The 56,640-nt window shown below is 74.1% G+C and carries 56 protein-coding genes (2 of these 56 running past the window's edge); 23 read left to right on the forward strand and 33 right to left on the reverse strand.

The features are described 5' to 3' along the window. From QRT03_RS15610 to QRT03_RS15655, 10 genes are all read right to left on the reverse strand, one after another. Positions 1-1,194, reverse strand: the 5' portion of a protein-coding gene (locus tag QRT03_RS15610; RefSeq protein WP_286053821.1) for a flavin-containing monooxygenase. It extends 453 nt beyond the left edge of the window; 1,194 of the gene's 1,647 nt are visible here — the first part of the coding sequence; the start codon lies at positions 1,192-1,194; its stop codon lies off the left edge, out of view. A gap of 22 nt (positions 1,195-1,216) precedes the next feature. Continuing rightward, positions 1,217-2,143 carry an alpha/beta hydrolase gene (locus QRT03_RS15615; protein WP_286053822.1) on the reverse strand — a complete coding sequence of 309 codons (927 nt, stop codon included), beginning with the start codon at positions 2,141-2,143 and terminating at the stop codon, positions 1,217-1,219. A gap of 85 nt (positions 2,144-2,228) precedes the next feature. Next, complete coding sequence (locus QRT03_RS15620; protein ID WP_286053823.1) at positions 2,229-3,059, reverse strand: mycofactocin-coupled SDR family oxidoreductase; 831 nt, start codon at positions 3,057-3,059, stop codon at positions 2,229-2,231. Further along, entirely contained in the window at positions 3,029-3,886 is an 858-nt protein-coding gene (locus QRT03_RS15625; RefSeq protein ID WP_286053824.1) for a MaoC/PaaZ C-terminal domain-containing protein, read from the reverse strand. The genes QRT03_RS15620 and QRT03_RS15625 overlap by 31 nt, the downstream gene beginning before the upstream one ends. After that, on the reverse strand, positions 3,883-5,460 hold the full coding sequence (locus tag QRT03_RS15630; RefSeq protein WP_286053825.1) for a class I adenylate-forming enzyme family protein: 1,578 nt from the start codon (positions 5,458-5,460) through the stop codon (positions 3,883-3,885). Before QRT03_RS15630 ends, QRT03_RS15625 begins: the two co-directional genes overlap by 4 nt. An 8-nt stretch (positions 5,461-5,468) precedes the next feature. Beyond that, positions 5,469-6,725 carry a cytochrome P450 gene (locus tag QRT03_RS15635; RefSeq protein WP_286053826.1) on the reverse strand — a complete coding sequence of 419 codons (1,257 nt, stop codon included), beginning with the start codon at positions 6,723-6,725 and terminating at the stop codon, positions 5,469-5,471. Further along, positions 6,722-7,663 (reverse strand): LLM class flavin-dependent oxidoreductase, encoded by a 942-nt coding sequence (locus QRT03_RS15640; protein WP_286053827.1) that lies wholly within the window; start codon positions 7,661-7,663, stop codon positions 6,722-6,724. Before QRT03_RS15640 ends, QRT03_RS15635 begins: the two co-directional genes overlap by 4 nt. Next, positions 7,660-8,433, reverse strand: a complete 774-nt coding sequence (locus QRT03_RS15645) for an ester cyclase (protein WP_286053828.1) — start codon at positions 8,431-8,433, stop codon at positions 7,660-7,662. Before QRT03_RS15645 ends, QRT03_RS15640 begins: the two co-directional genes overlap by 4 nt. A gap of 5 nt (positions 8,434-8,438) precedes the next feature. Next, on the reverse strand, positions 8,439-9,215 hold the full coding sequence (locus QRT03_RS15650) for an enoyl-CoA hydratase/isomerase family protein (protein WP_286053829.1): 777 nt from the start codon (positions 9,213-9,215) through the stop codon (positions 8,439-8,441). After that, a complete protein-coding gene (locus QRT03_RS15655; protein WP_286053830.1) occupies positions 9,212-10,822 on the reverse strand; it encodes an acyl-CoA carboxylase subunit beta in 1,611 nt (536 codons plus the stop codon). The genes QRT03_RS15650 and QRT03_RS15655 overlap by 4 nt, the downstream gene beginning before the upstream one ends. 99 nt (positions 10,823-10,921) lie before the next feature. Here QRT03_RS15655 and QRT03_RS15660 point away from each other — a divergent pair, with 99 nt between their 5' ends. Beyond that, the gene (locus tag QRT03_RS15660) at positions 10,922-12,679 is read left to right on the forward strand and encodes an acetyl/propionyl/methylcrotonyl-CoA carboxylase subunit alpha (protein WP_286053831.1); all 1,758 of its coding nucleotides are present in this window, start codon (positions 10,922-10,924) and stop codon (positions 12,677-12,679) included. Here the strand turns inward: QRT03_RS15660 and QRT03_RS15665 are convergent, their stop codons facing one another. The 9 genes from QRT03_RS15665 to QRT03_RS15705 form a co-directional block, all read right to left on the reverse strand. Then, complete coding sequence (locus QRT03_RS15665; RefSeq protein WP_286053832.1) at positions 12,680-13,357, reverse strand: TetR/AcrR family transcriptional regulator; 678 nt, start codon at positions 13,355-13,357, stop codon at positions 12,680-12,682. 68 nt (positions 13,358-13,425) lie between these two features. Continuing rightward, the gene (locus QRT03_RS15670; RefSeq protein ID WP_286053833.1) at positions 13,426-14,973 is read right to left on the reverse strand and encodes a class I adenylate-forming enzyme family protein; all 1,548 of its coding nucleotides are present in this window, start codon (positions 14,971-14,973) and stop codon (positions 13,426-13,428) included. Continuing rightward, positions 14,970-15,407 carry a nuclear transport factor 2 family protein gene (locus tag QRT03_RS15675; protein WP_286053834.1) on the reverse strand — a complete coding sequence of 146 codons (438 nt, stop codon included), beginning with the start codon at positions 15,405-15,407 and terminating at the stop codon, positions 14,970-14,972. Before QRT03_RS15675 ends, QRT03_RS15670 begins: the two co-directional genes overlap by 4 nt. After that, positions 15,404-15,829 (reverse strand): nuclear transport factor 2 family protein, encoded by a 426-nt coding sequence (locus QRT03_RS15680; protein ID WP_286053835.1) that lies wholly within the window; start codon positions 15,827-15,829, stop codon positions 15,404-15,406. The genes QRT03_RS15675 and QRT03_RS15680 overlap by 4 nt, the downstream gene beginning before the upstream one ends. Before the next feature lie 12 nt (positions 15,830-15,841). Then, positions 15,842-16,960 carry an NDMA-dependent alcohol dehydrogenase gene (locus QRT03_RS15685; protein ID WP_286053836.1) on the reverse strand — a complete coding sequence of 373 codons (1,119 nt, stop codon included), beginning with the start codon at positions 16,958-16,960 and terminating at the stop codon, positions 15,842-15,844. A 31-nt stretch (positions 16,961-16,991) separates the two neighbouring features. After that, on the reverse strand, positions 16,992-17,831 hold the full coding sequence (locus tag QRT03_RS15690; protein WP_286053837.1) for a mycofactocin-coupled SDR family oxidoreductase: 840 nt from the start codon (positions 17,829-17,831) through the stop codon (positions 16,992-16,994). An 11-nt stretch (positions 17,832-17,842) separates the two neighbouring features. Further along, the gene (locus tag QRT03_RS15695) at positions 17,843-19,414 is read right to left on the reverse strand and encodes an AMP-binding protein (RefSeq protein ID WP_286053838.1); all 1,572 of its coding nucleotides are present in this window, start codon (positions 19,412-19,414) and stop codon (positions 17,843-17,845) included. 1 nt (position 19,415) lies between these two features. After that, on the reverse strand, positions 19,416-19,826 hold the full coding sequence (locus QRT03_RS15700) for a nuclear transport factor 2 family protein (protein WP_286053839.1): 411 nt from the start codon (positions 19,824-19,826) through the stop codon (positions 19,416-19,418). Continuing rightward, positions 19,823-21,046 carry a cytochrome P450 gene (locus tag QRT03_RS15705; RefSeq protein WP_286053840.1) on the reverse strand — a complete coding sequence of 408 codons (1,224 nt, stop codon included), beginning with the start codon at positions 21,044-21,046 and terminating at the stop codon, positions 19,823-19,825. The genes QRT03_RS15700 and QRT03_RS15705 overlap by 4 nt, the downstream gene beginning before the upstream one ends. Before the next feature lie 185 nt (positions 21,047-21,231). Here QRT03_RS15705 and QRT03_RS15710 point away from each other — a divergent pair, with 185 nt between their 5' ends. The 5 genes from QRT03_RS15710 to QRT03_RS15730 are packed head-to-tail and all read left to right on the forward strand — an operon-like array spanning position 21,232 to position 25,616. After that, on the forward strand, positions 21,232-22,623 hold the full coding sequence (locus QRT03_RS15710) for a phytoene desaturase family protein (RefSeq protein WP_286053841.1): 1,392 nt from the start codon (positions 21,232-21,234) through the stop codon (positions 22,621-22,623). Further along, positions 22,623-23,729 carry an LLM class flavin-dependent oxidoreductase gene (locus tag QRT03_RS15715; RefSeq protein ID WP_286053842.1) on the forward strand — a complete coding sequence of 369 codons (1,107 nt, stop codon included), beginning with the start codon at positions 22,623-22,625 and terminating at the stop codon, positions 23,727-23,729. The genes QRT03_RS15710 and QRT03_RS15715 overlap by 1 nt, the downstream gene beginning before the upstream one ends. Then, entirely contained in the window at positions 23,726-24,115 is a 390-nt protein-coding gene (locus tag QRT03_RS15720) for a nuclear transport factor 2 family protein (RefSeq protein WP_286053843.1), read from the forward strand. Before QRT03_RS15715 ends, QRT03_RS15720 begins: the two co-directional genes overlap by 4 nt. Continuing rightward, positions 24,112-25,104 (forward strand): LLM class flavin-dependent oxidoreductase, encoded by a 993-nt coding sequence (locus QRT03_RS15725; RefSeq protein ID WP_286053844.1) that lies wholly within the window; start codon positions 24,112-24,114, stop codon positions 25,102-25,104. Before QRT03_RS15720 ends, QRT03_RS15725 begins: the two co-directional genes overlap by 4 nt. Then, positions 25,101-25,616 (forward strand): VOC family protein, encoded by a 516-nt coding sequence (locus QRT03_RS15730; RefSeq protein WP_286053845.1) that lies wholly within the window; start codon positions 25,101-25,103, stop codon positions 25,614-25,616. The genes QRT03_RS15725 and QRT03_RS15730 overlap by 4 nt, the downstream gene beginning before the upstream one ends. Before the next feature lie 132 nt (positions 25,617-25,748). Here QRT03_RS15730 and QRT03_RS15735 read toward each other — a convergent pair whose 3' ends face one another. The 3 genes from QRT03_RS15735 to ychF form a co-directional block, all read right to left on the reverse strand. Then, entirely contained in the window at positions 25,749-25,919 is a 171-nt protein-coding gene (locus QRT03_RS15735) for a hypothetical protein (RefSeq protein ID WP_286053846.1), read from the reverse strand. A gap of 239 nt (positions 25,920-26,158) precedes the next feature. After that, positions 26,159-26,356 carry a type II toxin-antitoxin system VapB family antitoxin gene (locus QRT03_RS15740; protein WP_286053847.1) on the reverse strand — a complete coding sequence of 66 codons (198 nt, stop codon included), beginning with the start codon at positions 26,354-26,356 and terminating at the stop codon, positions 26,159-26,161. Between the two features lie 69 nt (positions 26,357-26,425). Beyond that, positions 26,426-27,499, reverse strand: coding sequence for a redox-regulated ATPase YchF (gene ychF, locus QRT03_RS15745; RefSeq protein WP_286053848.1), 1,074 nt, complete (start codon positions 27,497-27,499; stop codon positions 26,426-26,428). A 93-nt stretch (positions 27,500-27,592) separates the two neighbouring features. Here ychF and QRT03_RS15750 point away from each other — a divergent pair, with 93 nt between their 5' ends. The 3 genes from QRT03_RS15750 to QRT03_RS15760 all read left to right on the forward strand — a co-directional run bounded on the left by QRT03_RS15750 (position 27,593) and on the right by QRT03_RS15760 (position 30,708). Beyond that, positions 27,593-28,099 carry a methylated-DNA--[protein]-cysteine S-methyltransferase gene (locus QRT03_RS15750; RefSeq protein WP_286053849.1) on the forward strand — a complete coding sequence of 169 codons (507 nt, stop codon included), beginning with the start codon at positions 27,593-27,595 and terminating at the stop codon, positions 28,097-28,099. A 46-nt stretch (positions 28,100-28,145) separates the two neighbouring features. Beyond that, entirely contained in the window at positions 28,146-29,435 is a 1,290-nt protein-coding gene (locus QRT03_RS15755; protein WP_286053850.1) for a DNA recombination protein RmuC, read from the forward strand. 109 nt (positions 29,436-29,544) lie between these two features. Next, positions 29,545-30,708 carry a DUF6542 domain-containing protein gene (locus QRT03_RS15760; protein WP_286053851.1) on the forward strand — a complete coding sequence of 388 codons (1,164 nt, stop codon included), beginning with the start codon at positions 29,545-29,547 and terminating at the stop codon, positions 30,706-30,708. A 73-nt stretch (positions 30,709-30,781) separates the two neighbouring features. Here the strand turns inward: QRT03_RS15760 and QRT03_RS15765 are convergent, their stop codons facing one another. Beyond that, positions 30,782-31,771, reverse strand: coding sequence for a 4-hydroxy-3-methylbut-2-enyl diphosphate reductase (locus QRT03_RS15765; RefSeq protein ID WP_286053852.1), 990 nt, complete (start codon positions 31,769-31,771; stop codon positions 30,782-30,784). A 118-nt stretch (positions 31,772-31,889) separates the two neighbouring features. Between QRT03_RS15765 and QRT03_RS15770 the strand changes: the two genes are divergently transcribed. From QRT03_RS15770 to QRT03_RS15785, 4 genes are read left to right on the forward strand one after another with little or no spacing between them, the layout of a single operon-like run. Further along, positions 31,890-32,414: a lipid droplet-associated protein gene (locus QRT03_RS15770; RefSeq protein WP_286053853.1), complete on the forward strand. Its 525-nt coding sequence runs from the start codon at positions 31,890-31,892 to the stop codon at positions 32,412-32,414. Continuing rightward, on the forward strand, positions 32,411-33,637 hold the full coding sequence (gene xseA, locus QRT03_RS15775; protein WP_286053854.1) for an exodeoxyribonuclease VII large subunit: 1,227 nt from the start codon (positions 32,411-32,413) through the stop codon (positions 33,635-33,637). Before QRT03_RS15770 ends, xseA begins: the two co-directional genes overlap by 4 nt. A gap of 60 nt (positions 33,638-33,697) precedes the next feature. Beyond that, on the forward strand, positions 33,698-33,922 hold the full coding sequence (locus QRT03_RS15780) for an exodeoxyribonuclease VII small subunit (RefSeq protein ID WP_286053855.1): 225 nt from the start codon (positions 33,698-33,700) through the stop codon (positions 33,920-33,922). Between the two features lie 6 nt (positions 33,923-33,928). After that, the gene (locus QRT03_RS15785; protein WP_286053856.1) at positions 33,929-34,867 is read left to right on the forward strand and encodes a hypothetical protein; all 939 of its coding nucleotides are present in this window, start codon (positions 33,929-33,931) and stop codon (positions 34,865-34,867) included. Here the strand turns inward: QRT03_RS15785 and QRT03_RS15790 are convergent. Further along, entirely contained in the window at positions 34,859-35,407 is a 549-nt protein-coding gene (locus QRT03_RS15790; RefSeq protein ID WP_286053857.1) for a DUF4245 domain-containing protein, read from the reverse strand. The two genes, QRT03_RS15785 and QRT03_RS15790, sit on opposite strands and share 9 nt — an antisense overlap. Positions 35,408-35,466: 59 nt before the next feature. Between QRT03_RS15790 and glpX the strand changes: the two genes are divergently transcribed. The 5 genes from glpX (at position 35,467) to guaB1 (ending at position 42,265) form a co-directional block, all read left to right on the forward strand. Beyond that, positions 35,467-36,552: a class II fructose-bisphosphatase gene (gene glpX / locus QRT03_RS15795; RefSeq protein ID WP_286053858.1), complete on the forward strand. Its 1,086-nt coding sequence runs from the start codon at positions 35,467-35,469 to the stop codon at positions 36,550-36,552. Positions 36,553-36,599: 47 nt separating this feature from the next. Next, positions 36,600-38,009: a class II fumarate hydratase gene (locus QRT03_RS15800; RefSeq protein ID WP_286053859.1), complete on the forward strand. Its 1,410-nt coding sequence runs from the start codon at positions 36,600-36,602 to the stop codon at positions 38,007-38,009. 2 nt (positions 38,010-38,011) lie between these two features. Then, on the forward strand, positions 38,012-39,511 hold the full coding sequence (locus QRT03_RS15805) for an ATP-dependent DNA ligase (protein ID WP_286053861.1): 1,500 nt from the start codon (positions 38,012-38,014) through the stop codon (positions 39,509-39,511). 136 nt (positions 39,512-39,647) lie between these two features. Next, a complete protein-coding gene (locus QRT03_RS15810) occupies positions 39,648-40,814 on the forward strand; it encodes a glycosyltransferase (protein ID WP_286053863.1) in 1,167 nt (388 codons plus the stop codon). Between the two features lie 11 nt (positions 40,815-40,825). Continuing rightward, a complete protein-coding gene (gene guaB1 / locus QRT03_RS15815; RefSeq protein ID WP_286053864.1) occupies positions 40,826-42,265 on the forward strand; it encodes a GMP reductase in 1,440 nt (479 codons plus the stop codon). A 139-nt stretch (positions 42,266-42,404) separates the two neighbouring features. On the opposite strand, the gene phoH2 is transcribed toward guaB1, so the two are convergent. Next, positions 42,405-43,712: an RNA 5'-3' helicase PhoH2 gene (phoH2, locus tag QRT03_RS15820; RefSeq protein ID WP_286054383.1), complete on the reverse strand. Its 1,308-nt coding sequence runs from the start codon at positions 43,710-43,712 to the stop codon at positions 42,405-42,407. 410 nt (positions 43,713-44,122) lie between these two features. Beyond that, positions 44,123-45,409: a DUF885 domain-containing protein gene (locus QRT03_RS15825; protein ID WP_286053865.1), complete on the reverse strand. Its 1,287-nt coding sequence runs from the start codon at positions 45,407-45,409 to the stop codon at positions 44,123-44,125. A gap of 343 nt (positions 45,410-45,752) precedes the next feature. Here QRT03_RS15825 and QRT03_RS15830 point away from each other — a divergent pair, with 343 nt between their 5' ends. Continuing rightward, a complete protein-coding gene (locus QRT03_RS15830; RefSeq protein WP_286053866.1) occupies positions 45,753-46,262 on the forward strand; it encodes a hypothetical protein in 510 nt (169 codons plus the stop codon). 143 nt (positions 46,263-46,405) lie between these two features. Here the strand turns inward: QRT03_RS15830 and QRT03_RS15835 are convergent, their stop codons facing one another. Next, positions 46,406-47,185, reverse strand: coding sequence for an isoprenyl transferase (locus QRT03_RS15835; protein ID WP_286053867.1), 780 nt, complete (start codon positions 47,183-47,185; stop codon positions 46,406-46,408). 104 nt (positions 47,186-47,289) lie between these two features. On the opposite strand from QRT03_RS15835, the gene trhA reads away from it, so the two are divergent. Then, positions 47,290-47,967, forward strand: a complete 678-nt coding sequence (gene trhA, locus QRT03_RS15840; protein ID WP_286053868.1) for a PAQR family membrane homeostasis protein TrhA — start codon at positions 47,290-47,292, stop codon at positions 47,965-47,967. On the opposite strand, the gene QRT03_RS15845 is transcribed toward trhA, so the two are convergent. The 4 genes from QRT03_RS15845 to mca all read right to left on the reverse strand — a co-directional run bounded on the left by QRT03_RS15845 (position 47,958) and on the right by mca (position 52,002). Next, positions 47,958-48,611 (reverse strand): hypothetical protein, encoded by a 654-nt coding sequence (locus tag QRT03_RS15845; protein ID WP_286054384.1) that lies wholly within the window; start codon positions 48,609-48,611, stop codon positions 47,958-47,960. The two genes, trhA and QRT03_RS15845, sit on opposite strands and share 10 nt — an antisense overlap. 102 nt (positions 48,612-48,713) lie before the next feature. Beyond that, complete coding sequence (locus QRT03_RS15850) at positions 48,714-50,723, reverse strand: thioredoxin domain-containing protein (protein ID WP_286053869.1); 2,010 nt, start codon at positions 50,721-50,723, stop codon at positions 48,714-48,716. 44 nt (positions 50,724-50,767) lie between these two features. Then, entirely contained in the window at positions 50,768-51,124 is a 357-nt protein-coding gene (locus tag QRT03_RS15855; protein WP_286053870.1) for a hypothetical protein, read from the reverse strand. Further along, on the reverse strand, positions 51,121-52,002 hold the full coding sequence (gene mca, locus QRT03_RS15860) for a mycothiol conjugate amidase Mca (RefSeq protein WP_286053871.1): 882 nt from the start codon (positions 52,000-52,002) through the stop codon (positions 51,121-51,123). The genes QRT03_RS15855 and mca overlap by 4 nt, the downstream gene beginning before the upstream one ends. Positions 52,003-52,374: 372 nt before the next feature. Between mca and greA the strand changes: the two genes are divergently transcribed. After that, entirely contained in the window at positions 52,375-52,869 is a 495-nt protein-coding gene (gene greA, locus QRT03_RS15865; RefSeq protein ID WP_179796656.1) for a transcription elongation factor GreA, read from the forward strand. A 7-nt stretch (positions 52,870-52,876) separates the two neighbouring features. Here the strand turns inward: greA and QRT03_RS15870 are convergent, their stop codons facing one another. Beyond that, positions 52,877-54,106, reverse strand: a complete 1,230-nt coding sequence (locus QRT03_RS15870; RefSeq protein ID WP_425604846.1) for a threonine ammonia-lyase — start codon at positions 54,104-54,106, stop codon at positions 52,877-52,879. Positions 54,107-54,390: 284 nt separating this feature from the next. On the opposite strand from QRT03_RS15870, the gene QRT03_RS15875 reads away from it, so the two are divergent. Further along, complete coding sequence (locus tag QRT03_RS15875; RefSeq protein WP_286053873.1) at positions 54,391-54,633, forward strand: hypothetical protein; 243 nt, start codon at positions 54,391-54,393, stop codon at positions 54,631-54,633. On the opposite strand, the gene QRT03_RS15880 is transcribed toward QRT03_RS15875, so the two are convergent. Continuing rightward, positions 54,634-55,788 (reverse strand): cystathionine gamma-synthase, encoded by a 1,155-nt coding sequence (locus QRT03_RS15880; RefSeq protein WP_286053874.1) that lies wholly within the window; start codon positions 55,786-55,788, stop codon positions 54,634-54,636. 103 nt (positions 55,789-55,891) lie between these two features. On the opposite strand from QRT03_RS15880, the gene QRT03_RS15885 reads away from it, so the two are divergent. Further along, a protein-coding gene (locus QRT03_RS15885; RefSeq protein WP_286053875.1) for an alpha/beta fold hydrolase crosses the window boundary here: on the forward strand, positions 55,892-56,640 show its 5' portion. Its footprint extends 100 nt past the window's final position; only the first 749 of its 849 coding nucleotides appear in the window; the start codon lies at positions 55,892-55,894; the stop codon falls past the right edge of the window.

A 56,640-nucleotide genomic window follows, 5' to 3' on the forward strand; every position in this document is an offset into this window, starting at 1 on the left:
GACGTCGATCGCGAGCAGCGCCCCGGTCATGGCGTCGAACCCGGTGGCGAACACGAGGTCGTCCACCTCGTACTCGCGCTCCGAGGTGCGCACCCCCCGTGGCGTGATCTCGGCCAGCGGCGTCGCCTTCAGGTCCACCAGGTGCACGTGGTCGCGGTTGTAGGTCGCGTAGTAGTTCGTGTCCAGGCAGGGCCGTTTGGTGCCGAACGGGTGGTCGCGGGGCGAGAGCGTCTCGGCGACCTGCGGGTCGGTCACGGTCTCGCGGATCTTGCGCCGGACGAACTCCGCGGCGGTGTCGTTGGCCGCACGGTCGACGATCGTGTCGGTGTAGGAGCTGAGCAGCCCGACGAGGTTGACGCCCCACGCCGCCTCGTAGCGCGCGTCGCGCTCGGCGTCGGACACCTCGAGCGCGGACTGCGTCGCCGCCTCCACCGGCACCCCGAAGCCGGAGGTCCGCGCCGCCTGCCGGTGCTCGCGGTAGGTCCGCTTGCGCTCGGCCTGGTCCGCCGGGTCCAGCGGCCGGTTCGACGCCGGCATGGAGAAGTTCGGGGTGCGCTGGAAGACCGTCAGCTCGGCGGCCTCCTCGGCGATCATCGGGATCGTCTGGATGCCCGACGACCCGGTACCGATGACGGCGACGCGGCGGCCGGTGAAGTCCACCTTCTCGTGGGGCCAGTGCCCGGTGTGGAAGGTCCGCCCCGCGAACGAGTCGGTCCCCGGCACCTCCGGGGTCTTCGCCATCGACAGGCAGCCGGTGGCCATGACGAGCTGCTCGGCGTCGTAGGCGTCCCCGGCGTCGGTGGTGACGTGCCAGCGTCCGCGGGCGTCGTCCCAGTGCGCGGCGGTCACCGAGGTGGAGAGCCGGACCCCGTCGCGCAGCCCGAAGCGGTCGGCGACGTGCTCGACGTAGCGGAGGATCTCCGGCTGCGTCGGGTACTTCTCGGTCCACTCCCACTCCTGCTCGAGCTCGGTGGAGAACGAGTACGAGTACTCCAGGCTCTCCACGTCGCAGCGGGCGCCCGGGTAGCGGTTCCAGTACCAGGTGCCGCCGACGCCGTCGCCGGCCTCGACGACGACGGTGTCGAGCCCCAGGCCGCGCAGCCGGTGGAGCATGTACAACCCGGCGAGGCCGGCGCCGACGACGAGGGCGTCGACGGTGGTCACGGTCGCGGGGCGGGGGGACGGGACGGACATGGGCCCACCTTTCGCGGGAGGTTCAGGCGGTCACGGCGCTGAGGTGGCGGTCGATCTCGCCGACCACGAAGTCCATGCCGACGGCCGCGCCGGGCAGCACGCCGACCATCGTGAAGAAGCCGTGCATCTGACCCGGGACGAGCAGCCGGGTCACCTCGACCCCGGCCTCGGCGAGCCGGTCGGCGTAGGCGACGCCCTCGTCGAGCAACGGGTCGTGCGGGGCGTGCAGCACCGCCGCCGGCGGGAGGCCGGCGAGGTCGGGCGCGTGCAGCGGCGAGGCGTCCGGGTCGGACCGGACCGCCGCGTCGGGGGCGTAGTGGTCCCAGAACCAGATCATGCTGTCCCGGTTGACCAGCAGTTGGTTCTCCGGGTCGACGTAGGACGGGCGGTCGACGTCGGCGTCGGTGACGGGGTAGACGAGCACCTGCGCGGCCAGGGCCGGGCCACCGGCGTCACGGGCGCGGCGCGCGACGATCGCGGACAGGTTGCCGCCCGCGGAGTCACCCGCCACCACCAGCGGCACCCGGGCGCCGGCGAGCTCGTCGAGGTGGGCGTCCACCCAACCCAGCGCGGCCCACGCGTCCTCGACCGCGGTCGGGTAGCGGTGCTCGGGTGCGAGGCGGTAGTCGACGAGCACCACGACGCAGCCGGTCCGGTTCGCGAGGACCCGACCGAGGTGGTCGAACTCGTCGAGGGCACCGATCACCCAGCCGCCGCCGTGGAAGTAGACGACCACTCCGCGCGCCGCGCCCTCCGGGGTGATCACCCGGACCGGCACCGGCGCGTCGGCGGGCTCCTCGACCCGGGCCACCGCCGGACCCGGCCCGTACATCTCGGCGAGCGCCGGACCGAGCCCGCGGGCCTGCTCGGGGGTCATCTCCTGGATCGGCGGCATCCCGCTCGCGGCGAGCTGCGCCACCAGGTCCGAGGTCGCGTCGTCGAGGGCCACCGGCCACACCACCCGTCGTCGTCGAACGAGTACCAAACGATCGGTAGGCTATCGCCCGCGTGGTCCTGATCACAACGGGCGGCGGCTACTTCTGGGTGGCTCCCGCGTCCACGGGGAGCGCGATCCCGGTGACGAACCGGGACTCGTCGGAGGCGAGCCAGAGCACCGCGGCGCTGACGTCCGACGCCTCCACCCAGGGCACGGGCAGCGCGTTGATCGAGGCGAAGACCGGCTCGGCCTGCGCCGAGGTCGGGTGCTCCTCGCCCGGCACCATGAGCCGGTAGGTGGCCTCGTTGCGGATCATCGCCGTGTCGACGCCGGTGGGGTGCACCGAGTTGACCCGGATGTGGTGGCGTGCCATCTCGTTGGCGAGCACCCGGACCACGCCGACCACGCCGTGCTTCGACGCCGAGTAGGCGACCGTGTTCGGCACGCCCTTGAGTCCCGCCGTCGAGCTCGTGACGATCACCGAACCGCCGCGCCCCGCGTCCACCATCGGCCGCAGCGCCGCGCGCACCGTCCGGAACACCCCGGTCAGGTTGATCGCCAGGGTCTCCTCCCACATCGCGTCGTCGGTCTCCAGCGCGGGGGCGGTCGGGAAGATCCCGGCGTTCGCGCACACCACGTCGATCCCACCGAACGCGGCGACCGCGTCGTCGACCACCTTCGCCAGCCCGCCGCTGTCGCGGACGTCGACCACGTGGGCGAGCGCCCGGCGGCCGAGGCCCCGGACCTCGTCGGCCGTGCGCTCGAGCTCGGCCGACGACGGCATGTCGATCGGCGCCGACGCGATCGGTGCGCAGGCGTCCAGCAGGACGACGTCCGCACCCTCCTCGGCGAGCCGCAGCGCGTGCGACCGCCCCTGCCCGCGAGCCGCTCCGCTGATCAGGGCGACCTTGCCCTCGACACGTCCCATGACGCTCCCTCCGGGTCCGGGCCGCCGGACGCGGCCACGAGTTCGGCGTGTCCGCGCACCGCGGGCCGGTCGTCGGCGCCGAGCAGGGCGAAGGCCCCGGTCGCGTCGCACACCGGGCGCACGACGTCGCCGGCGACGACGGTGGCGTGGAACCGGGCGTCGAACGCCACGAGGCGCTCGCCGGGCCGGGACCGGACGAGGTGGGTGAGCGCGTACGCGAGGTTCGCCGGCCCCTGGTTCACGACGGCGGGCCCGAACCCGAGGGCCGCCGCGGCGTCGGCGTCGAGGTGGATCGGGTTGGGGTCGCGCAGCAGCAGCGCCAGGAGCTTCATCTCCTCCGCGCGGACCGTGATCGGCTCCCCCGCCGTCCCCTCGGGGCCTTCCCGACGACGGGTCGGGCCGGACGGCGCGGGGTCCGAGGCGTCCCGGCGCGGGAGCAGGAAGCCGTAGGTCGCGGTGATCACCGGGCTCTCCCGGCGGAGCTCGAGGACGAGCGTGACCTCGTCGAACGGACCGAGCACGCGGCTCGCGCGCCGGACGACCGACGTGACCTCCCCGGTGACCGTGTGGTCGGCGCCGAGGCGCAGCGGCGCGTGCAACCGCGCGGCGAACGAGCCCAGCACCGGCCCGGCGTCGAGCGGGGTGCCCAGGACGTCGAACAGCTCGCCGAGCGACAGGCCCATGCCGCGCTGCGGAGCGAGGAACGCCCAGATCGGGTGCGGGGCGGGCGAGCGGGGTGCCCGCACCGCGTCGTGGAGCAGCAGGTTCTCGTACCCGTCCACGCGGCTGGTCCCGCCCGGGACCCGCCAGCCGACGAGGCTGCTCACGCGGACACCGCCGGCGGCCGCGGGGCCTCGGTGACGCCGGCCGTGGCGAGGTCCGCCGCGATGCGCTCCCGCAACTCGACCTTGCGAACTTTCGTGCCGGACATCGGCCAGTCGGAGACGAAGCGGACGTAGCGGGGGACCCGGAAGCTCGCGACCGCCCCGACACAGTGCGCGACCAGCTCCTCGGCGGTGACCCGCGCCCCGGGTGCGAGCTGCACGAACGCGGCGGGGACCTCGACGTAGCGCGCGTCTGGGGCGGCGACCACGGCGACGACCCCGACGGCGGGGTGGGTCAGCAGGTGGTTCTCGATCTCCGCGGCGGACACGTTCTCGCCGCCGACCTTGAGCATGTCCTTGAGCCGCGAGCGGAAGGTCAGCCGGCCGTCGTCGTCGAGGGTGACGAGGTCGCCGGTGTGGACCCAGCCCTGCGCGTCGATCGTCGCGGCGGTCGCGGCCGGATCGCGGAAGTAGCCGTCGAACGCGGTGGGCCCGCGGAAGAGCAGCTCACCGGGGACGCCGGCCGGGACGTCGGCGCCCGTGTCGGGGTCCACGACGCGACAGCTCATCCCGGGCATCGGATGGCCCCCCGTCGTCAGGCGTGCCTCGGGCGGGTCGTCGAGGCGGCCGAGGGCGAGGAACGCCGAGGACTCGGTCATCGCCACGCACGAGACGTGCACCGCCCGCGGCAGCCGCTGCGCCATCGTCCGCAGCCGCTCGGGCACCCCGACCGCCATGACGAGGCGGATCGCCGACAGGTCCCGGTCCGGGGTGTCGGGGGCGTCGAGGACCGGCATCCAGATCGTCTCGAAGGCCGCCAGCGCCACGGTGATCCGCTCAGTCTCGAGCAGCGCCGGGGTGGTGGCCGGGTCGAACCAGCCCGGGTGGACGAAGGCAGCGCCCGCGGTCAGGGAAGCGACGGTGAACGTGATGCCGCCGCCGTGGAAGAGGGGGATCGCCGTCCAGACGCGGTCGTCCGAGGTCAGCGCCATGCGCTCGGCGATGCCGGCGGCGAGCCGGACCAGCGCCTCGTGGGAGATCAGCGCACCCTTCGGCGCCGCGGTGGTGCCGGAGGTGTAGACGAGGACGGCGGCGTCGCGGACGCGGGTGCCCGCCGTCGCGGCGGCGACCGCAGCCGGGTCCGTGCGGCCGCGCAGGTCGGCGACGTCGAGGTGGGCACGGAGCTCCGGGGTCGGCCCGGAGTCCTGTGCCGCAGCGGCGAGCGCCGGGAGGTCCGGCGTCCCGGGCGCCGGTGCGGCGGTGACCACGAGCGCGGCCCCCGAGTGCGCCAGCACGTGGTGGACCTCCCCGGCGCGGTACCGGGCGTTGACCGGGACGGCGACCGCGCCGACCCGCGTCACCGCGAGCAGCAGCGCGACCAGGTCGGCGGACGCGGGGAGCAGCAGGGCCACCCGGTCCCCCGGTCCGACGCCGGCGCTGAGCAGGCCGGTGGCCAGCTCCTCCGACCGCGCGGCGAGTGCCCCCGTGGTCAGCCGCTCGCCGTCGGCGAAGACGAGCGCCTCGCGGTCCGCGTCGTCGGCGGCCGCGGCGTCGACGAGCTCGGCCAGCGTGGTCACCGGGGCTCTCACCGCCGGCCCCCGACGGGGGCGGCGTCGAACGTGACCGGCAGCGAGCCCGCCGCACGGGAGGCGAGCGTCGGGATCCAGTCCGGCTCGGCGGTGACGCGCAGGCCGGGGAGCCGGCGCAGCACGGTGCCGACGGCGTGCCGGGTCTCGAGCCGGGCGAGCTGGGCGCCGATGCAGGCGTGGATGCCCCGGCCGAACGCGAGGTGCTGGTTGCGTTCGCGGTGCAGGTCGAGGACGTCGGGGTCTCGGAACCGCTCCGGGTCGCGGTTGGCGCCCGGCAGGACCAGCTGCACGCGCTCCCCCGCGCGGATGGTCCGCCCGCGCAGGTCGTGGTCGGCCACCACCCACCGCACCAGGACCTTGATCGGGCCCTGCAGCCGCAGCGCCTCCTCCACGGCCGGCGCGACGAGGTCGGGGTCGGCGGCCACGCGGTCGCGCAGCGCGGGGTCGGCGGTGAGCAGCCGGACGGCGTTGGCGATCGCGTTGGTCGTGGTCTCGTGGCCGGCGAAGAGCAGCAGGGCACACATCCCGACGAGCTCGTCGTCGGTGAGGCCCTCCTCGTCCCCGGGCCCCGTCGACTCGCCGGCGATCATCGCCGACAGCATGTCCCCGGCCGGGTCGCGGCGGCGGTCGGCGACGAGGTCGCGGAAGTACGCGGCCATCTCCTCCAGGCCCCGCAGCGCGCGGGCGTGGCGGTCGGCGCGGGCCTCGCCGCCGGTGCCGAACGCGACGAGGGCGAGCTCGTCGGACCACTCGCGGAAGCGGTCGCGGTCGGCGCGCGGCGCCCCGAGCATCTCGGCGATCACCGTCGCGGGCAGCGGGTAGGCGACGCCCGCGACGAGGTCGCCCGGACCTGTCGTCAGGAACGCGTCGACGAGTTCGTCGACGAGGGCCTGGATGCGCTCGCCCATCGCCGCGATCTGCTGCTGCTTGAAGGCGCCACCGGCCAGGCGGCGCAGGCGGGTGTGCGCCGGCGGGTCGCTGACCACCATCCAGTCGCTGATCAGCGAGAGCACCCGGTGCTCGGCGCTCGGTCCGCGCCCCTCTCGGCGTGCGAGGACCGGGCGGACCCGGTCCGACGACAGGGCCGGGTTGCGGAACGCGGCCACGATGTCGTCGTAGCGCGTGAGCAGCCAGGACCGGTGGGTCGGGCTCCAGTGCACCGGGTCGTGCTCGCGGAGCACGGCGGCGACGGCGGCGGGGTCGGCGACGGCCTCGGGAGCGAGGAGGTCGTCGGGCAGGTCGGTGGGGGTCACGGGACCGCCACCGCCGCGAGCCCCGGCGTCAGGACGTCGGTGACGAGCTCGAGGTGCCGTTCGACGAGGTCGTCGGGCAGGCCGCCGAGGTCGGCGAAGCAGAACACGTCGGTCACCGGCATCTCCCCGAACGCGGCGAGCTGCTCGCGGACGGCGGCGACCGCGTCCGGGCCGGTCCGGACCTTCAGGCGGGGGAAGGTCGCGTCGCCCGAGCTCTTCGAGGCCTCGTCGTTGCCGCGGTAGGACGCCCGGTTGCGGCCCGCGGCCTCGCGCAGCCGGGTCTTCGCCGCCTCGGGGTCGTCGGCCAGGAAGAGGTTGACCAGCCCGCCGACCCGGCCCGTCTCCCCGTCGTGGCCGCCGGCCGCGAGCCCCTCGCGGTACGGGCCGAGCAGGTCGGGGTCGAGCCAGAGCAGCCCGGCGCCGGCCCGGCCGGCGAGCCGGGCGCCGCGCGGTCCGCGGGCGCCGACCCACGTGGGCAGCGGGTCCTGCGCCGGGGCAGGGGTCGCGGCCCCGTCGGCCCAGAGCGCCGGGAGCCGGGCGAGCTGCTGCTCGAGGACGTCGTAGCGGGTGCGGTGGTCCGCGCCGACGCGGGTGAATTCCTCGGCCCGCCACCCGGCGCCGAGACCGAGCTCGAGACGCCCGCCGGAGACGAGGTCGACGACGGCGGCCTGCTCGGCGAGGGTCTCGACGGGCACCAGCGGAGCGATCACCACCCCGGTGCCGATGCGGACGCGCCGGGTGCGGGCGGCGAGCGCCGCCGCCATCGTCAGCGGCGCGGGGAGGTAGCCGTCGGCGAAGCCGTGGTGCTCGGTCAGCCAGACGGCGGCGAGCCCGCGGTCCTCGGCCGCGGCGACGCGGTCGAGGGTCCGGCGGTACACGCCCGCGGCGTCCTGCCCGGCGGGCACCCGCAGGTCGAGGTAGAGCCCGACGCGGGTCATCGCGCACCCGCCGTCGTGAAGGAGCGGGCGAGGCCGAGCCGGTCGCGGATCACCCGGCCCCGCGCGACCCGGCCGCCCTCGACGTCGACCAGCGCCGCCGCGTGCAGCGTGGCCGCCGCCCCGGGGTGCTCGTCGCCGCGGTGCGGGCCGCGGACGGTGACGTGCACGGCGGCCCGCGGGCCGGCGACGACGACGTCGTCGACGGTGACCTCCCCGGGGTCCACCAGCACGTCGGCGGCCCGGCCGTCGTCGACGACGACGTCGCCCACCGGCGGCAGCCCGGCCGCCGCCCACGCCCGGACCACCCGCTCGGTGTCTGGGTCGGCGGGCACCGCCGTGGTGTCCCACGGCGCGAGGGTAGGCGGCGGGACGACGTCGGGGACGCCGTCGGCGAGCTGGCGGCGACGCGCCTGGTAGTCCTGCTCGACCCGGTTCGCGGTGAGCCGGGTGCCGTTCCAGGTGTAGAGGCCGATGCCGCCCCACACCGCGGCGCGGCCCTCGTGGCGGGCGGACGCACCGTGCTCGCTGAAGTGCAGGGCGAGCCGCTGCCCGTCGGTGATCACGTCGTGCACCGTGAGGACGAGGCCCGGGAACTGCTCGAGCTGGCGGCGGGTGGCGGGCTTGTAGGCGTCGTCGCGGCCGGCGAGCACGTGCGGGCCCATCCGCAGCACGTAGTCCGGTTCCATGATCTCGTCGCAGACGGCGAGGTCGGCGCGGTTGGTGTAGTCGACGACGTAGCGGCGCATCAGGGCGACGAAGGGCTCCACCACGGGGTTCACCGCCCCTCGAAGCGCGGCGGGCGCTTCTGGGCGAACGCGGCGATGCCCTCGGCGGTGTCCTCGGAGGACTGCAACAGCGTGATCGCGTCCAGCGACCAGCTCGTCTCGCCCGTGTCGATCCCGCGGTTGATCATCCGTTTCCCCACCTCGACGGCCAGCGGCGCCGCAGCCGCGACCCGCTCCCCCAGCGCGAGGGCGGCGTCGAGCAGCTCGTCGTGCGGCACCCGGCGTTGCACCAGGCCGATGCGCTCGGCCTGCTCGGCGTCGATCCGCTCGCCCGCGAGCACCATCCATTTCGTCCAGTGCCGGCCGATGACGGCGGGCGCGCGCAGCACCCCGAAGCCGGGCACGAGGCCGATGCCGCTCTCCGGCATCGCGAAGGTGGCCCGGTCGGAGGCGAGCACGAGGTCGCAGGCCAGCGCGAGCTCGCACCCGCCGCCGAACGCGTAGCCGTTGACCGCGGCGATCACCGGGAGCGCGCACTCCTCGACGGCGGCGAAGGTGCGCAGGCACTCGGCCTGGAACGCCCGCCGGGCGGCGATCCCGTCGAGGTCGCCGAACCCGGCGATGTCCCCGCCCGCGGAGAACGCCTTCTCCCCGGCGCCGGTCAGCACCACCGCGCGGGTGGTGCCGTCGGCCTCGAGCCGGGCGAGGACCTCGCGCAGCTGCGGCCAGAAGTCGACACCGAGCGCGTTGAGCTTCTCGGGCCGGTCGATCGTCACCACGGCCACCGCGCCGTGGTCGGCCAGCGTGATCTCCGTCAGGTCGCTCACGGACGTCCTCCCCGGTGCCCCACGCGCTGCGGCCGTTCGCCCCACGCGACGTCGATCGCCGACGCGATCGTCGAGCGGGTGGCGGACGGGTCGATGACGTCGTCGAGCGAGAGGTGGGCCGCGGCCTCCCAGGGCTCGGACTCCGCCCGCCACTCGACGGTCAGCTCCGCCGCCCGGGCGTCGCGGGCCGCCGGGCCCTCCTCGGCGTGCAGCCGGTCCAGCGCCCGGCGGTGCACCGTGCGCACCCCGGTCTCGGGCGCCATGAAGCCCATCTCCGCGCCGGGCCACGCGAAGAGGAAGTCGGGCCGGGTGGGCCGGCCGCCCATGGCGAAGTGCCCGCCGCCGTAGGCCTTGCGCAGCACGACCCCGACCCGCGGGACCTGTGCCCGGGCGATCCGCGAGACGGTGCGCTCGTAGGCGGCGAGGATGCCGCCCTGCTCGGCCTGGCGGCCGATCATCAGGCCGGGGACGTCGTGCAGGAACACCAGCGGCAGCCCGAAGGTGTCGCAGAGGTCGACGAAGTCGTGCTCCTTTGCCAGCGCCGCCGGGTCGAGCGCGCCGGCCCGGACCAGGGGCTGGTTCGCGACGAGCCCGACGGGCCGCCCCTCGATCCGGGCGAGGGCGCAGAGCAGGCTCGAGCCCCACCCGTCGGCCCACGGCAGCACGCTGTCGGCGTCGGCGACCGCGGCGAGCACCTGGCGCATGTCATAGCCCGAGCGCGCACCGGCGGGCACCAGGTCGGCGAGCCCGGCCGGGTCCCGCGCCGGGTCCTGCGCCGTGGTGACCGGGGCGGGCAGGGCGGCGTTCGACGGCAGGTAGGACAGGAACGCGGCGATCGCGTCGAGCGCGTCCTGCTCCCCGGCGACGACGAGGTGGGCGTTGCCCGCCGCGGTCGCGGCGGCCGGCCCGCCGAGCTCGTCGTCGCTGACCCGCTCGCCGATCGCCGGCTCGACCACCGACGGTCCGGAGAGCGCCACCGAGGCGCCCTGGGTCATCACGACGAAGTGCGCGGTCGAGGCATGCAGCGCGGAGTCGCCGTAGGAGGGCCCGAGCACGGCGGCGGCCCGCGGCACGGCCGGGGAGCCGTCGGTGGCACCGAGGAAGCTGGTGAAGTCCAGGGGCAGGCCGGAGAAGCGCCAGCCCATGACGTCGGGCATCCGGCCCCCGTCGGCGTCGCAGAGCAGCACGAGCGGGAAGCCGCCGCGCTGCGCGTGCTCGATCAGCCGCCCCTGCTTGCGCATGCTGATCGGGGCCGTGGTGCCCGCGACGGCGGTGGCGTCGATGCCCACCACGCCGACCCGGCGGCCGTCGAGCAACCCGAAGCCGGTGACGACGGCGTCGCCCGGTACCGGCTTGTCCCGCCGGATCTCGGGCTCGGCGAGCGCACCGATCTCGAACCAGCTGCCCTCGTCGACGAGCAGTGCCACCCGCTCGCGGACCGGGAGCCGGCCGGAGGCCCGGTGCCGGGCGAGCGCGTCCTCGCCGCCCATCGCCTCGGCCGCGGCGCGGCGCCGGGCGAGCTCGGCGCGCGGGTCGGACCCGGGGTCGGACCGGGCCTCGCCCGCCGTCCGGCCGTTCGCCCGCGACCCGGTCTGCTCGAGTGCCACCGTTCCGCCGCTCCCGTTCGTCGCCCGTGACCGTCGGGGCCACGCTAATCTACCATCCGATCGTTTGGTAGATGTCGATCGTCGGACGGGGAGGACGCCGTGCGCGGAGCCGTGCTCGTGGCCAATCGCGGGGAGGTCGCGGTGCGGGTGCTGCGGGCGTGCCGGGTGCTCGGGGTGCGCGGCGTCGCCGTCTACTCCGACGCCGACGCCCGGGCCGCCCACGTCCGGGCGTCCGACGTCGCGGTGCGGATCGGGCCCGCGCCGGCACGGGAGTCCTACCTCGACGGTGCGCGCCTCGTCGGGGTCGCCCGGGAGCAGGGCGTCGCCTGGGTGCACCCCGGCTACGGCCTGCTCTCCGAGGACGCCCGGTTCGCCTCCGCCGTGCTCGACGCCGGGCTCGGCTGGGTCGGTCCGCCCCCGGAGGTGATCGCGCAGCTCGGCGACAAGGTGGCCGCGCGGGCGGCCGCGCGCGAGGTGGGTGTGCCCGTACTCGACGGCACGGACGCTCCCGTCGACGCGACGACGCCAGGTCTTGCCGATCTCGCGGCCGCGATCGGGTTCCCGGTGCTGGTGAAGGCGGCGCACGGGGGCGGTGGCCGGGGCATGCGCGTGGTCCGCCGGCCGGCCGAGCTCGACGACGCCCTGGCCGCCGCCGGGCGCGAGGCCGCCGCGAGCGCGGGACGCTCCGAGGTGTTCCTCGAGCGTCTCGTCGAGCACGCCCGGCACGTCGAGGTCCAGGTCCTCGCGGACGACCACGGCGCCGTCGCGGTCCTCGGCGACCGCGACTGCACCGTCCAGCGCCGCCACCAGAAGCTGCTCGAGGAGGCTCCCGCGCCGGACCTGCCCGACGCCCTGCGCGCCGCGATGCACGACGACGCCCGACGGCTCGTGCGCTCCGTCGGCTACCGGGGCGCGGGCACCGTCGAGTTCCTGCTCGACCCCGCGGCCGGCCGGACCGTGTTCCTCGAGATGAACACGCGCCTGCAGGTGGAGCACGGCGTCACGGAGATGGTCACCGGGGTCGACCTCGTGGCCGCGCAGCTCCGGATCGCCGCCGGCGAACCCCTCGCGGGCGTCCTCGGCCTCGACGGCGACGTCCCCGTCCGCGGTCACGCCGTCGAGGCCCGCATCACCGCCGAGGACCCGGCCGCCGACTTCCGCCCGTCACCCGGCCACCTCACGGCCCTCACGCTGCCGTCGGGTCCGTTCGTCCGCTGCGACGTCGGCTACGCCGCCGGCGACGACGTCCCATCCGCCTATGACTCGCTGCTGGGCAAGGTGCACGCCTGGGCCCCGGACCGCGACACGGCCCGGGCCCGCCTCGCGGCGGCGCTCGACGAGCTCGTCGTCGACGGGGTCCCGACGACGGGTCCGCTGCTGCGCGAGGTGCTCGACCGGCCCGCCTTCGCGGCCGTCTCCCACGACACGGGGAGCCTCGAACGGGACTGGCTCCCGACGACCGCCGCCGTGCAGTCGACCCCACCCGTCGTCGGGACCGGGCCGGACGACGGCAGTCGAACCGTCGAGCTCGACACCGACGCCGGCCCGCTGCGGCTGCGCGTACCGGGCCGGGCAGGGACCGGGACGGCCCGCCCCACGCGGACACGGACGGGGCGGGCGGTCACGGCCGACGACACGACCGGCGGCGGGCTCACCGCTCCGATGGACGCGACGGTCGTCGCCGTGCCCGCCCGGTGCGGCGTCCGCGTCGAGGTCGGCGAGGTGCTCGTGGTGCTCGAGGCGATGAAGATGGAGCTGCCGGTGCGGGCGACGAGCGCCGGGGAGGTCGCCGCGGTGCACGTGACGGCGGGCGACGGGGTCACCGCGGGAACGGTCCTGGTCGCGGTGACCGGCTGATCAGGAGGCGGCGCGGCCGACCGGGACCCGGCTGCGCACGGCCTCGGGCGTGGCGACGCCGTGGATCGCCATCGCCGCGAGCTGCTCCCCGATCTGCTCGGGGGTGGAGGGGCCGTCCGCGGAGAACCACCGGTACACCCAGTTCGTGGAGCCCAGGATCGACAGGCCGGCGATGCGCGGGTCGACCTCGGGCCGGACGAGGCCCTGCTGCTGCGCCTCGGCGACGAGGTCGCGGAACACGCCCTGGTAGACGTGCCCGCTGCCGAGGACCGACTCGCGACGGTCGGCGGGTAGCGACGCCAGCTCGTGGAGGAACACCGCGGTCGGCACGAGGTGGCGGCACTCGTGGACCACGTGCGCGCGGATCGTGCGCTCCAAGCGGTCCAGCGGGTCGCCGGGCGGCTCGGCCGCGGTGCGGACGACCGCGTAGCCCTCCCGGTGCACATCGCTGATCACCTCGAAGAGCAGGTCCTCCTTGGACTGGATGTAGTAGTAGAGGCTGCCCTTGAGCATCCCGAGCCGGTCGGCGATGTCCTGCAGCGAGGCGCCGTCGTAGCCCTTCTCGTAGAAGACCTGGGTGGCCACGTCGAGCAGCTGCGCCCAGCGCTCCTCGCGAGGCTTCCGCTCTCCGCCGGTGCGGCGGACGCTGCGGCCCGCGGGCCGGCGATCCTGTGCCATCGTCACTCCCTGCAGCTCACCCCGACCCGACAACCATACGGTCGGTAGTCGACGGGCCGGTCCCCGCCTCAGCCGACCAGGGCACGGCGGGACAGCCGCGGCGCCTCGACGACGCCGCGGTCGGCGAGCAGGGCCGCGATGCGCTCGCGCAGCGCGCCCTTCTGGATCTTCGTGCCGGACATCGGCCAGGTCTCCACGAACTCGACCCAGCGCGGCACCTTGAACGTCGCGAGGACCTCGGCACAGTGCGCCTGCAGCTCGGACACCAGCGCGGCGTGGTCGAGCCGCCGGGCGACGGGGGTGAGCTCCACGAACGCCGCGGCGACCTCGCCGAGCCGGGCGTCCGGCGCCCCGACGACGGCGACCACCCCGACGGCGGGATGGGTCGCGAGCCGTCCCTCGACCTCCGCGGCGGCCACGTTCTCCCCGCCGACCTTGAGCATGTCCTTGAGCCGGCTCACGAAGGTCAGCCGGCCCTCGGCGTCGCGGCGCACGAGGTCCCCGGTGTGGAACCAGCCGTCGTCGTCGATGCGCTCCGCCGTCGTGGCCGGATCGCCGTGGTAGTACGCCATGCGCGACACCCCGCGGTGGAGGAACTCGCCGATCTCGTCCGGGCCGCACTCCCGGCCGGTCTCCGGGTCGGCCACCCGGGCCTCCATCCCGGGCAGCGGCACCCCGCTCGTCCCTGCCCGCTTCCCGGGCGGGTCGTCCACGGAGCCGACGCAGCAGAAGCCGGCCGACTCGGTGCCGCCGAGGCAGGAGATCTGGACGGCGCTCGGCAGGCGCTCCTGCATCCCGGCCATCCGTTCCGCCGGACCCACGTTGATGACGGTGCGCAGCGCGGGCACGGTGTCCGGGCGCAGGTCGGGGTGGTCGAGCACCGGCAGCCAGATCGTGTCGAACGCCGGGAAGGCGACCGTCGCGCGTTCGGCGACGAGCTGGCGCACGGCCGTGTCCGGGGTGAAGGCACCGACGTGGACGAGCGTGCACGCGGCGGCCAGGGACCCGACGAGCAGGTCGATACCCCCGCAGTGGTGCAGCGGCAGCGGGGTCCAGAACCGGTCGGCCGGGGTCAGCCGCAGCCGGTCGACGAGGTTCTCCCCCAGGGCCGCATAGGCGCCGTGGGTGTGGACGCAGCCGCGCGGGCGCGAGGTCGTGCCCGACGTGTAGAGCAGGACGAAGGGGTCGTCCGGCGAGAGGTCCCGCGGTCCGATGGCCTCCTCACCGGCCTCGAGGTCGGCGGGCGTCACCGATCCCGGCCCGGCCAGCGCCGCGAGCTCCGGGGTCGCGACGACGACGGCCGGGTCGGCGTCAGCCCGCAGCCAGGCGGTCTCGTCGACGGTCCCGCGCGGGTTGAGCGGGGTGGGGAGGGCCCCGAGGGACGCCGCCGCGACGATCCCGACGACGGCGTCGAGCCCGCTGGGCAGCACCAGCAGCACCCGGTCGCCGCGCGACACCCCCGCCGCCGCCAGCCCCGCGGCGACGCGGCGCGACCGGTCCCGCAGGGCGGTCCAGGTGGTGCGCTCGTCGGGGAACACCACCTCGGCCTCCGGTGAGGTCACGACGGCGGCGTCGAGGAGCTCCGGCAGCGTGCGCAGCACCCGCGCCCCGGTCACGCCGGGACCTCCTCCCCGGGCGCGATGACGCGACCGCCGAGCGCCTCGACCAGGACGAGCGGGTCGAAGTACTCCGCGAACCACGTGATCGCCCCGTGCTCGACCCGGAACCGGGAGACGTAGTGGTTCCGGTAGGGACGGTCGGTCGCGAGGATGCGGGCGTCGCTCGCGTAGTGCGCGATGACGGACGCCGGGTCGCCCTCGACGAGGTCGAGCCGGTAGTCGTGGAAGTTCAGCGGCGTGATCATCGCCGGCATCCCGTCGAAGAAGCCGGTGACGTCGGCCTTGCCCTCGACCCGCCGGGGGAACCCGGGCGGGGCGTAGGGCAGGTCCATCACCACGTCGTCGGCGAACGTCGTGGCCAGCGCCGCGAGGTCCAGGGCGCCGACGGCGTCGAGGTAGCGACGGACGACGTCGCGGGAGTCCGTCGTCATGCCTCGAACCCCTCCATCTGCGGGGTGGTCAGCGGCGAGATCACGCGGCTGGCGATCTTCCACCCGTCGGCGGTGCGGCGGTACGTGTCGACGTTGAGCGCGATCGCCTTGATCGACGCCCCGCTCGTCGTGCGGCCCTCGGAGAACACGTAGTTCGTGCCGTGGGCGTGGTCGGCGTCGTCGAATTCGACGACGTGGTTGGTCATGATGTGGAACTGCTCGGCCATCGAGGCGGCGTCGCGCTCGAAGAAGGCGAGCACCTCCGCGCGGCCCTCGAAGCGCTGCAGCCCGACGGCGCTCGCGTCCCACACCGCGTCGTCGGTGTAGGCGGAGATCGCCTCCTTCGGGTCCTGGCGGTCGAGCCCGCGGGCGTAGAGGTAGGTGGCCTGGACGATCTCGGCCCGGTCGTTCGCGTCCGGCATGGCTCGAGCTCCTCAGTCGTAGACGATGACGCCGCGGACGTTCTTGCCGTCGTGCATGTCGCGGAACGCCTGGTTGATGTCGTCGAGGGAGTAGGTGCGCGTGATGAGCTCGTCGAGCTTGAGCTCCCCGCGCAGGTAGAGGTCGGCCAGCAGCGGCACGTCGCGGCGCGCGACCGTGGTGCCGTACAGCGAGCCCTGCAGCCGCTTGCCGGACATGGCGAAGGTGAACAGGTCGAACGGCACGTCGCGCTGGAGCACCGGGGCGGCGCCGGTGAGAACCATCGTCCCGCCGCGCCGGGTCATCTCCTGGGCCGGGTTCATGAGATCCCCGGTCACCACCCCGACCGTGATGATCACGCGGTCGGCGCCCTGGCCGCCGGTCAGCTCCGAGACGATCGCCGCGGCCTCGTCGTAGTCCTTCGCCGTGTGGGTCGCCCCGAACTCGGTGGCGGCCTCGCGCTTGAACTCCGACGGGTCGACCGCGACGACGTTGCGTGCGCCCTTGTGCTTCGCGCCCTGCACGGCGTTCATGCCGACCCCGCCGGTGCCGACCACGACCACGGTGTCGCCGAGCTCGATCTCCGCGGCGTACACCGACGAGCCCCACCCGGTGGGCACCCCGCACCCGATGAGGGCGGCCTTGTCCAGCGGCATCTCCGTCGGAATCTTGATCACGGCGTCGAGCGGGGCGCAGACGTAGGGCGAGAACGTGCCGAGGTAGGACATGCAGCCCACGCCCTGCCCCTGCGCGTGCACGCGGTGGGTGCCGTCGGGGGCGACGCCCGCGAGCACACCCGCGCCGAGCTCGCACATGTTCGACTTCCCGGTCACGCACATCCGGCACTTCCCGCACGAGGGCAGGAAGGAGAGCACCACGTGGTCGCCGGGCTGCACGTAGGTCACGCCGGGCCCGACCTCCTCCACGACGCCCGCGCCCTCGTGCCCACCGAGCACGGGCGACCACGGCAGTGGGATGTCGCCGGTGTCGAGGTGGTCGTCGGAGTGGCAGACACCGGAGGCCGCCAACCTGATCAGCGCCTCGTGTTCCTTCGGCGCATCGATCTCGATCTCCTCGACGCTCCAGCCCGAGCGCGTGCCGGGCTCCCAGAGCAGGGCTCCGCGGGTCTTCATGGGGTCGTCCACCTCTCCGTTGCGGGTCGGGTCACCTGACGGCGGCGCCGGCGTCGACCGGCAACGTCGCGCCGGTGACGTAGCGGGCCTCGTCGGAGGCCAGGAAGAGCACGGCGTTCGAGACGTCGACCGGGTCGATCCACGGCACCTCGAGCGCGTTCAGCGAGGTGAACCCGGCGATGGCCTTGTCCTGCGTGGGCTCGGGGTCGCCGGGCGCGAACATCCCCCAGGTCCCCGGGTTCTGGATCATGTGCGTGTCGACGTTCGTCGGGTGCACGGTGTTGACGCGGATCCGGTACGGCGCGAGCTCGTTGGCGAGCGTGCGCATCAGCCCGACGATCCCGTGCTTGGCCGAGACGTAGTGGCCGACCTGCTGGATGCCCTTGAAGCCGCCGATCGAGGAGATGAACACCATCGAGCCGCCGCGGCCGGCCTCGATGAGGTGCGGGATCGCGGCCTTCGCGCTGTGCCAGACGCCGGTGAGGTTGACGTCGAGCATGTCCTGCCAGGTCGTCTCGTCGAGCTCCCACGCCCGGCCGTAGCTCGCGATGCCGGCGTTGGCGACGACCGTGTCGAGCCCGCCGAGCTCCGCGATCCCCTCGGCGACGGCGGCGTCGAGCGCGGGCTGGTCGCGGACGTCGGCCTGCCGCGCGACGACCCGTCGCCCGGTCTTCTCGACCTCGGCGACGGTCTCGTCCAGGTCCTCCGGCGTGGCCGGCGGGTACTTGCCGGTGACGCTGTCGATCCCCGCGCAGGAGTCGACGGCGATGATGTCCGCGCCCTCCTCGGCGAGGCGCACCGCGTGACTGCGGCCCTGCCCGCGGGCCGCCCCGGTGATCAGTACGACCTTGCCCTGCATGCGTCCACTCACGGGCCCGCTCCCTAGACCGTGCGCGCCCGGTCGCCCCAGTACGGGGCGCGCAGGTCGCGCTTGAGGATCTTCCCGGTGGGCGCCTTCGGGAGTTCGGCCACGAACTCCACCGACCGGGGCTTCTGGTACGAGGCGAGGTGCGCGCGGGCGGTGTCGACGATGTCGGCCTCGGTCGCGCTCGTGTCCGGCTTGAGCACGACGAAGGCCTTGACGCTCTCGCCCCACTCGTCGTCGGGCACGCCGATCACCGCGCACTCCAGCACGGCGGGGTGGTGCGCGACGGCCTCCTCGACCTGCACCGAGTAGATGTTCTCCCCGCCGGAGATGATCATGTCCTTGGCGCGGTCGACGATGAACACGTAGCGCTCGTCGTCCCAGGTGGCGAGGTCACCGGTCCACATCCACCCGTCGCGCAGGGTGTCCGCGGTGAGGTCGGGGCGGTTCCAGTAGCCCGCCATGTTCGCCTCGGAGCGCACGACGATCTGGCCGACGGTGGCGCCGTCGGTGGGCACCGGGACGCCGTCGGGATCGACGACGCGCACCGACGTCACGAACCCCTCGCGCCCGCACGACTGCAGGCGTTCGGGGTGCACGCCGTTGACCGCGGCGTGGTGGTCCTCCTGGGCGAGGAAGCACATCGTGGTGCCCTCGGTCTGGCCGTAGCCCTGGATCAGCGTGCAGGGGAAGGCCTGCAGCGCGTTCTTCACCACCGCCGAGGGCATCGGCCCGCCGCCGTACTGGATGTTGCGCAGGCTCGCGATGTCGTAGCCCGAGAAGCCCGGCACGGCCATCATCCAGTTGAGCATCGTGGTGATGCCGAGGAACGCCGAGACGCGTTCGGCCTCGATGATCTCCAGCGAGCGTCTCGCCTCGAAGTTCATGAGCACCAGCGGGCAGCCGTGGCGCATGTAGTTCATCGAGAGCACGACCGGGATGTGGTACATCTGCCCGGTCAGCATGTAGACGTCGGTCGGCACGATGCGCTCGGCGACGGTCTGGTTGAGCATGCCGAACGAGGCGCTGCGGTGCGTGTGCAACGCGCCCTTCGAGGCTCCCGTCGTCCCGCCGGTGTAGAGGATGAAGAACGGGTCGTCGTCGCCGACCGCGGCCGAGTCGGCCGGCTCGTCGGCGGGCGACGCGGCCAGCAGGTCCTCGTAGCTGCCGTCGGAGCCGGGCCCGTAGCCCAGCCAGTGCTCAATGTCGACCAGGGCCCCGAGCTCCCGGCCGGTCTCGGCCCACTCCCCCGCCACGACGATCGCCCGCGGGGCGCCGTCGGCGACGATCCGGGCGAGTTCGCCGACGACGAGCCGCCAGTTCAGCGGCTGGACGACCAGACCCGCACGGCCGGCGGCGTAGTAGATCTCCTGGAACTCGGTGGAGTTCTTCGCGAGCACCGCGACGCGGTCGCCCCGCTGCAGCGCGAGCCCGTCCGGACGCCGCCCGCGCAGGCCGTTCGCGAGCCGGCGGACCCGCTCGTCGAGGTCCCGCCAGGAGGTGCGGGAGCCGATGGTCGTGTCCACGACGGCGTCCGCGTGCGGCGTGAGCGCCGCCCACTTCTCCGGGATGCGGCCGATGTTGACCATCTCAGTAGGGCAGGTCGAGGTAGACGTACCGGTCGGCGATGAGCCACTCACCGTCGCGACGGGTCAGCTCGTCGCGGTACCAGCCGCTGGAGAGCACCCGGATCGCGCCGTGCTCGATCGAGAGCAGCGTCAGGTTGGAGACGACCGTCGCCCCGTCGTCGGTCTCCTTGTCCACCCAGAGGTTCGACAGGTTGTGGCGGCGCTGGTCGGTCTGGGCCGCCATCGAGTCCGCGTGGAGGGCACGGATCGCGGCCCGGCCCTCGAACGGCCCGACGAGGTCGCCGTCGCGGCCGATGCGCAGGCTCATCCGCGCGTCGTCGGCGAAGCAGCGGGCGATCAGGTCCGGGTCGGCCTCGTCGTAGCCCCACGAGGCCCGACCGAGCAGGTTCTCGAACTCGGCGCGAGCGGTCACGGCGTCCCTCCGGTGGGCGTGAAGTCGAGGAGCAGGCGGTCGGGCGCACGGGTGAACACCCCGGTCTCCGGGGGCGGCTCACCGTCGGCGAAGCGGATGTCGGCCATGGCGTCGAGCAGGTCGTTGATCCCGACGTCGAGCTCGAAGCGGGAGAGCAGGGCGCCCACGCAGAAATGGCGGCCGAGGCAGAAGGCGAGGTGGTCGGCCGCGGCGGTGAACGCGGCGTCACCGAGCCCGGGCCGCGTCACGTCGAACTCGTCGGGACGCTCGACGTGCCGCTCGTCGCGGTTCGCCGCCCCGATCAGGCACGTGACGGTGGCCCCGGCCGGGATGACCCCGCCAGAGAGCTCCACGTCCTCGGCGGGCTGTCGCATGATCATGTGGACCGGCGGGCTGAAGCGCAGGGTCTCGGCGAAGGCGGCATCGATCAGCGAGCGGTCCTCGCGCACGGCCGCCATCTGCTCGGGGTGGGCGACCAGGTTGCGCATGACGCTGGCGATGGCCTTGTCGGTGGTCTCGCCGCCGGCGGTGAGCAGCAGGCTGCAGAACGCCTTGATCTCCTCGTCGGACATCGACTCGCCGTCGATCTCGGCGGCGCACAGCACCGAGAGCAGGTCGTCGCCCGGCGCGGCCCGGCGCTCCTGGATGCGCGGGATCATGTAGGCCTCGAAGTCGGCCTTCGTGCGCAGCCCCTCGGCCGCCACGGCCTCGTCCCCGGCGAGGTTCCCGAGGAACCCCATGATCGACGTGTACCAGGCGTGGAAGCGGTCGTGATCGGTGCGCGGCAGCCCGAGCATGTCGACGATGACGTTGATCGGGAAGCGCGTCGCGTAGGCGTCGACGAGATCGACGTGACCCGCCGTGCGGAAGGCGTCGACGAGGTCGCGGGAGTTGCGGCGGATCGTGGGGCCGAACCGCTCGGTCAGTTCGCGCCCGCGGAACGCGGGGGCGACGAGGGCGCGGTGGGTGGCGTGCTCGCGCCCCTCCATCTGCAGGATCGTGCGGCCGTGGACCGGCTCGAGCTGCCACGCGTAGTTCTCGCTGGTGAACGCCGGGTCGCGGAACGCTCGACGGACGTCGTCGTACCGGCTGACGACGTAGGTGTTCATCGCCTCGTGGAAGTGCAGCGGGAAGTCGTCACGCAGCACGCGGTAGGCGGTGTACGGGTCCCGGGCGAACTCCGCGGAGAGGATGTCCGGCGGCTCGAGCGTGGCCGTCATGATCCCCCCGACCTGCGACGACGTCGTCGCCAGCCCATTGTCTACCGGTCGTTTGGTACTGAGCGAGACTAGCATCACACCCGGGCTCGTCAAGCGCCTCGACGGCCGCTCCAGCGCCTGCTTGACCCGCGTGATGGCGCTTTGCGAAGCTTCTCGAACGGTCGTTTGGTAGACGAGGAGGCGCGGTGACGAAGTACGACGTCGTGGTCGTCGGGGCCGGCGCCGCGGGCCTGACCGCCGCGAGCCTGCTGGCGGTCGAGGGCAAGCGGGTGTGCCTGCTGGAACGCTCCCCGTACCTCGGGGGGCGTGGCATGGCCGTGCCCGACGAGGGCTTCACCGTCAACGTCGGCGGCCATCTGATCGAGGACCCGGGGTCGGGGCTGACCAAGGTCTTCGAGCACGTCGGGAAGACGCTGCAGCACGGCGAGGTCTCCGCCGAGATGCCCGTCTGGGACCACGAACGGAACCGCTGGGGCTCCATCCGCGACCGCTACGCCGGCAGCAAGGGCGAGCTGAAGAAGGTCATCAAGGCCCTGCTCGCGACGGAGTGGGACGAGCTCGACCAGTGGGACGACCGTCCGCTGCGGCAGTGGCTGCACCAGCACACCGACGACCAGGGGGTGATCGACCTCTTCGAGTTCATCACCGTGCTCGAGTGCATGACCGACAACTGGTGGGACCACTCCGCCAGCGACAACCTCTTCCCCCGCAAGATGCACTTCGCCGAGCGGAACACCGCGGCCTACTCCTGCTGGCCGGGCCAGGGCTGGGACGGCATGTGGGCCGACCTCGCCGACGCGTTCACGACGGCGGGTGGCGACCTCCGGCTGTCCACGCCCGTCGAGCGGGTCGTCATCGAGGACGGCGTGACGAAGGGCGTCGCGATCGCGCGGCAGCCCCGGGTCCTGCCCAACGAGTTCTTCGAGGAGGAGATCCTCGAGGCCGACCACGTCATCTGCACCCTGCCGGTCTGGCACGTGCTCGACGTCGTCGACGAGGGCGACCTGCCCGACTGGTACGCCGCGCAGATCCGGTTCCTCGCCCAGGACAGGTTCCGCATCGCCTGGCTCGGGCTCTACCTGGCGACCGAGGAGCCCGTGCACCAGTACGACCCACGGGAGCTCTCGACCTGGTTGAAGACCCCGAACACGGAGCTCGGCGGCTTCATGTTCAACCAGACCGCGATGGACCCGACGTGCTCCCCGGAGGGCACGCAGCTGCACGTGATGGGTGGCGTGTTCCCGGGTGAGAAGGGCCGGGACCGGGCGTGGCTGCGCCGCGAGATGGAGCGCTTCGAGGCCGACGTCGTGACGATGTGGCCGGGGTTCGCGAAGACGATCTGGCGCCGCCGGCACCTGGTCTTCGAGCCCAGCTTCGGCGTCATCCAGAAGCCGGGGCTGGTCGGGCGGTACCGGCCGCACTGGAAGCCGCCGCGGCCCGAGGGCCTGTGGTTCGCCGGCGAGACGTTCCGCAGTCGCGGGGTCGGCACCGACCGGGCGGCCCGGGCGGCGCTCACGGTCGTCGAGGAGTACCTGGGGCGGCGCCTCGCGACCTTCGGCGACGGGTGGCGCTACTGATGGGGATCGAGCTGGGCGTGCCGGGGCAGATCATGCCGCCCGCGTCGGCCGCCGTGAAGTTCGCGAAGCGCAGCGAGGACGAGGGCTTCGACGCCGTCTGGTGGCCCGACCACCTCATGGGCTGGCACCCGGACTCGATGTGGACGCCCGACCTCACCCCGCTCGCCGACGTGCAGCCCAACCCGCACGTCTACTTCGACCCCGCCGTCATGATGGGCGTGGTCGGGGCCGCGACCGAGCGCATCCGGGTCGGGGTGTGCGTCACCGACCTGATCCGCCGCAACCCGGCGATGGCCGCGCAGACCGCGCTGACGCTGGACCACGTCACCGGCGGGCGGGCGATCATCGGGCTCGGCAGCGGGGAGCAGCTCAACGCGACGCCCTACGGGATGCCCTTCGACACCCCGGTCGCGCGGCTCGACGAGGGCATCGACGTGATGCGGCTGCTGATGACCGCCGACGGCCCGGTCGACTTCGAAGGCCGGTTCCACCAACTCGACCGCGCGGTGCTGGGGCTGATGCCGTTCGGGGAACAGCCACCCGAGATCTGGACCGCCGCTCACGGGCCGCGGATGCTGCGCCTGACCGGCCGCAAGGCCGACGGGTGGCTGCCGACGAAGCTGGGCCCGGCGGAGTACGGGTCGGCGCTGGGGACGATCCGGTCTGCGGCCGAACAGGCGGACCGCGACCCGGAGGCGATCACGCCCGGCATGCTCGGCTACGTCCTCATGGGACCCGACGCCGAGACCGTGCAGCGGCTCACCGAGGCGCCGCTGGTGCGGGCGCTGTGCGTGCTGCTCCCGGCGCAGGTGTTCCGGGACCTCGGCGTGGAGGGCCCGTATCCCGACGGGTCGGGGTTCCACGACTTCATCCCGACCGCCATCGACCGCGCCGAGTCGCTGCGGATCATCGACGCGATCCCACCCGCCGTCGTGCGGCACTACGCCTTCTGCGGGACGCCGGCGGAGGTCGCCGAGCAGGTCGAGGAGTACGTGGAGCAGGGCCTGCGGCACCTCGTGATGTGGAACATCACCGCGTTCGGCGACCCGTCGCTGGCCCGGTGGTCGTTCTCGGCGATGTCCGAGCTGCGGAAGCGGTTGTCGTGATCGCGCTGCCCGAGGTCGTTGCCCGCTACTTCGCCGCGATCAACGCCGAGGACTACGACGCGCTGGGGCCGGTGTTCGCGCCGGACGCCGTGTTACGAGCCGTCGGTGGGATCGAACGCCGTGGACGCGTGGAGATCGTCGCGCACTTTCCCAAGGTCCTCGCCGGGCTGCCGGAGCACGACGACGAGCCGACCCGCGCCGTCGTCGGGACCCTCGACGACCACCCCGTGGTGACGGTCGAGATCCGCTTCGTCGGGCGGACCCCGGGCGGCGCGCCGGTCGAGTTCGACGCCGTGGACGTGTTCGACCTGGCGCCGGACGGCTCGGTGATCACCGCCCTGTCGACCTGGTACGACACGGCGGCGGTGGGGCGGATGGTGTCGTGACCGGGCTCGGCGTGACGCTGCCCGTGGACGAGGGGCTGTCGGCCGGGCAGTACCTCGACCTCGCGCGGCTGGCCGAGTCGGTCGGGTTCTCCGACGTGCTGGTGGGCGAGACCGCGGGTCCCGAGGTGTTCTCGATGCTCGGCATGATCGCCGCAGCGACCTCGCGCATCCGGCTGGGGAGCGGCATCGTCGGGATCTACCCGCGGACGGCCGTGACGACGGCGCAGGGTTTCGCGACGCTGGCGTCGCTGGCCCCCGGCCGGGTGTTCGCGGGCGTGGGCGCCTCCAGCCCGATCATCGTCGGGCAGTGGCACGGGCTGTCGTTCACGGCACCGTTGTCCCGGCTGCGTGAGTACGTGGCGGCGATGCGGGCGGTGTGGTCCGGGGAGCGGACCGCGCTCGACGGTCCGCTGGTGCGCTCGCACGGCTTCCGCAGCGGGTTCGGGCGGGTGGAGGTGCCGGTGTTCGTGGCGGCGATGAATCCGCGGATGCTGCGACTGGCGGGCGCGATCGGCGACGTCGCGTTCCTGACGTGGACCCCGCCGGACGAGTACGCCGACAAGATCGCGCTCGTGCGGGAGGGGGCGCGGGAGGCCGGACGGGACCCGGCCGCCGTCGGGATCGCGGCGTCGTTCTGGGCCTATGCCGGCGACCGCCCGGACGAGGCGCGCGAGCGGATGCGGCGCTTCGTCCTGCAGTACGCGATGGTGCCGACGCACCGGCCGTCGTTCCGCGCGAGTCTCGCCGGGCTGGGCGAGGCCTCGGCGGCGTGGGAGCGCGGCGACCGGGCGGCGGCGCTGCGGGCCGTGGACGATGCGGCCGTGGACGCGATGTGCGCGTTGGGCTCGCCCGACGACGTGGCGGCGCGGGTCGAGGCGTTGCGTACGGCCGGGGTGGACCTGCCGATCGCCCTCACGCCCGGCGCGGTGGCCGGGGACCTGCAGGGCGCGGCACAGACGGTGGAGCGGCTGGGGAGGGTGTCGGTGTGATCCCCGACGACGTCGGGCTGCTGCGGCTCGACCACGTGGCGATCGCGGTCGCCAACCCGCGCGAGGGCGTGGCTCTGTACCGGGACGTGCTGGGCGGGCGATTCCTGTTCGGCGGTGACAGCGACGAGCAGGGCATCCGGATCCTGCAGTTCGCCCTGCCCGACGGCTCGAAGGTCGAGCTCATCTCCCCCACCCGTCCCGACGCCGGCGTGGCGCGGTTTCTGGAGCGGCGCGGACCGGGCGTCCACCACCTGACGCTGGTGTTCGCGGACGTCGAGGTGGCGCTCTCCAAGCTCGCGGAGCACGGGTACGAGGTGGTGGACGTGGACCTGCGCCGCCCGGTGTGGCGGGAGGCCTACGTGCGTCCCCGGTCGGGGCTCGGGGTGCTGCTGCAGATCGTGGACTCGACGCTGCGCTGGGACGTCCCGGCCTCGCCGGAGATCACGGTCGAGCGCGTCCTCGCCGGCGACGTGGTGTTCACCGCAGACGAGACGGCCGTGCCGCGCTCCTGACGAATCGCCCTGGTGTTCAGGTCGGCTCGAGTACGCGGAGTTCCCGCTCGGGAGGCCACCCCGCGACGTCATGGCGTCATTCCAACGAACGATGCCGGGTACTGCCGGTCCGAGCCCGAACAGTTCCAGCCGTCAGTCCTCGTCCAAGGCCTCCACGACCTCGTCGGACGCGGTTCGGCGACCGATACGTATCGTCGGGAAGCCCGATCGAGCGTCGAACTCGATGGCCTGCCTTCCACCGCCGACCGGGCCTTCGCCCGTGTCCGCGACAGCGGTGGCCTCGCCCTCGTACTCCGCGCTCACGGTCTGCTGCCCTTCGACCCAAGATCTGTACCTGCCCCCGCACATGTCTGTCCGGCCGAGAGCCAGTGCACCATCGCGTCGCGCCGAGCGATCGAGGAGTACCTGGCGGGAGCTGGAGGCGCGGCGGATGACGCGCCACAGCCACCACCAGGTCGATGAAGCGGAAATCGAGCAGCCGTCGGAGGGCAGGGGTTCGGTCCGCTGCAGGTGATCGATCCACACCGACGTGTCGACCAGGATCAGGCGACCCCACCGCGCCGCCGCGGCGCCGCCGTCGTAGCCGGATCCGAGCCCCCGAGAGCAGCGAGCCGACGGGCACTCTCGATGCGTACGAGGGTCTCCAGGCCTGCACGCAGGAGTGCGGAGCGCTCTGCGATCCCGGTCAGCTCGGTCGCGTGGGCAACGAGATCGTCATCGAGCGTCACTGTGGTGCGCATACGCTCTCCGCATCCCGATCCACGTCATCTGATGCAGTACATGATGCCAGGCTCGGGTCGGGGAAGGGTTCAGACGTTGAAGCGGAACTCCACCACGTCGCCGTCCTGCATGACGTAGTCCTTGCCCTCCATGCGCACTTTGCCGGCGGTCTTGGCGGCGTTCATGGAGCCGGCGGTCACGAGGTCGTCGTAGGAGACGATCTCGGCCTTGATGAAGCCCTTCTGGAAGTCGGTGTGGATGACCCCGGCGGCCTCGGGCGCGGTGGCGCCGATCGGGATCGTCCAGGCGCGCGACTCCTTCGGACCCGCCGTCAGGTAGGTCTGCAGGCCCAGCGTGCGGAAGCCCGCGCGGGCGAGCGCGTCGAGGCCGGGCTCGGTCTGCCCGATCGACTCCAACAGCTCGGCCGCCGACTCGTCGTCGATCTCGAGGAGCTCCTGCTCGACCTTGGCATCCAGGAAGACCGCCTCGGCCGGCGCGACGAGCTCGGCCAGCTCCTTGCGGCGCGCGTCGTCGGTGAGAACGCCCTCGTCGGCGTTGAAGACGTAGAGGAACGGCTTGACCGTGAGGAGGTTCAGCTCGCGCAGCGCCGGCGAGTTCATCCCGGCGGAGAAGAGCGTGCGGCCCTCGTTGAGCACCGTCGCGGCCTGCTGGACCTCCTCGAGCACCGCCCGCCGGTCCTTCTGCATCCGCGACTCCTTCTCGAGCCGCGGCACCGCCTTCTCGACGGTCTGCAGGTCGGCGAGGACCAGCTCCGTCGCGATCGTCTCGATGTCGGCCGCGGCGTCGACCCGCCCGTCGACGTGCACGACGTCGTCGTCGGTGAACACCCGCACGACCTGGCAGATCGCGTCCGCCTCGCGGATGTTCGCGAGGAACTTGTTGCCCAGGCCCGCCCCCTCCGAGGCGCCCGCGACGATGCCCGCGATGTCCACGAAGCTGACCGTCGCGGGCACGACCTTCTCCGAGGAGAACATCTCGGCGAGCCGGTCCAGGCGCGGATCGCGCAGCGGGACGACACCGACGTTCGGCTCGATCGTGGCGAACGGGTAGTTCGCGGCGAGGACGTCGTTGCGGGTCAGGGCGTTGAACATCGTCGATTTGCCCACGTTGGGGAGGCCGACGATGCCGAGGGTCAAGCTCACGGGATCCCAGTCTAGGGAAACGTGGATCCGGAGCGGGCGGGCGTGCGTCGAAGTGGGTGAAGGCCTTTCCCGACGACGGATGCGGAGACTCCCGTGATCGGCTCACGATCCACCCTCGACACCCCGTTCGGCCCGTTCACCACGGTCGTGGACGGCGACGGCGTCGTCCTCGCCGCCGGCTGGACGCCCGACCCCGAACTCCGGCTCCTGCCGCTGATCCACGCCTCGCTGGCGCCCGCCGAGATCGTCGAGCGCGACGACCTCGGGGAGGTGACGAAGGCCGTGCTGGCCTGGTTGTCCGGCGACCCCTCGGCCGTGGCCTCGGTGCCGGTCCGGCAGCACGGCGGGGTCTTCATGCAGGAGCTGTGGGCGCGGATGCGGGACATCCCGGCGGGCTCGCCGGTCTCGTACACGGAGCTCGCGACGCTCGCCGGTCGTCCCCTCGCTCCCCGCGGCGCCGGGCAGGCCTGCCAGACGAACGCGATCGGGCTCTTCGTGCCGGACCACCGCGTGCGGCGGGGCGACGGGTCGCTGGGCGGGTTCCGGTGGGGGCTGGAGGTGAAGGCGAAGCTGCTGGAGATGGAGGCGAACTGGCCGTGAGCTGCAGTGATCGAGAGTGTCGGACCCCTGTGCCACCGTGCGTGGCATGACGATCTCCGGCGTGCTGGTGGGCCTGCTCCTCGGGCTGCTGCTGGGCGCGCTCGGCGGGGCCCTGGTGGCGACGCGGTTCGCCGCGGCCCGGCAGGAGGCGGCGATCGCGGAGGCGACGCGACGCTCCGGGGCGGCGGCGTCCGCGGCGCGCGCGGAGCTGGAGGCCGAGCGGCGGGCGGGCGCGGCGGCCCGCGAGTCGTTCGCGGCGCTCTCGGCCGACGCGCTCGCGGCGAACTCCGAGCAGTTCACGCGGCTGGCCGACTCCCGCATGCGCGAACGGGAGCGGGCGGTGTCCTCGCTGCTCGATCCCGTGGCCTCCACGCTGCAGCGCCTGGAGGGCCAGATGCGCAGCGCGGAGACCGAGCGGGAGGCCGCGTTCGCCGGGCTGCGCGCGCAGGTGGGCGCGGTGGCCGACTCGGCGCGGGGCGTCGCGGGCGAGACGCGGGCGCTGGCCACCGCACTGCGCACGCCGCACGTGCGGGGGCGGTGGGGCGAGATGCAGCTGGAACGGGTCGTGCACCTGGCCGGGATGGTCGAGCACTGTGACTTCGCACGGCAGTCCACGGCCGGCGTCGAGGGCGCCGCCCAGCGCCCGGACATGGTGGTGCGGTTGGCGGGTGGGAAGCAGGTCGTGGTCGACGCCAAGGTCCCGTGCGCGGCCTACCTGGAGTCCCTCGAGGCCCCCGACGAGGCCGCGCGCCGCGAGCGGGCGGCCGCGCACGCCCGGCAGCTGCGGACCCACGTCGACGCCCTGTCGGCGAAGGCGTACTGGCGCAACTTCGACCCGACGCCGGAGTTCGTGGTGATGTTCGTGCCCGGCGAGGTGTTCCTCTCGGCGGCGCTCGAGGCCGACCCGGGGCTGCTCGAGCACGCGTTCTCCGCGGACGTCGTCGTCGCCACCCCCACCACCCTGATCGCGCTGCTGCGGACGGTGGGCTACGCGTGGCGCCAGGAGTCGCTGGCCCGGGACGCCGCCGAGATCCACACGCTCGGCCGGGAGCTGCACGCGCGGCTCGCCACGCTCGGCGGGCACCTCGGCAAGCTCGGGCGGTCGCTCGACGCCGGGGTGCGGGCCTACAACGAGACAGTGGGCTCGCTGGAGTCGCGGGTGCTGGTGACGGCCCGGCGGTTCACCGAGCTCTCGGTCACGCGCGGGTCGATCGACGCCGTCGAGCAGGTCGACCGGCGAGCCCGGGTGCCGGGCGCGCCGGAACTCACCGACGAGGACGGCTCCCCAGCGTCCGAGGGGGCGGAGGAGGGCGAGGTGCATCGACTGACAGGGTGACCGGCTGCGCTGCGGTGTTCGTCCGTGTTCGGCGGATCACCGGTTCGCGTGGGTGGCCACGCGTCGCGGGGGGCCCGGCGTCGCCGGGAGCGACCGCTACCGTGATCGGGTGACCACCACGCGGGACGGCGCACCGACGTCGTCCGGTCCTGCCGAGGTGGGAGAGGCGTCGGCGTTCCCCGGGGTCCGGGGGCTGCGCTGGTGGGCGGTGCTGGTGCTCGCTCTGGTCCTCACCGCCGGTGGGGTGGCCGCCGACGTGCTGCGCACCGGCACGCTCGCGGTGATCTTCCTGGCCGCCTACCCGGCCGGGTGCGTGCTCGCGGCGGTGCTCGTCCAGCGGCGCGACATCTTCGTGCCGATGGTCCAGCCGCCGCTGCTGCTGGCCGTGTCGGTGCCGGTGGCGATCGCGGCGACCGGGTCGTTGCCGAGCTCGGGCGGCACCGTGTCCACCGCGCTGGCCGTGGGCGCCCCACTGATCAACGGGTTCCCGGCGATGGCGATCACCACGGTGGTGTGCGTGGTGATCGGCTTCATCCGCATCAAGGTCCAGCGGTGGCGGTCACCCGAGGCGGAAGGGCGTCGCGATCCGGTGCGCTCGGGCCCGTCGGGTACCGCCTCCTCCCGGGACCGTCCCCGCGACGACCGACCCCGCGAGGAGTCCGCGCGCGAACGGGAGCGGCGGGAGGCGGCCGACCGACGCGAGGCGGCCGACCGGCGCGAGGCGACGGACCGTCGGGACGCCGCGGAGCAGCGGGAGGCGGCGGAGCGGGAGCGCCGCCGGGCGAAGGAGCGGGCGCGGGCCGAGCGCGACCGCGACCTGGCCGAACGCGACCGTGCCGACCGCGAGCGCCGCGAGCGCGACCTCGCCGAGCGCGACCGCGCCCGCCGGGAACGCACGCAGGCCAAGCGCCCGAAGGAGCCACCCGAGCCGGCCCGCGCGGAGCGGGACCGCGAGGACGATCGCGAACGGTTGGCCCGCGGCGGCGCGGCGGCGAGCGAGCAGCCCGCCGCGCGCCGCTCCCCGCTCAAGGGCGCCGGCCGCGAGGACGAGCAGCCCGCGGCCCGCCGGTCCCCGCTCAAGGGCGCCGGCCGCGACGAGCAGCCGCCCGCGCGTGAGTCGGGTCCGCCGCCCGCCCGCGAGCCCGCCCGCGACGCCCGCAGCCGCGAGGAGCGGATGCGGGAGGAACGGCTGCGCGAGGAGCGCCGCGGCGGAGGCCGTCCCCCGGGGGTGCACCCGGTGCGGGAGCGCCCGCCGGAGCGGCCGCCCCGCTGAGCGCGGCGCCGAGAACCACACCACGCAGGTTCCGGGGCGCCCGAACCTGCGTCACGTCACTCTCGCGAGGTCCTCAGCGCACCGCGTCGGGACGCATGTCGCGCTTGAGCTCGCGCGGGAGCGAGAAGGTCAGCTTCTCGTTGGCGGTGGTGATCTCCTCGACCTCGCCGAAGCCGCGCTCGGCGAGCCAGTGCAGGACGTCGCCGACCAGGATCTCGGGCACGGACGCGCCGCTGGTGACCCCGACCGTCCCGACGCCGTCGAGCCAGGTCTCGTCGATCTCCCCGGCGTGGTCGACCAGGTGCGAGTCCTTGGCCCCGGCCTGCAGCGCCACCTCGACCAGGCGCACCGAGTTCGAGGAGTTCTTCGAGCCCACCACGACGACCAGGTCGCACTGCGGCGCCATCGCCTTGACCGCGACCTGGCGGTTCTGGGTGGCGTAGCAGATGTCGTCCGAGGGCGGATCGGCCAGCGCCGGGAACCGCTCCCGCAGGGCCGACACCGTCGCCATCGTCTCGTCGACCGAGAGCGTGGTCTGGGACAGCCAGATCACCTTCTCCGGGTCACGCACCTCGACCGCGGCGACCGCGTCCGGGCCGTCGACGACCTGGATGTGCTCCGGGGCCTCGCCGGAGGTCCCCTCGACCTCCTCGTGACCCTCGTGGCCGATCAGCAGGATGTCGTAGTCCTCGCGCGCGAAGCGCTTCGCCTCCTGGTGCACCTTCGTCACCAGCGGGCAGGTCGCGTCGATCGTCTTCAGCTCCCGGACGGCCGCCTCCGCGTGCACCGCGGGCGAGACGCCGTGCGCGGAGAACACCACCGTCGCGCCCTCGGGCACCTGCTCGGTGTCCTCGACGAACACCGCCCCGCGCGCGGCGAGGGTGGTGACGACGTGGCGGTTGTGGACGATCTCCTTGCGGACGTACACCGGCGGGCCGTAGGTCTCGAGGGCCTTCTCCACCGCGACGACCGCGCGGTCGACCCCGGCGCAGTAGCCGCGGGGCTTGGCCAGCAGCACCTTGCGGGTGGCGGTGGCGGTCTCGGGTGCCGAGGAGACGGACATACCTCCGAGCGTACGGATCCGGCGCCGTCGGGCACGGCGGACGGCGGTGTGACCAGCGACCACCGGGTGCGCCCGTGGCGATTCGCACACGACTGCCGCAGCCTGGCAGGGTGGGGCCATGAGTTCCCTCCCCTTCCCGGTGCGCGTCGCCGCCGGACTGGTCGTCACCGCGGTCGAGGAGGTCCAGGCCCTCCCGCGGACGGTCATCGGCCTGCCGATCACCGCCGTCAGCACCGTGCTGCAGCTGTCGATGCGGGCCCAGCAGGTCGTCACCGAGCTGGCCATCAAGGGCGACACCGCGCTCGAGGGCGCCCGCCCGGTCGAGGACGCCCCGTCGTGGGCGCGCTTCGACGACGACGTGTCCACCGCGCCAGCGTCGCTCGAGCAGGCCGCGACCAACGGCCACGCCCGCCCGCGGACGAACCGCCCCGCCATCGGCCTGGCCGAGGACACCCCGAGCGTCACCCCCGACGCCCTGCCCGGCTACGAGACGATGACGATCGCGCAGCTACGTGCGCGCCTGCGCACCCTGTCGGTCGACCAGCTCACCGAGCTGCTCGCCTGGGAGTCCGCGCACGCCGACCGCCCGCCGTTCGTCACGATGCTGACCAACCGGATCACCACCCTCACCGCGGAGCAGTGACCGGGGCCCCTCCCGAGCCGGCCACGAGCGCCGAGTCGCCGTGGCCGGTGCGCACGGTCGCGCTGAAGGTCTCGAAGTGGATCGACCGGCTCGGGCCGGTGTGGGTCGAGGGCCAGCTGACCCAGCTCACCGCCCGGACCGGGACCGCGTTCCTGACGCTGCGCGACCCGGCCGCCGACGTCTCCCTCTCCCTCACCGCGCCCGCGCAGCTCGTGCGGGAGACGGCCCTGACCGAGGGCCAGCGCGTGGTGGTGCACGGCAAGTTCTCGTTCTTCTTCGGGCGCGGCACGCTGTCGCTGCGGGTCGACGAGGTCCGGGCCGTCGGGGTCGGCGAGCTGCTCGCCCGCATCGAGCGGCTCCGGGCGCTGCTCGCCGCCGAGGGCCTGTTCGACGCCGCCCGCAAGCGGCGCCTCCCCCGCCTGCCGTCCTGCGTCGGCCTGATCACCGGTCGGGCGAGCGCGGCCGAGCATGACGTCGTCACCGTCGCGACCACCCGGTGGCCGGCCGTGCGCTTCCGGGTCGAGAACACGGCGACCCAGGGCGTCCAGGCCGTCCCGCAGATCCTCGACGCGCTCGACGTGCTCGACCGCGATCCCGCCGTCGAGGTCATCGTGATCGCCCGCGGCGGCGGCAGCGTCGAGGACCTGCTGCCCTTCTCCGACGAGGCCCTGTGCCGCGGCATCGCCCGCTGCCGCACCCCCGTCGTCACCGCGATCGGACACGAGCCCGACACCCCGCTGGTCGACCACGTCGCCGACGTCCGCGCCGCGACCCCGACCGACGCGGCCAAGCGGATCGTCCCCGACCTCGCCGAGGAGACCGCCCACCTCTCCGCGCTGCGCACCCGCGCGCGCCGGGCGCTCCACGCGTGGGTCGAGCGCGAGGACGCGGCGATCGCGCGGCTGCGCGCCCGGCCGGCGCTCGCCGATCCGCTCCGGGGGATCGACGCGCGCGGGAACGAGGTCGTGGCGCTGACCGGCCGAGCCCGCCGCGTCGTGGACCGCACCGTGCGCGAACGGGAGGCCGACGTCCGGCACCTGCGGGCCTCGCTCACCGCTCTCGGTCCGGCCGCGACCCTGGCGCGGGGCTACGCGATCGTGCAGCGGGGCGGGGAGGTCGGCTCGCCGGTCCTGCGCGGTGTGGACGAGGTCGGGCCCGGGGACGTCCTGCGGGTGCGGCTCGCCGACGGCGCCGTCACCGCCCGCCTGGAGGCCGCCGAGTGAGGGCGTCGGCCCATCGCTGACACTGGGCGTCAGGAATCGCACACGCTCGCGGAGGAGACCATGGCCGACGACGAACCCGGCTACGAGCAGGCCCGCGACGAGCTCGCGCAGGTCGTCGCGAAGCTCGAGGCCGGCGGGCTGTCGCTGGAGGACTCGCTCGCGCTCTGGGAGCGGGGCGAGGCGTTGGCCCGGGTGTGCGAACGGCACCTCGCGGGTGCGCGGGAGAAGGTCGAGGCGGTGCTCCGGGAGGCGGAGTCCGAGGACACGCCCCGTCCGTCACACTGACGCCCCATGAGCATCCCGCCCGAACAGGACTGGGAGCGCGCCATCGCGGACGCCCACGACGGCTACCACGACGAGACCCGGCGGCACCGCGACCCGGACGTCCTGGTCGACGACGTCGTCACCTGGCGGATGCTCTCCCCGCACCTGATGCGGGCGCTGGCGTTCCTGGTCGCGCCGACGGTGCTGCTGGCGATCTGGGGGGTGCTGGACTACCTCGCGTCGACGTCGGGTCCGTCGATCACCGGGCGGCTGCTGATGAACGTGCTGCTCGCCGTGATCGTGGTGCTCTACCTGGCCGGGGTCGCCGCGTTCTTCGCGCCCGCCAAGGAGCCGATCGCGGAGTACTCCCGGCTGCTCGAGAACCGCGCGGGCGCCGCCCGCGGCGCCTACGACTGGGTCACCCGGGCGGCGCGGGCCCGCCGCACGCCCGCGGAGGTCACGCCGAGCACCGTCGCCGGGGTCCCGGTCCTGCTGTTCCGCCAGCGCGCCGAGCGGGCCCTGCTGCTCGTGCAGCCCTACGGCCGTGATCTCTACGTCGGCTGGACGATGTGGCGGTCCCGGTCGACGGCGACCCTGCTCGCCCACTTCCTCCGCGACACCTTCGGCCGCTTCGCCCCGCTCCCGGTCTTCTCCGCCGAGCTGCGCGCGGCCTCGACCCGCGCGATGCGCGAGAGCGTGCACTCCCTGGCCCGCGAGGGCGTCGCGGCGGCCGCGTCGGTGGACGAGACCGACATCCCGTCCCGACGGCGGGTCGACCCGCCCGACGAGGAGCGGCCCGAGCCTCCCGAGCGCCACGCGCCCGCCGAGGCCGACCCGCCCCGCCGTCGGGAAGGACTGCCCCGATCCGCGCCGGCGGCCGACCCGACCGCCGGGTGGACCCGGGAGGAGCGCGAGTACGTCACCCGCGACGAGCCCGGGTGGGGCCCGCCGCCGCGCTCAGGGTGACTGCTGCGCCGTCGTGATCAGCTGCACGAAGCGGGCGGGCGAGGCGTTGCCGGTCACCAGCCACCGCACCCCTCCGACGTCACTCACCCAGATCGGCTCGTTCCGCTCGCCCCGGTAGGTCGCCCAGGTCAGGCCGCCCGCGCTGACCGGCTCCCCGGCCTGTGGCGCGCCGCCCTCGGACGAGACCAGCCCCTCCGGCGTGCCGTTCGACTGGACGAGGCGCGCGAACGCGTCGTCCGGGGTCAGCCACCCCAGCCGGAACGCCTCGCCGCCGGGGACGCCGCGGGTGTCCGTCGACTGCGGGATCCAGTCCGCGGGCATCGCCGGGCCCCGCACGCGGAAGGGCAGCGAGCCGGACGCCGAGCGGGTGGCCTCCGCGACGTCGATGCGCGGCACCGAGGCCCGGTCGACCGCACCGGGCGCCGACACCGAGCACGCGCGGGTCAGCCCCGTGAGGGCGAGGACGATGAGCGCCAGCACGATCGTCCCGACGGCGAACGGTCCGATGCCGCCGGTGCGGTCGGCCTTGGGCGAGCTCATGGGCTCCATCGTTCCAGTGGCGTCCGACGCGGCGCCGCACCGTGCCCTGATCTGGGAGGATGACGGTCCTCTCGTCCACGACCGAAGATGGAGCGCACCCGGTGACCTCTCCCACCCGCCGTCGTCCCGAGGCCCCGGACCGCAACCTGGCCCTGGAACTCGTCCGGGTGACGGAGGCGGCCGCGATGGCGGCCGGACGCTTCGTCGGGCGCGGGGACAAGAACGGCGGCGACGGTGCGGCCGTCGACGCGATGCGCAAGCTGATCGGCTCGGTGACGATGCGCGGCGTCGTCGTCATCGGGGAGGGCGAGAAGGACGAGGCGCCGATGCTGTTCAACGGCGAGGAGGTCGGGAACGGCGAGGGGCCCGAGTGCGACGTCGCGGTCGACCCGGTCGACGGCACGACGCTCATGGCCAAGGGCATGCCGAACGCGCTCGCCGTGCTCGCCGTCGCCGAGCGGGGCGCGATGTTCGACCCGTCGGCGGTGTTCTACATGGAGAAGCTCGCGGTCGGGCCGGAGTACGCCGACGTCGTCGACATCACGCGCTCGGTCAAGGAGAACCTGCGCGCGATCGCGAAGCGCAAGGGCGGCGGCATCCCCGACGTCACGGTCTGCGTGCTCGACCGGCCCCGCCACGACCAACTGGTCCAGGAGATCCGCGACGCCGGGGCCCGGATCCGCTTCATCTCCGACGGTGACGTCGCCGGCGCGATCGCCGCCGCGCGCCACGAGAGCGGGGTGGACATCCTGCTGGGCATCGGCGGCACGCCCGAGGGCATCATCGCCGCCTCGGCGATCACTTGCCTGGGTGGTTCGTTCCAGGGCCGGCTGTGGCCCAAGGACGACGAGGAGCGCGAGAAGGCGCGGGCCGCCGGGCACGACCTGGAGAAGGTCCTGCACACCACGGACCTGGTCACCGGCGAGAACATCTTCTTCTGCGCCACCGGGGTCACCGACGGCGACCTCCTGCGGGGCGTGCACTACCGCGCCGGCGGGGCGACGACGCAGTCGCTGGTGATGCGCTCGAAGTCCGGCACCGTGCGCCTGATCGACGGCTACCACCGGCTGTCGAAGCTGCGCGAGTACTCCAGCTTCGACCTCGGCGGCGACGACGAGGGCCTCGACGAGACGCCCTGGGTGTGACCGACCCCCGGTCGTGCACGCCGGGGCCAGGGGCGAGGATTCGGGGCATGAGCAGCAACGGCGCGCAGGAGTACCGGACCGAGCACGACACGATGGGCGAGGTCCAGGTCCCCGCCCAGGCGCTCTACGCGGCGCAGACCCAGCGCGCGGTGGAGAACTTCCCGATCTCCGGCCGTCCGATCGAGCCCGCGCAGATCCGCGCGCTGGGGCTGGTCAAGGGCGCGTGTGCCCGGGTCAACAAGTCGCTCGGCGTGCTCGACGAGGGCATCGCCGACGCCGTCGCCGCGGCGGCCGACGAGGTCGCCTCCGGGGCGCACGACGGCGAGTTCCCGATCGACGTGTTCCAGACCGGCTCGGGCACCAGCTCGAACATGAACGCCAACGAGGTCATCGCGACGCTGGCCTCGCGCAGCTCCGGTCAGAAGGTCCATCCGAACGACCACGTCAACGCTTCGCAGAGCTCCAACGACGTCTTCCCGACGACGATCCACCTCGCGGCCACCGAGGCCGTCGTCCGGAACACGATCCCCGGGATCGACCACCTCGCCGCGGTGCTGAACCGGAAGGCGCAGGACTGGAAGCACGTGGTGAAGTCGGGCCGCACGCACCTCATGGACGCCGTGCCGATCACCCTCGGCCAGGAGGCCGGCGGCTGGGCGACCCAGTGCAGCCACGGCACCGAGCGGCTCCGCGCCGCCCTCCCCCGGCTCGGCGAGCTGCCGATCGGCGGCACCGCGGTCGGCACCGGGATCAACACCCCGGAGGGCTTCGGCGGCAAGGTCGTCGAGGAGCTCCGCCAGGCCACGGGTATCCCGGAGCTCACCGAGGCCCGCGACCACATCGAGGCCCAGGGCGCCCGCGACGGCCTCGTCGAGATCTCCGGCGCGCTGCGCACCGTCGCCGTCAGCCTCTACAAGATCGCGAACGACGTCCGCTGGATGTCCTCCGGGCCCGCCGCCGGTCTCGCCGAGATCCGCATCCCCGACCTGCAGCCGGGCAGCTCGATCATGCCGGGCAAGGTCAACCCGGTCATCTGCGAGGCCACGATGATGGTCTGCGCCCAGGTCATCGGCAACGACGCGACCGTCGCCTTCTCCGGCACCCAGGGCAACCTCGAGCTCAACGTCATGATGCCGGTGATGGCGCGCAACATCCTGGAGTCGGCGCGCCTGCTCGCGAACGCCGCCCGCCTGCTCGCCGACCGCGTCCTCGAGGGCACCGAGGCCGACGAGGAGGCCTGCCGCCGGTACGCCGAGTCGTCGTCGGCCATCGTCACCCCGCTCAACCGCCTCATCGGCTACGAGGAGGCCGCGAAGATCGCGAAGAAGGCGATGAAGGAGCGCAAGACGATCCGCGAGGTCATCGAGGCCGACGGGTACGTCGCCGACGGCAAGCTCACGCAGGAGCAGCTGGACACGGCGCTCGACGTGCTCGCGATGACGCGGGTGGACAGCTAGTCATGCTGTTCGCCCGGGTCGTCGAGACCTCCGGCGAGGTCGGGGCGACCCGGTCCCGCAAGGCCAAGACCGCGGCGCTCGCCGCGGTCCTGGCCGACGCGGGCCCCGACGAGGTCGCGCCGGTCACGGCGTGGCTGGCGGGGTTCATGCTGCAGGGCCGCACCGGGATCGGGTGGCGCACGCTGTCCGGTGTCGACGTCGAGCCGGCGGCGGAGCCATCGCTGGGGGTCGTCGACGTCGAGGCGTCGCTGGAACGGCTCGCGGAGCTGGCGGGATCCGGCAGCGGGGTGGGTGCCCGGCGATCGGCGGAGCTGTCGTCGTTGCTCGGCGCCGCCACCGCCGACGAGGCCCGGTTCCTCGTCCGACTGCTCGGCGGCGAACTGCGGCAGGGCGCGCTCGAGGGGTTGATGGTCGAGGCCGTCGCCGCCGCGGCGGAGGTTCCCGCCGATGTCGTCCGGCGGGCCTTCATGCTCTCCGGACAGCTCCCGGAGACCGCGCGGACGGCGCTGACCACCGACGACCCGGTGGCGTCGCTGTCGGCGGTCGGGCTCGAGGTCATGCGCCCGGTCCGGCCGATGCTCGCCTCGCCCGGCGACTCGCTCGACGACACGCTCGCAGACCTCGGCACCGAGATCGTCGTCGAGCACAAGCTCGACGGCGCCCGGATCCAGGTGCACAGGCGGTCCGACGAGGTACGCGTCTGGTCGCGCACGCTGCACGAGATCACGGAGGCCGTCCCGGAGATCGTCGCGCTCACCCGCGAGCTGCCGGTCGAGACCGTCGTCCTGGACGGCGAGACGCTCGCGGTGGCCGAGGACGGGCGGCCCCGCGCGTTCCAGGAGTCGATGAAGGGCCTGGGTAGCGGGGCCATGCAGCCCTGGTACTTCGACATCCTGCACCGCGACGGCCGCGACCTGATCGACGAGCCGCTCGAGACCCGTCGTCGGGAACTGGCGGAGGTGGTCGGCGACCGGGTGATCCCGTCGGTCGTGCGGCCCTCGCCCGAGCGCGCCGCAGAGGCGATCGACGAGGCGCTGGCCGCGGGCCAGGAGGGCTCGATGGTCAAGGCGCTCGACTCGACCTACACGGCCGGCCGCCGCAGGAAGTCGTGGCAGAAGATCAAGCCCGCGCACACCTTCGACCTCGTCGTCCTGGCCTGCGAGTGGGGATCCGGACGACGGCGGGGCTGGCTCTCGAACATCCACCTCGGCGCCCGCACCGAGGACGGGTTCGTCATGGTGGGGAAAACGTTCAAGGGGATGACGGACGAGACCCTGCGCTGGCAGACCGAGACGTTCCCGCGGTACGAGACCTCGCGCGACGACTTCACCGTGTATCTCCGCCCGGAGATCGTCGTCGAGATCGAGCTCGACGGGGTGCAGACCTCGACGCGCTACCCCGGCGGCGTGGCCCTGCGCTTCGCGCGGGTGGTCCGCTACCGCGACGACAAGCCGCTCGCCGAGACCGACACCCTCGAGGCACTGCGGGCCCTGCGGCGTTAGCCGGTCCGACCCTCCGGACGCTGCTCGACGACGAGGCGCATCCCGCGATCCGTGCGTGTCGACCTCGGTCGACGAGGAGCGTCCGGTCACGTTCCCGGGACGGGTCCCGACGACGGGGCACCCCATCCCCGTGCGCATGCTCACGACCGTCACCGGGTCCCCCTCCCACGCCCGCGCGGCCCTGCCGTTCGTCCGGGCGCTCGAGGGGACGGAGCACGAGGTGGTCGTCGCCTGCCCGCCCGACCTGGCGCGGGTGTTCGACGGGGCGCCGGCCCGGGTCGAGCCGGTGCTGACCCCGATGTCCGAGGCCGCGGCGCGGTTCGTCCCGCAGATCCAGGCGCTGGGGCCGGAGCCCGACCCGGCCGCCGTCGTGGCCCGGGTGTTCGGCGGGGAGCACCTCGTCGACGAGGTCCGGGCACTGCGGTCGGCCTGCCCGGCCCCCGACCTGGTCCTCCGGGACGGCGGGGAGTTCGCCGGTCTGCTGTACGCCGAGGAGCTCGGCGTGCCGCACCTGCCCGCGCCGTCCGGGGCGGCGCACGTGCTGGACCCGGCGCACCTGGGTCCGCTGCTCGACGAGCGGCGGACCGCGCTGGGCCTGGCGACGCCGGCGTCGGACTCGCTCACGCCGTACGGCCGGCTGGACTGCATGCCGCCGTCGTTCTCGTTCGCGCCGGACTGGCTGCCGGAACCGTTCGCGTTCCGCCAGGACGACGAGGTCGACCGCGGCGGCCGGCTGCCGGAGTGGGTGGCCGCGCTGCCCGCCGGTCGGCCGCTCGTGCTGGCGTCGTTGGGCACCGCGCTGCCGATGATGAAGGACGCGGGCCGCACGCCGCCCGGTGGACCGCCCGCGGACCCGGCGGCCGGGCTGCGCGCCCTGGTCGCGGGGGCGAACGACGTGGACGCGGAGATCGTCGTCGCGACGGGCGGCCTGGAGTGCGAGGTCGCGCCCGCCCCGCACGTGCACCTCGAGCGGTGGGTGCCGCAGCCGCTGCTGCTGCAGGTCACGGACGCGCTGGTGACCCACGGCGGCTACAACACGGTGCGCGAGGCGGTCCGGCACGGCGTGCCGATGGTCGCGTTCCCGCAGTTCGGCGACCAGTTCGCGAGCGCCGGGCGGATCTCCTCGCTCGGGCTCGGGCGGCAGGTCGACGGCGACTCGCTGGCGGAGGGCCTCACGGCGGTCCTCGCCGACGCCGCGGTGCGCGGCCGGGCGCGTGCGGCGCAGCGCGCGATGCTGGCGCTGCCCGCGATCGGCGCGGACTGGCCCGCCGTCGTGGACCGCCGGTGGTCGCACGACGGGTAACCTGTGCGCACGTGCGGTTCCTCGACGGCCACGTTCCGGCCCACGACCTGACCTACGACGACGTCTTCCTCGTCCCCGAGCGCTCCGACGTCGCCTCACGCTTCGACGTCGACCTCGCGGTCGCGGACGGGTCGGGCGCGACGATCCCGGTGGTCGCGGCGAACATGACGGCGGTCTCCGGGCGCCGGATGGCCGAGACGCTGGCGCGCCGGGGCGGCATGGCCGTGATCCCGCAGGACGTGGACGCCGCCGCGGTGGCCGACATCGTTGCCGGGGTGAAGTCCCGGCACGCCGTCTGGGACACCCCCGTCGTCCTGCACCCGGGCGAGGCGGTGGCCGACGCGCTGAACCTCGTCAGCAAGCGCGCGCACGGCGCCGTGGTCGTGGCCGACGACGGCGGGCGCCCGCTCGGCGTGGTGCGCGAGGCCGACTGTGCCGGGGTCGACCGCTTCACCCGGCTCGCCGACGTCCTCGTGCCGGCCGTGACGGTGTCGGTGGGCACCGAGCCGCGCGCCGTGTTCGACGCCCTGTCGGCGCCGGGCGCCGGGGACCTCGCGCTCGCCGTGGACGACGACGGGCGGCTCGCCGGCGTGCTCTCCCGCACGGGCGCGCTGCGGGCCGAGGTGTACGCCCCGGCGCTCGACGCCGACGGCCGCCTGCGCGTGGCCGCCGCCCTGGGCGTGAACGGCGACGTCGCGACGCGCACGAAGGAGCTCGTCGCGGCGGGGGTGGACGTGCTGGTCGTCGACACCGCCCACGGGCACCAGGAGAAGACGATCGCCGCGCTGCGCACCGTGCGCGAGGCCGCGCCGGACGCCGTGGTCGTGGCGGGCAACGTCGTGACCGCGCAGGGGACGATCGACCTGATCGAGGCGGGCGCGGACGTCGTGAAGGTCGGCGTCGGGCCGGGCGCAATGTGCACGACCCGCATGGCCACGGGCGTCGGCCGGCCGCAGTTCTCCGCGGTCGCCGAGTGCGCGGCGGCCGCCCGCGCACGGGGCAGGCACATCTGGGCCGACGGCGGCGTGCGGCACCCGCGCGACGTGGCGCTGGCCCTGGCGGCGGGCGCGTCGGCGGTGATGGTCGGGTCGTGGTTCGCGGGCACCTACGAGTCGCCCGGTGACCTGCAGCGCGACGAGCACGGCGCGCCGTACAAGGAGTCGTTCGGCATGGCGTCGAAGCGGGCCGTCACCGCGCGGACCCGCACCGACTCGGCGTTCGACCGCGCGCGCAAGGGCCTGTTCGAGGAGGGCATCTCCTCCTCGCGGATGCGCCTGGACCCGGCCCGACCCGGCGTCGAGGACCTCCTGGACTCGATCTGCGCAGGCGTGCGCTCGGCGTGCACCTACACCGGCGCCACCACGCTCGAGGAGTTCCACGAGCGGGCGGTGCTCGGCATCCAGTCGGCCTCCGGGTTCGCCGAGGGACGTCCGCTGCCGACGGGCTGGTGAGCAGGCCGCGCTGTTGAGCGAAGGGCACCATCGGTCGGATAGACGGGCCGTGGGTGCCCACCGCCATCCGGCACCCCGCTGAGCGAAGGGCCCCTTCGGTCGAGTAGATCGACCGGAGGGGCCCTTCGCTCGAGCAGGGCTACGCGCCCCCGGCGTCGCCCTCGAGCATCTCGGTGACGAGTGCGGCGATCGGCGAGCGCTCGGAGCGCGTCAGCGTGACGTGGGCGAACAACGGGTGGCCCTTGAGCTTCTCGATGACCGCGGCGATACCGTCGTGGCGGCCCACCCGCAGGTTGTCGCGCTGGGCGACGTCGTGCGTGAGCACGACCCGCGAGTTGGTGCCGAGCCGGGAGAGCACCGTCAGCAGGACGTTGCGCTCCAGGGACTGGGCCTCGTCGACGATGACGAACGCGTCGTGCAGCGACCGCCCGCGGATGTGGGTCAGCGGCAGGACCTCGAGCATCCCGCGCTCGATGACCTCCTCGACCACGTTCGTCGACACCAGGGCCCCGAGGGTGTCGAAGACGGCCTGCGCCCAGGGCGCCATCTTCTCGTTCTCGCCGCCCGGCAGGTAGCCGAGGTCCTGGCCGCCCACCGCGTAGACCGGGCGGAACACGACGATCTTGCGGTGCTGCTGGCGCTCGAGCACCGCCTCGAGGCCGGCGCAGAGGGCCACGGCGGACTTCCCGGTCCCGGCGCGGCCGCCGAGCGAGACGATCCCGACGTCGGGGTCGGTCAGCAGGTCGATCGCGATCCGCTGCTCGGCCGAGCGGCCGTGCAGCCCGAAGACGTCGCGGTCGCCGCGGACCAGGCGCACCTGCTTGTCCGGCGTGACCCGCCCGAGCGCGGACGAGCCGCCGCCGAGCAGGCGCAGGCCGGTGTGGCAGGGCAGCTCGCGGGCGGCCTCGACGTCGGTGACGCCGTCCGAGAACAGGTCGGAGATCTCCTGCGGGTCCGCCGCGATCTCGGCCATGCCGGTCCAACCCGACGTCACGACGTCCTGGGCGTGGTACTCGTCGGCGGGCAGGCCCACCGCCGCCGCCTTGACGCGCAGCGGCATGTCCTTGGTGACGAGGGTGACCCGCGAGCCCTCGGCCGCGAGGTTCGCGGCGCAGGCGAGGATCCGTGCGTCGTTCTCCCCGGTGCGGAAGCCCGCCGGCAGCACCGACGGGTCGGTGTGGTTCAGCTCGATCCGCAGCGACCCGCCCTCCGGCGTGACGACGATCGGCTGGTCCAGACGGCCGTGGGTGATCCGCAGGTCGTCGAGGAGGCGCAGGGCCTCCCGGGCGAACCAGCCGAGCTCCGGGTGGTGGCGCTTGCCCTCGAGCTCGGTGATCACCACGAGCGGCACGACGACCTCGTGCTCGGCGAAGCGGGTCGGGGCCCACGGGTCGCTGAGCAGGACGGACGTGTCCAGGACGTAGGTGATCGGGGTGGCATCACCGATGCCGGGGACCGACGGGGGCTGTGCGACGTGCTCTGCGCTCACGGCTACTCCCTCGTACCGGCCGCGACACCCACGACCGGAGTCCTCGCTGGGACGAGGAGACCTACGTCGTGATCCGGTGCCGTCGGGGCGGGCCCCCGCCGGGGGACCTGCCTCTCCGGCGCCGCGCGCGAGGACCGGGTGCCGGCCCTCCCGCCGTCCCGGCCCGGTCGAGGACGCCGGGTTCCACCGGAGGCGATGCCGACCCGGCACCCGCTCCGGCGGCGCCGCGGCACCGCGATCCGACCCGAACCGTCACGTTCTCCGGCCTCCCCGGACGGGCCGCATCCGCTACGGCACCGTCGAGGCGGACGCTACAGCCGACGACCGGTCGTTGTCGCGCGCCGAGCGTGACAATTTCAGGTCCGACCTCACACGGTGGGTGACATCGGTGTGTCGTCGGCGTGGCGGGGGTACCGCTCGCCGCGCACATCCGTGTGAATACCCTGCTGCAACGCCTCCGGCGTCCACGACTCGTCGAGCAGGCGCGCGAACCGCACCCCGGCCGTGGTCCCGGCTCCCCGAGCGGCCAGCCAGGGCCGGACGAGGCGCGCGCCCTCGACGTAGGTCGTGGTGTGGATGCGCCAGCGGGGATGGCCGAGGAACCCGAGCATCCTGCTCGCCCGGGCGTCGTCGACGAACAACCACCGTCGCAGGTGCGCCCGGGCCTGCTCCTCGCGGTCGACCGCCGACGAGGCGTGCAGCAGCAGGGCGGCGTCCTGGCGCACGGCGTCCAGCGGCCCGGTCGCGACCTCGACCGCCTCCCCCAGCGCGGCCCGGCCGGGCTCCGGCGCGCCGGACACCCCGGCGAGGCGGGCCGCCGCCCACCTCCCCCACCCCGTCCCGACGACGGCGTCCAGGCCGACCTCCGCCGCCCCCTCGGCCACGAGGCTCTGCGGGGTCCGGGCCAGCAGGAGGGTGCGCTCCGGCCGCGGTGTGCCCTCGGTCCGCGCGGTCTCGGTGTGGTGCCCGGGGTAGGCCTCGTGCGCGACCAACAGCGGGAGGTGCGTCCACCGGTGCCCCGCGTCCGCCGCCACCTGCATCACCGACCGGCCCGGCGCGACCCGCCGGGAGAACCCCGCCCACGGCTCCCCGCGCACGATCTCGAGGTCGACCCGCTCCCCCGCCGGCAGCCCGACGGCGGCCGCCGTCGCCTCGCGCAGCCCGCCCAACAGGGCGGTGACCGCGTCGCGCAGGACCGCGGGCGGCACCCGGTCGGAGTCCCGGAACGCCCGCATCGCCTCCGGCAGCCGCCGTCGGGGCACGTCGAGGACGCCCGCGAGCGCCTCGTGGGCGGCGGCGTAGACGTCCGGGTCGCCGGGACGGACGTCCACCCCGAGGCACTCCCGGACCTCCTCGACGACGGGTGGCCCGCCCCCGTCCGCCCGGGCCGCGATCACCGCACAGGCGCGGAGCTGGGCGTCGAGGTAGGCAGCCCGGGCTCCGGGCGCCCCCGCGAGGCCCCGACGCAGCGCGACCGCCTCCCGACCCAGGGACGCCGGATCGGGTGGCGGCTCGGCGTCCACACCCCGCGCGACCGCGGCGTCACCGAGGTGGGCGTCGACGAGCCCCGGCACCACGCGTCCGAGGCGCAGCCCGAGCCGTACGTAGGCCTCCGCGACCCCGTCGAGGGCCTCGCCCGGTTCCGATCCGTCCACCGTCGCGTGACGTTACCCGGGGTGGCCCCGATCGGCCTCGGAACGGACACCACGTCGCTGAATGCGACGGACGGGTGTCGAGGTGGATCACGCAGCGGGACCTGAATGCGCCTGACGGGCGCCGTCGACCGCACCGAATCCCGATCAGCTCACCCGGAGAAAGCACTCAAGTCGCGCACCGAAGTAGGTGCCACTCGATCGGGGATCTGCCGATACCCACGGCCGTGGTGACCCGTTAGGTTTCATGTCATCAGCCGCACCGTCCGTGGGGCTGGAACACACGAAAGCGATCCCCCGATCCCGGATCGGGGAAACGCGACTCTCACGAGGGGAACATCTCCGAATGCTGCTGAAGAAGGCGGGAATGGTCGTCATCGGTGCCGCGGCGGGCGTGGCGGCGCTCTCCGGGACCGCGTTCGCCGGCGACATGCCGGAGAAGGGCGGCCACGACCACAGCTGGGACCGCGACCACGGCCACGGCCACCACCACGGGCACGACCGTGACCGCGACCGTGACCGTGGAGACAACGACGGCAACGCGACCGCCATCGGTGGCGACTGCGCGAACCTCGGCGACCAGCTCATCGGCGTCAACTGCGTGAACGTGCAGGCTCCGATCAGCCAGCTCGGCGTCCTCTCGACCTACAACAACGACGACGACGGCCGCGACGGCCGCGCCGGGTTCGGCCACGGCCGCGACGGTCGTGACGGTGGCGGCGACAACGACGGCAACGCCACCGCCCGCGGCGGCGACCAGATCAACACCGGCGACCAGGGCCTGCTCGGGCTGAACAACGTGAACATCCAGGCCCCGATCAGCCAGCTCGGTGTGCTCAGCACCTACAACAACTGAGTCACCATTCCCGACGGCGGGTGCGGACAAGTGTGGGAGCGGACCCGCACCTGCCGTCGGGAATGAGCGCCTGCGACCGGACGCACCGGCGTATCCGTGCCCATCGGGGGATGGCACGGGTACGCCGGTGCGTTGTCGTGCGTTCAGCCCCCGTACCGGCGGTTGCGTTCCGAGTAGTCCCGCAGTGCGCGCAGGAAATCGATGCGCCGGAACTGCGGCCAGAACGCCTCGGTGAAATAGAACTCCGAATAGACCGACTGCCACATCAGGAATCCCGACAGGCGCTGCTCCCCCGAGGTCCGGATGACCAGGTCCGGGTCGGGCTGGCCCGAGGTGTAGAGGTTCTCCGCGATGTGGTCGACGTCGAGGACCTCGGCGAGCTCCTCGATCGACGTCCCCGCCTCGGCGTGGCGCAGCAGCAGCTTGCGGACCGCGTCCGCGATCTCCTGCCGCCCGCCGTAGCCGACGGCGGCGTTGACCTGCATCCCCGTCCGGCCTTCGGTGGACTCCGCGGCGGCCGCGAGGCGGACCGCCGTCGGGCTCGGCACCAGGTCCGGGGCTCCGACGATCCGCAGCCGCCAGTCCCGGTCGGGTGCAGCGAGCCCCTCGACCGCGGTCGCGATGATCTCCAGCAACGCCTCGAGCTCCTCGGGCGGCCGTCCGACGTTGTCGGTGGAGAGCAGGAAGAGCGTGACGACCTCGACGCCGGCCTCGTCGGCCCAGTCGAGCATGTCGACGATCTTGCGGGCTCCGACCCGGTGCCCGTCGCTCGGGTCGGTGAGGCCGACCTCCCGCGCCCAGCGCCGGTTCCCGTCGAGGATCACACCCACGTGGCGGGGCGGGTGGGCGGCCGCGACCTTACGACGCAGCCGCCGCTCGTAGAGCGAGACGGCCACCTCACGGATGTTGTCCCGGACGCTCACGGGCGGCCAGGTTACGCCGCCCCGATCCCGGCCCGACCCCCTCGTCACCCGGTGGACCGCGAGAGTTCGCCGGGTTCTCAGGTGCCTGCCCTAGGCTCTCCCGCGTGAGCGTCGCCGAGATCGCGCCGCCGCCCGGGACGTCCGACAGGCCGCGTCTGCGGGGCTGGCTGCACCTGTGGTCCTTCGCCGTCGGCATCGCCGCCGGCGCCACCCTGATCGCCCTGGCCGGATCCACCGTGTCCGGCGAGGCCGCCGCCGCGGTCGCGGTCTACTCGGCCACGGTGCTCGGCGTCTTCGGGGTGAGCGCGCTCTACCACCGCCGCTCGTGGGTGTCGCCGCGGGCGCGGACCACGATGAAGCGCCTCGACCACGCGATGATCTTCATCTTCATCGCGGGGACCTACACGCCGTTCGCGGTGCTCGCCCTGCCCGAGGTCACCGGGCTCGTCGTCCTGGCGATCGTCTGGGTCGGCGCCATCGCGGGCGCGGCCCTCAAGCTCGCCCGCCCGCACACCCCACGGTGGGTCGGGGTCCCGATCTACCTCGCGCTCGGCTGGGTCGCGGTGTTCGTGCTGCCCGACCTGCTCCACCGCGGGGGTGTGGCGGCGTTGGTGCTGCTCGTGGTCGGTGGCGCCTTCTACACCGCGGGCGCGCTGTGCTTCGCCTTCCGGCGCCCGGTCGGCTGGCCGCGCACCTTCGGCTACCACGAGTTCTTCCACGCGGCGACGGTCGTCGCCGCGATCTGTCACCACATCGCGATCTGGCTGGTCCTCTACGCCTGATCGTCCGGCGCCCCGGACCCACCGGTCTCGTCGTCGCTCTCCGACGGCGGGTCCAGTCGCGGTCCGCGGGTGCGCAGCTCGTCGACGGTGCTCATCGCCTCGCGGAGCTCGGCCAGCCACGGTTCGGTGTGCTCGCCGACCAGCGCGACCGCCCACGCGAGCGCCTCGGACCGGGACCGCGCGACGCCCGCGTCGACCAGCGTGTCCAGGACCCGCCGCTCAGGCTGGCGCAGCCGGGTCATCACCGGCACCGACAGCGTCGTGAAGAGCTCCTCGACGCCACCCTCGTCGTCCGCGATGCGCGCGCCCCACGCGACCTTGCGCCCGTAGCGGTGCTCGGCCTGCCGGGCGATCTCCATCCGGTCCTCGCGGGTCTCCTCGCGGAAGCGGCTGATGCGACCGACGGCGCCGGCGGCGCGCGCCGCGGCGTCCCCCTCCACCTCGGGCGCGCCCAGCTGACCGACGATCAGGATCTCCTCGCGGTCCACCGTGATCTCCGGGGTCCCGAGGAACCAGCCGTCGGGCAGCCGCCCGGCCAGCCAGGCCTCGAGGTCGTCGGTCCCCGGCAGGTCGTTCGCGGGGCGCCCGCCCCGACCCACACGTCCGCCACCGCCGGGGCGTCCCCGGTGTCCTCGTCCCACCATCATCATCGGCTCCTTCATCGTGCGAGGCACTGATTACAGCATTACGCACGTACAGAGGTCGAGCCGGTTCGCGGTGAGCGGACGGGAGGACGTGACGGTGGGTCAGCCGACGTGCAGGGCGCCGGCGAGCTCGTCGGGGCTCGTGGCGGGGCGGTCGCACACGAAGCCGCGGCACACGTACGCCGCCGCACCCCCGTCGACGAGCGGACGGTCGGCGAGCAGCGGCACCCCGGGGGCGGACGGCTCGCCCGCCACCACGACGGTCCCGCCGGGCGCCTGCCGCCGCGCGACCGCGACCAGGGGCTCCCGCTCCTCGGGGCTCGCCCCCACCACGGCCACCTGCAGCGGACCCGTGAGCGCCGCCTCCGCCGCCGTCGCCCAACCCCCGGCGAACCGGGCGTGCCGCGCGAGCAGCGTGCCGGCGGACGTCAGCGCGGCGTCCGCCGCGTCCCGGTAGCGCGCCGACCGCTCCGGCCCGACCAGCACCGAGGCCGTGAGCAGCGCGGAGGTCAGCACCGACGACCCGCACGGCGTGGCACCGTCGGTGATCTCCCGGGGACGGGTGACCAGGGCCTCGGCGTCGTCCGCGGTGTCCCAGAACAGGCCCGGGTCGGCGTCGGCGAAATGGTCCAGCGCGAGGTCCAGCATCCCGCACGCGTCGGCGAGCCAGCGCGCCTCCCCGGTGGCCTGGTGCAGGGCCAGTAGCGCCTCGGCGAGCGCCGCGTGGTCCTCCAGCACGCCCGGCGCGTCCCCCACGACGCCGTCGCGCGACGTGCGGCGCAACCGACCGTCGACCACGTGCACCTTGAGCAGCATCCCGCCGGCACGACGGGCCGCCGCGAGCAGGTCCGGACGGCCCAGTGCCCCGGCGGCCTCGACGAGCGCGGAGATCGCGAGCCCGTTCCAGGCCACCACGACCTTGTCGTCCCGCGCCGGCTGCGGACGCCGTGCGCGCGCCGCGAGCAGGGCCTTGCGCACCGCCGACCAGCGGGCCGTGTCGTCCGGGTCGGCGGGCATCTGCAGGGTCGAGCGGCCGTGCTCGAAGGTGCCCTCCGCGGTGACCCCGAGTAGATCCGCCGCCCACGGGCCGTCCTGGGCGCCGAGGACGTCGGTGAGCTCGGCGCGCGACCACACGTACGTCGAGCCCTCCTCGCCGGCCGCGTCGGCGTCCAGGGCCGCCGCGAACCCGCCGTCGGGAACCCGCAGGTCCCGGAGCAGGAAGGCGGCCGTCAGCTCGGTGACGTGCCGGGCGAGCCCCCCGGCCAGGCGGGCCTCGTGGGCGTAGCTGCGCAGCAGCAGCGCGTTGTCGTAGAGCATCTTCTCGAAGTGCGGGACGACCCACCCGGCGTCGACCGAGTAGCGCGCGAACCCGCCCGCGAGCTGGTCGAACAGGCCGCCGCGCGCCATCCGCTCGTGCGTGGCGGTGACCATCCGCCAGGCCGCGGCACTGCGCGTGCGCTCGTGGTGGCGCAGCAGGAACTCGCACACCGTGGACGGCGGGAACTTCGGTGCGCCGCCGAACCCGGCCGCCACCACGTCGAACTCGGCCTCCAGCGACGCGACCGCCCCCGCGAGGACCTCCGCGTCGACCTGGGCGGCGGGCAACGACCGCGCCACGCCGGCCAGACGGCCCGCGATCCCGGCCGCCGCGCTGCGCACGGTGTCGCCGTCGGTCTCCCAGGCCTTCACCACCGCCGTGAGCAGCTGGACGAACGACGGCATCCCGCCCCGCGGCTCGGCCGGGTAGTAGGTACCGCAGTGGAACGGCTCGCCGGTCGGGGTCAGGAAGCAGGTCATCGGCCAACCGCCCTGCCCCGTCATCGCCTGCGTGGCCTCCATGTAGACCGCGTCGACGTCGGGCCGCTCCTCCCGGTCGACCTTGATCGCGACGAACCGGTCGTTGACGAACGCGGCGACCTGCGGGTCGGAGAACGACTCGTGCGCCATGACGTGGCACCAGTGGCAGGCCGAGTAGCCCACGGAGAGCAGCACCGGCACGTCGCGCTCCCGCGCCTCGGCGAACGCGGCCGGCTCCCAGGGTCGCCAGTCGATCGGGTTGTCCGCGTGCTGGCGCAGGTAGGGACTGGTCGAGTCGGCGAGCCGGTTGGCCATGCGGCGATGGTCGCACGGCGTCACCGGCCCCTGCGCCGTCGGCGTCAGCCCTCCGGGTCGGTGCGGCGTCCGGGTGACGGCGAGTCGACCTTCTCCGTTCCCGACGGCGGGTCGGGCGGCTCGTCCGGGTCCGGCTCGCTGCGCTCCTTCTCCGGCTCCGGAGTCGATGGTCGAGCTCCGCTCCGCTCCGTCTCCCCCGGCGGGTCGAACGACTCCGGGACGTTGCGCAGCCGCTTCGTCATCGACCGGATCAGCAGCGCCGTCGCGATCCCGAGCAGCAGGATGACGACGAGGGCGATCGGGGAGGTCTTGCCGAACTCCTCGCCGCGGTCCGCCCCCGGCGCCGGCGGCTGCGCCTGGGCGAGGAACACGACCACCGACGCGGGGAGCACCGTGCTCACGACGTCAGCACCCGCTCCCGCACTCCCGCGAACAGGTCGCCGTCCTCGGACGACTCGGTCTGCGCCGGGTCGCCCACCAGCGAGCGCGCGAGCTCGTAGTCCTCGGTCGGCCACACGCGCTGCTGGAGCTCCATCGGCGTCTGGAACCAGCGCCCGTCGGGGTCGATCTGCGTGGCGTGGGCGAGCAACGCCCGGTCCCGCACCGGGAAGTACTCCGCGCACCGCACCCGCGTGGTCACCCGGGTCCCCGGGTCGGGCCGCGAGGAGGTGTCCCAGTTCTCCAGCCACTCCGCGTACGGCGACTCCTGCCCGGACGCGAGCATCGCCTCGTGGAACGCCACGACGCGGGCCCGGGAGAACCCGTGCGAGTAGTACAGCTTCAGGGGCTGCCACGGCTCGCCGGCCTCGGGGAACCGGTCCGGGTCGCCGCACGCCTCCCACGCCGCCATCGAGACCTCGTGGCAGCGGATGTGGTCGGGGTGCGGGTAGCCGCCGTTCTCGTCGTAGGTCACCACGACGTGCGGCCGGAACTCGCGCATCACCCGGACGAGGGCCTCGGTGGGCACCTCCAGGGGCTCGAGCGCGAAGCAGCCGTCGGGCAGCGGCGGCTTGGGGTCGCCCTCGGGGAGCCCCGAGTCGACGAAGCCGAGCCAGCGGTGCTCCACCCCGAGGATCTCGGCCGCGCGGGCCATCTCCGCCCGGCGCACGCCCAACATGTCGGCGACCACCTCGGGCCGGTCCATCGCCGGGTTCAGGATGCTGCCGGCCTCACCCCCGGTGCACGTGACGACCATGACCTCGACGCCCTCGGCGACGTAGCGCGCACACGTCGCGGCACCCTTGCTCGACTCGTCGTCGGGGTGCGCGTGGACCGTCATCAGACGCAGCTGTTCCAAGGGTCCAGCTCCGCTTCGCTCCGTGTCCTGATCTCCCACGTCCTCCATCATCCACCGACCCCCCGACAGCCTGCCGCTCCCCTGGGCCGAACGGCCCCGCGGCGGCGGATCGTCGCAGGTGGGCAGGGCTGTGTGACTTTCTCCGGAGATCCGGGAACCTCTCGGCCGGGAAGTTCGTACCGGTCCTCCCGGGCCCCGACCGTGTTAGTGTCCACCGACACGGCCCGCATGCCGCGGGTCGTGTTTTTCCGTCTGTGGGCGTCCCTCCGCCCGGGCACCCCGCGCCCGGTCGACGCGTCGCACAGGCCGCCGCCCCGTGCCCGCGGGAGCCGGACCTCCGAGGAGTTGATCGCCGTGACCGAGACGCAGACCCAGGTGACGTGGCTGACCCAGGACGCCCACGACCGCCTCAAGGCCGAGCTCGACGACCTGGTGGGCCAGCGTCCGGCGATCGCGCAGAAGATCAACGCCGCCCGCGAGGAGGGCGACCTCAAGGAGAACGGCGGCTACCACGCCGCCCGCGAGGAGCAGGGGGTCATGGAGGCGCGCATCCGCCACCTCCAGGAGCTGCTGCACACCGCGAAGGTCGGAGAGACGCCCACCGAGTCGGGGACCGCCGTCCCGGGCACGGTGCTCACCGTCCGCTTCGAGGGCGACGACGACACGGAGACCTTCCTGCTCGGCTCCCGGGAGGAGGGCTCGGCGGGCTCGATCGAGGTCTACTCCCCGAACTCCCCCCTCGGCTCCGCGCTCATCGGCGCCAAGGCCGGCGACACCGTGAGCTACGACCTGCCCGACGGCGGGTCGATGGAGGTCACGCTGGTCTCGGCGGAGCCCTACTCCCCCTGAGACGGCCTCACACGGCACCCTCCGCGACGATCCAGCCCGCGTCGCGGAGGGCAGCGAGGATCGCCCCGCGGTGGTCGTCCCCGCGCGCCTCGAGCGTGAGGGCCACCTCGACCGTGCCGAGGACCAGCGGTCCCAGGTCCGCGGACGCGTCGATCCGGCGGTGCTCGACGTCGACGACGTTGCCGCCGAGCCGACCGACCAGCGCGAGCAGGTCCGCGAGGTAGCCGGGCCGGTCCGGGATGCGCACCCGCAGTCCCGCGTACCGCCCGGCGGCGACCATGCCGCGGCGCACGATCTCGGTGAGCATCAGCGGGTCGACGTTGCCGCCGGAGACGACGCCGACCACCGGCGGCTCGAACCGGCCCGGGAACTCCGCGATCGCCGCGACGGCGGCCGCCCCGGCCGGTTCGACGAGCAGCTTGCCGCGCTCCAGGCACTGCAGCACCGCGCGGGCCAGGGCCTCCTCGCTGACCGTCACGATCTCGTCGACCTGGGCGGACACCTGCGCGAACGTCAGGTCGCCCGGACGCGGCACCGCGATGCCGTCCGCGATCGTCGCCCCGGTGACCGTCGTGGGCCCACCCGCGGCCAGCGAGGGCGGCCACGCGGCGAGTCCCTCGGCCTGCGCGCCCACGACGTGGATGCCGGTGCCGTGCAGGGCCGCGGCGATCCCGGCCACCAGGCCGCCTCCGCCGGTGCAGACCACCACCGTCCGCGCGTCCGGGACCTGCTCGGCGATCTCGAGCCCGGTCGTGCCCTGGCCGGCGATGACGTCCGGGTGGTCGAAGGGGTGGATGAGGACCGCCCCGGTGCGCTCGGCGAACGCCGACGCCTCGACCAGCGTCGCGTCGAAGGTGTCCACGAGCTCGACGCGGGCCCCGTAGCCGCGGGTGGCCGCGAGCTTGGGCAGCGGCGCACCGGCCGGCATGAACACGGTCGCCTCGGTGCCCAGGAGGCCGGCGGCCAGCGCGACGCCCTGCGCATGGTTGCCCGCGCTGGCGGCGACGACCCCGCGGGCACGCTCGTCGTCGGAGAGCCGCTGGATCCGCCGGTACGCGCCACGGATCTTGAAGCTGCCGGTGCGCTGGAGGTTCTCGCACTTCAGGTGGACCGGGCCGCCGGCCGGGACGGAGAGCACCCGGGACGGCTCGACCGGCGTCCGGCGCACCACACCGTGCTGGTCGGCCCGCGCGGCCTCGACGTCGGCACGGGTGACGAGGGTCGGCACGTGCTGCATCGTGCCCCACTCCCGCCCTTCCTCCGCGCGAGGGGAACCTCCCTCGGGCCCGGGGGGCGTCCCCCGGGGGAGGCCGTTCGCGTCCGAGTTCCCGGCAGGACGGTGACGTCGGCGACCGGTTCGCCGACGCGACGGGCGGGCAACCGATCGCCACGAGAGCCGTCCCGCGATCCGGTCGCCGCGCCGTCGGCGACGCCGACCGGACCCGCCGAACCGACGCCGACCGGTGTGCGGACGTCGTGGGTAGCCTGTGGTGACAGCGTGAGATACAGGGGGAGGGCCCGATGGAGACGCGTCGTCGAGTCGCCCGTCTGGGCCTGGTCGCGCCCCTGGTCGTCGCCGCCGCGCTCACCGGCGCGGCCGTGCTCACCGTCGAGGGCGCGGGCTGTGACGATCCCGGCCGCCTCGTCAGCACCCAGCACGGCCCGGTGTTCGTCGGGGGGTGCAAGGTGCCCGCGCTCGTGACGCCCGGCCACCCCGCGCCCCACGGCAGCACCGACGACGAGGCGGACGCCCGCCGCGGGTAGCTACAGCGTCCCGAGGGCCGCGAGCAGGTCGTCGACGAGGTCGTCGGCCTCCTCGATGCCCACGGAGAGCCGCACCAGGTCCTCCGGGACCTCCAGCGGGGAACCCGCCGTCGAGGCGTGGGTCATGGCTCCCGGGTGCTCGATGAGCGACTCGACCCCGCCGAGCGACTCGGCCAGCGTGAACACCCGCGTCGCCGCGCACAGCGCCCGCGCCGCCGGGTCCCCGCCGGCCAGCCGGATCGACACCATCCCGCCGAAGCGACGCATCTGCTTCGCGGCCACCTCGTGGTTCGCGTGCGTCTCCAGGCCCGGGTAGAGCACCTCGGACACCGCCGGGTGCGCGGACAGGGCCTCGACCACGCGCTCGGCGTTGTCGCAGTGCCGGTCCATCCGCACGGCCAGCGTCTTGATGCCACGCGTAGTGAGGAAGCAGTCGAACGGCGAGGGGACGGCGCCCATGCCGTTCTGCAGGCGCGCCAGGTCGGCCGCGAGCGCCTCGTCGGAGGTCACCACCGCACCGCCGACGACGTCGGAGTGCCCGCCCAGGTACTTCGTCGTGGAGTGCAGGACCACGTGCGCGCCCAGGGCGAGCGGCTGCTGCAGGTAGGGCGAGGCGAAGGTGTTGTCGACGACGAGCCGGACGCCGGCCTCGTCGGCCACCGACGCCAGGGCCGGGATGTCCGCGATCGAGAGCAGCGGGTTGGTGGGCGTCTCGCACCACAGCAGCCGGGTCTCCGGCTGGATCGCGGCCCGCACCGCGTCGACGTCGGAGAGGTCGACGGCGCTGAACCGCACGCCCCAGTCGGCGAGGACGGTGGAGACCAGGCGGAACGTCCCGCCGTAGGCGTCGATCGGGATGATCACGTGGTCGTCGGGGCGCAGGACGGCCCGGAACAGCGTGTCCTCGGCCGCCATGCCCGACGCGAACGCCCGACAGAACCGCCCGCCCTCGAGCGCCGCCAGCTGGGCCTCGAGCGCCGTGCGCGTCGGGTTGCCGGTGCGGGCGTACTCGTAGCCCGAGCGCAGCCCGCCGACCCCGTCCTGGGCGAAGGTCGACGTCGCGTGCACCGGGACGACGACCGAGCCGGTCGTCGGGTCCGGCTCCTGGCCGGCGTGGATGGCGCGGGTGGCGAATCCGTGGTCCTGGCTGCTCACGCCGTCCAGTGTCCTCCGGCGCGTAGGCTCGTCCGTGGGCGCCCCGGACGCAGCGCCCCGTTCCCCCCTCCGCGGACCCGTCCCCCGTGACGAGGGGGCACCCGTGTCCTTCGATCTGACCGTCGACGACGTCCGCATCCACGGTGAGCGCACCGGCACCGGGCCCCCGGTCCTGCTGCTCCACGGCATACCCGAGACGCACCGGATGTGGGACCGCGTCGCCGAGCACCTGGCCCGCACGCACACCGTGGTCGCGACGGACCTGCGCGGCTACGGCGGGAGCTCCGCCCCGCCGACGCCCCGCGAGCACTCGATGCGGGCACTGGCCGCCGAGCAGGTCGCCGTCATGCGCCGCCTCGGGTACGACCGGTTCGCGGTCGTCGGCCACGATCGCGGCGCCCGGTGCGCGTACCGGATGGCGCTGGACCACCCCGACGTCGTGACCCGGCTGGGCGTCCTCGACGTCGTGCCCACGGCCGAGGCGTACGCCCGCGCCGACCGGGAGTTCGCGCTCGGGTACTGGGTGTGGAGCCTTCTCGCGGCGCCGGCCCCGGTCGCCGAGCAGCTCGTGCTCGGCGCGCCGCGCGCCCTGGTCGACCACATGCTGGACTCCTGGTCGGATGTCCCGGTGTTCGACGAGGCGCGGCGCGAGCTCTACGCCGGGGCCTTCCGCGACCCGGAACGGGTGCACGCCATCTGCGAGCAGTACCGCGCGGCGGCGACGGTCGACGTCGAGCACGACGAGGCCGACCGGGGCCGCGGGCGGATGCGCTGCCCCGTGCTGGTCCTCTGGAGCGCCACCGGCGCGGTGGACGCCTGGTACGACCCGCTCGCCGTGTGGCGGCAGTGGGC

This window comes from Actinomycetospora termitidis (genome assembly GCF_030286555.1).
GTDB lineage: Bacteria > Actinomycetota > Actinomycetes > Mycobacteriales > Pseudonocardiaceae > Actinomycetospora > Actinomycetospora termitidis.

Excerpts from the sequence above, each read along its gene's own strand:
- QRT03_RS15620 (WP_286053823.1), bottom strand. The coding sequence starts at position 3,059 with ATGGGACGTGTCGAGGGCAAGGTCGCCCTGATCAGCGGAGCGGCTCGC.
- QRT03_RS15640 (WP_286053827.1), bottom strand. The coding sequence starts at position 7,663 with ATGACCCGCGTCGGGCTCTACCTCGACCTGCGGGTGCCCGCCGGGCAG.
- QRT03_RS15665 (WP_286053832.1), bottom strand. The coding sequence starts at position 13,357 with ATGGCACAGGATCGCCGGCCCGCGGGCCGCAGCGTCCGCCGCACCGGC.
- QRT03_RS15675 (WP_286053834.1), bottom strand. The coding sequence starts at position 15,407 with ATGACGACGGACTCCCGCGACGTCGTCCGTCGCTACCTCGACGCCGTC.
- QRT03_RS15680 (WP_286053835.1), bottom strand. The coding sequence starts at position 15,829 with ATGCCGGACGCGAACGACCGGGCCGAGATCGTCCAGGCCACCTACCTC.
- QRT03_RS15685 (WP_286053836.1), bottom strand. The coding sequence starts at position 16,960 with ATGAAGACCCGCGGAGCCCTGCTCTGGGAGCCCGGCACGCGCTCGGGC.
- QRT03_RS15695 (WP_286053838.1), bottom strand. The coding sequence starts at position 19,414 with ATGGTCAACATCGGCCGCATCCCGGAGAAGTGGGCGGCGCTCACGCCG.
- QRT03_RS15705 (WP_286053840.1), bottom strand. The coding sequence starts at position 21,046 with ATGACGGCCACGCTCGAGCCGCCGGACATCCTCTCCGCGGAGTTCGCC.
- QRT03_RS15715 (WP_286053842.1), top strand. The coding sequence starts at position 22,623 with ATGGGGATCGAGCTGGGCGTGCCGGGGCAGATCATGCCGCCCGCGTCG.
- QRT03_RS15740 (WP_286053847.1), bottom strand. The coding sequence starts at position 26,356 with ATGCGCACCACAGTGACGCTCGATGACGATCTCGTTGCCCACGCGACC.
- QRT03_RS15755 (WP_286053850.1), top strand. The coding sequence starts at position 28,146 with ATGACGATCTCCGGCGTGCTGGTGGGCCTGCTCCTCGGGCTGCTGCTG.
- QRT03_RS15765 (WP_286053852.1), bottom strand. The coding sequence starts at position 31,771 with ATGTCCGTCTCCTCGGCACCCGAGACCGCCACCGCCACCCGCAAGGTG.
- QRT03_RS15770 (WP_286053853.1), top strand. The coding sequence starts at position 31,890 with ATGAGTTCCCTCCCCTTCCCGGTGCGCGTCGCCGCCGGACTGGTCGTC.
- QRT03_RS15780 (WP_286053855.1), top strand. The coding sequence starts at position 33,698 with ATGGCCGACGACGAACCCGGCTACGAGCAGGCCCGCGACGAGCTCGCG.
- QRT03_RS15785 (WP_286053856.1), top strand. The coding sequence starts at position 33,929 with ATGAGCATCCCGCCCGAACAGGACTGGGAGCGCGCCATCGCGGACGCC.
- QRT03_RS15790 (WP_286053857.1), bottom strand. The coding sequence starts at position 35,407 with ATGAGCTCGCCCAAGGCCGACCGCACCGGCGGCATCGGACCGTTCGCC.
- glpX (WP_286053858.1), top strand. The coding sequence starts at position 35,467 with ATGACGGTCCTCTCGTCCACGACCGAAGATGGAGCGCACCCGGTGACC.
- QRT03_RS15800 (WP_286053859.1), top strand. The coding sequence starts at position 36,600 with ATGAGCAGCAACGGCGCGCAGGAGTACCGGACCGAGCACGACACGATG.
- QRT03_RS15805 (WP_286053861.1), top strand. The coding sequence starts at position 38,012 with ATGCTGTTCGCCCGGGTCGTCGAGACCTCCGGCGAGGTCGGGGCGACC.
- QRT03_RS15810 (WP_286053863.1), top strand. The coding sequence starts at position 39,648 with ATGCTCACGACCGTCACCGGGTCCCCCTCCCACGCCCGCGCGGCCCTG.
- QRT03_RS15830 (WP_286053866.1), top strand. The coding sequence starts at position 45,753 with ATGCTGCTGAAGAAGGCGGGAATGGTCGTCATCGGTGCCGCGGCGGGC.
- QRT03_RS15845 (WP_286054384.1), bottom strand. The coding sequence starts at position 48,611 with ATGGTGGGACGAGGACACCGGGGACGCCCCGGCGGTGGCGGACGTGTG.
- QRT03_RS15850 (WP_286053869.1), bottom strand. The coding sequence starts at position 50,723 with ATGGCCAACCGGCTCGCCGACTCGACCAGTCCCTACCTGCGCCAGCAC.
- mca (WP_286053871.1), bottom strand. The coding sequence starts at position 52,002 with ATGACGGTCCACGCGCACCCCGACGACGAGTCGAGCAAGGGTGCCGCG.
- QRT03_RS15870 (WP_425604846.1), bottom strand. The coding sequence starts at position 54,106 with ATGCAGCACGTGCCGACCCTCGTCACCCGTGCCGACGTCGAGGCCGCG.
- QRT03_RS15875 (WP_286053873.1), top strand. The coding sequence starts at position 54,391 with ATGGAGACGCGTCGTCGAGTCGCCCGTCTGGGCCTGGTCGCGCCCCTG.